This window comes from Xenorhabdus eapokensis, assembly GCF_001908105.1.
The window spans coordinates 1-57,671 of sequence record NZ_MKGQ01000016.1; the positions used below are offsets into that span (position 1 = coordinate 1).

General features: G+C 42.7%; 55 protein-coding genes and 1 pseudogene (1 of these 56 running past the window's edge). 33 read left to right on the top strand and 23 right to left on the bottom strand.

Annotated elements, in window-relative coordinates; genetic code table 11:
• Window positions 1–125: 125 nt before the first annotated feature.
• From Xedl_RS11715 to Xedl_RS11770, 12 genes are all read left to right on the top strand, one after another.
• Complete coding sequence (locus tag Xedl_RS11715; protein ID WP_074023875.1) at window positions 126–536, top strand: hypothetical protein; 411 nt, start codon at window positions 126–128, stop codon at window positions 534–536.
• Window positions 537–610: 74 nt separating this feature from the next.
• Window positions 611–949, top strand: coding sequence for a hypothetical protein (locus Xedl_RS11720; RefSeq protein ID WP_074023876.1), 339 nt, complete (start codon window positions 611–613; stop codon window positions 947–949).
• The gene (locus tag Xedl_RS11725) at window positions 946–1,227 is read left to right on the top strand and encodes an ANR family transcriptional regulator (RefSeq protein ID WP_074023877.1); all 282 of its coding nucleotides are present in this window, start codon (window positions 946–948) and stop codon (window positions 1,225–1,227) included. The genes Xedl_RS11720 and Xedl_RS11725 overlap by 4 nt, the downstream gene beginning before the upstream one ends.
• Window positions 1,214–1,402, top strand: coding sequence for a PerC family transcriptional regulator (locus Xedl_RS11730; RefSeq protein WP_074023878.1), 189 nt, complete (start codon window positions 1,214–1,216; stop codon window positions 1,400–1,402). The genes Xedl_RS11725 and Xedl_RS11730 overlap by 14 nt, the downstream gene beginning before the upstream one ends.
• A complete protein-coding gene (locus Xedl_RS11735; protein ID WP_074023879.1) occupies window positions 1,402–2,262 on the top strand; it encodes an ORF6N domain-containing protein in 861 nt (286 codons plus the stop codon). The genes Xedl_RS11730 and Xedl_RS11735 overlap by 1 nt, the downstream gene beginning before the upstream one ends.
• Window positions 2,259–2,855, top strand: a complete 597-nt coding sequence (locus tag Xedl_RS11740) for a hypothetical protein (RefSeq protein ID WP_083600316.1) — start codon at window positions 2,259–2,261, stop codon at window positions 2,853–2,855. The genes Xedl_RS11735 and Xedl_RS11740 overlap by 4 nt, the downstream gene beginning before the upstream one ends.
• Before the next feature lie 12 nt (window positions 2,856–2,867).
• The gene (locus tag Xedl_RS11745) at window positions 2,868–3,212 is read left to right on the top strand and encodes a hypothetical protein (protein ID WP_074023881.1); all 345 of its coding nucleotides are present in this window, start codon (window positions 2,868–2,870) and stop codon (window positions 3,210–3,212) included.
• Window positions 3,209–3,427: a hypothetical protein gene (locus Xedl_RS11750; RefSeq protein WP_074023883.1), complete on the top strand. Its 219-nt coding sequence runs from the start codon at window positions 3,209–3,211 to the stop codon at window positions 3,425–3,427. Before Xedl_RS11745 ends, Xedl_RS11750 begins: the two co-directional genes overlap by 4 nt.
• Window positions 3,427–4,014, top strand: coding sequence for a KilA-N domain-containing protein (locus tag Xedl_RS11755; RefSeq protein ID WP_074023891.1), 588 nt, complete (start codon window positions 3,427–3,429; stop codon window positions 4,012–4,014). The genes Xedl_RS11750 and Xedl_RS11755 overlap by 1 nt, the downstream gene beginning before the upstream one ends.
• Window positions 4,011–4,340, top strand: a complete 330-nt coding sequence (locus Xedl_RS11760) for a hypothetical protein (RefSeq protein WP_074023892.1) — start codon at window positions 4,011–4,013, stop codon at window positions 4,338–4,340. Before Xedl_RS11755 ends, Xedl_RS11760 begins: the two co-directional genes overlap by 4 nt.
• A gap of 1 nt (window position 4,341) precedes the next feature.
• Window positions 4,342–4,716: a phage protein NinX family protein gene (locus tag Xedl_RS11765; RefSeq protein WP_074023893.1), complete on the top strand. Its 375-nt coding sequence runs from the start codon at window positions 4,342–4,344 to the stop codon at window positions 4,714–4,716.
• A 30-nt stretch (window positions 4,717–4,746) separates the two neighbouring features.
• Window positions 4,747–4,938, top strand: a complete 192-nt coding sequence (locus Xedl_RS11770) for a helix-turn-helix domain-containing protein (protein ID WP_074023895.1) — start codon at window positions 4,747–4,749, stop codon at window positions 4,936–4,938.
• Here Xedl_RS11770 and Xedl_RS11775 read toward each other — a convergent pair.
• The 5 genes from Xedl_RS11775 to yoaA all read right to left on the bottom strand — a co-directional run bounded on the left by Xedl_RS11775 (window position 4,895) and on the right by yoaA (window position 12,045).
• Window positions 4,895–6,151: a tyrosine-type recombinase/integrase gene (locus Xedl_RS11775; protein ID WP_074023897.1), complete on the bottom strand. Its 1,257-nt coding sequence runs from the start codon at window positions 6,149–6,151 to the stop codon at window positions 4,895–4,897. The genes Xedl_RS11770 and Xedl_RS11775 overlap by 44 nt on opposite strands.
• A 318-nt stretch (window positions 6,152–6,469) precedes the next feature.
• Complete coding sequence (gene fadD / locus Xedl_RS11780) at window positions 6,470–8,161, bottom strand: long-chain-fatty-acid--CoA ligase FadD (RefSeq protein WP_074023898.1); 1,692 nt, start codon at window positions 8,159–8,161, stop codon at window positions 6,470–6,472.
• A gap of 475 nt (window positions 8,162–8,636) precedes the next feature.
• The gene (locus tag Xedl_RS11785; RefSeq protein ID WP_074023899.1) at window positions 8,637–9,221 is read right to left on the bottom strand and encodes a Slp family lipoprotein; all 585 of its coding nucleotides are present in this window, start codon (window positions 9,219–9,221) and stop codon (window positions 8,637–8,639) included.
• A 131-nt stretch (window positions 9,222–9,352) separates the two neighbouring features.
• Window positions 9,353–10,048 (bottom strand): tRNA (adenosine(37)-N6)-threonylcarbamoyltransferase complex dimerization subunit type 1 TsaB, encoded by a 696-nt coding sequence (gene tsaB, locus Xedl_RS11790; RefSeq protein WP_074023900.1) that lies wholly within the window; start codon window positions 10,046–10,048, stop codon window positions 9,353–9,355.
• Window positions 10,049–10,125: 77 nt separating this feature from the next.
• Complete coding sequence (gene yoaA / locus Xedl_RS11795) at window positions 10,126–12,045, bottom strand: DNA repair helicase YoaA (protein WP_074023901.1); 1,920 nt, start codon at window positions 12,043–12,045, stop codon at window positions 10,126–10,128.
• Window positions 12,046–12,147: 102 nt separating this feature from the next.
• On the opposite strand from yoaA, the gene Xedl_RS11800 reads away from it, so the two are divergent.
• On the top strand, window positions 12,148–12,492 hold the full coding sequence (locus Xedl_RS11800) for a RidA family protein (protein WP_074023903.1): 345 nt from the start codon (window positions 12,148–12,150) through the stop codon (window positions 12,490–12,492).
• 107 nt (window positions 12,493–12,599) lie between these two features.
• Here Xedl_RS11800 and mdtI read toward each other — a convergent pair whose 3' ends face one another.
• Both mdtI and mdtJ read right to left on the bottom strand, forming a co-directional pair.
• Window positions 12,600–12,932 (bottom strand): multidrug/spermidine efflux SMR transporter subunit MdtI, encoded by a 333-nt coding sequence (gene mdtI, locus Xedl_RS11805; RefSeq protein ID WP_074023905.1) that lies wholly within the window; start codon window positions 12,930–12,932, stop codon window positions 12,600–12,602.
• A 1-nt stretch (window position 12,933) separates the two neighbouring features.
• The gene (gene mdtJ, locus Xedl_RS11810; protein ID WP_074023906.1) at window positions 12,934–13,359 is read right to left on the bottom strand and encodes a multidrug/spermidine efflux SMR transporter subunit MdtJ; all 426 of its coding nucleotides are present in this window, start codon (window positions 13,357–13,359) and stop codon (window positions 12,934–12,936) included.
• Between the two features lie 1,118 nt (window positions 13,360–14,477).
• On the opposite strand from mdtJ, the gene Xedl_RS11815 reads away from it, so the two are divergent.
• Window positions 14,478–14,729, top strand: a complete 252-nt coding sequence (locus Xedl_RS11815; RefSeq protein ID WP_074023908.1) for a hypothetical protein — start codon at window positions 14,478–14,480, stop codon at window positions 14,727–14,729.
• A 77-nt stretch (window positions 14,730–14,806) separates the two neighbouring features.
• Here Xedl_RS11815 and zwf read toward each other — a convergent pair whose 3' ends face one another.
• Window positions 14,807–16,282 carry a glucose-6-phosphate dehydrogenase gene (zwf, locus tag Xedl_RS11820; RefSeq protein ID WP_074023911.1) on the bottom strand — a complete coding sequence of 492 codons (1,476 nt, stop codon included), beginning with the start codon at window positions 16,280–16,282 and terminating at the stop codon, window positions 14,807–14,809.
• A 342-nt stretch (window positions 16,283–16,624) separates the two neighbouring features.
• Here zwf and Xedl_RS11825 point away from each other — a divergent pair, with 342 nt between their 5' ends.
• Window positions 16,625–17,473 (top strand): MurR/RpiR family transcriptional regulator, encoded by an 849-nt coding sequence (locus tag Xedl_RS11825; protein ID WP_074023914.1) that lies wholly within the window; start codon window positions 16,625–16,627, stop codon window positions 17,471–17,473.
• Between the two features lie 231 nt (window positions 17,474–17,704).
• Complete coding sequence (gene pyk, locus Xedl_RS11830) at window positions 17,705–19,147, top strand: pyruvate kinase (RefSeq protein WP_074023916.1); 1,443 nt, start codon at window positions 17,705–17,707, stop codon at window positions 19,145–19,147.
• 144 nt (window positions 19,148–19,291) lie between these two features.
• Here pyk and lpxM read toward each other — a convergent pair whose 3' ends face one another.
• From lpxM to znuA, 3 genes are all read right to left on the bottom strand, one after another.
• On the bottom strand, window positions 19,292–20,260 hold the full coding sequence (gene lpxM, locus Xedl_RS11835) for a lauroyl-Kdo(2)-lipid IV(A) myristoyltransferase (RefSeq protein WP_074023918.1): 969 nt from the start codon (window positions 20,258–20,260) through the stop codon (window positions 19,292–19,294).
• A gap of 123 nt (window positions 20,261–20,383) precedes the next feature.
• On the bottom strand, window positions 20,384–21,706 hold the full coding sequence (gene mepM, locus Xedl_RS11840; protein WP_074023919.1) for a murein DD-endopeptidase MepM: 1,323 nt from the start codon (window positions 21,704–21,706) through the stop codon (window positions 20,384–20,386).
• A 20-nt stretch (window positions 21,707–21,726) separates the two neighbouring features.
• Window positions 21,727–22,632, bottom strand: a complete 906-nt coding sequence (znuA, locus tag Xedl_RS11845) for a zinc ABC transporter substrate-binding protein ZnuA (RefSeq protein ID WP_244149708.1) — start codon at window positions 22,630–22,632, stop codon at window positions 21,727–21,729.
• Between the two features lie 151 nt (window positions 22,633–22,783).
• Between znuA and znuC the strand changes: the two genes are divergently transcribed.
• Window positions 22,784–23,533, top strand: a complete 750-nt coding sequence (gene znuC, locus Xedl_RS11850; RefSeq protein ID WP_422645893.1) for a zinc ABC transporter ATP-binding protein ZnuC — start codon at window positions 22,784–22,786, stop codon at window positions 23,531–23,533.
• Window positions 23,530–24,318 (top strand): zinc ABC transporter permease subunit ZnuB, encoded by a 789-nt coding sequence (gene znuB / locus Xedl_RS11855; protein ID WP_074023922.1) that lies wholly within the window; start codon window positions 23,530–23,532, stop codon window positions 24,316–24,318. Before znuC ends, znuB begins: the two co-directional genes overlap by 4 nt.
• A gap of 127 nt (window positions 24,319–24,445) precedes the next feature.
• Here znuB and ruvB read toward each other — a convergent pair whose 3' ends face one another.
• From ruvB to aspS, 6 genes are all read right to left on the bottom strand, one after another.
• Window positions 24,446–25,453, bottom strand: coding sequence for a Holliday junction branch migration DNA helicase RuvB (gene ruvB / locus Xedl_RS11860; RefSeq protein WP_074023924.1), 1,008 nt, complete (start codon window positions 25,451–25,453; stop codon window positions 24,446–24,448).
• A gap of 16 nt (window positions 25,454–25,469) precedes the next feature.
• Complete coding sequence (gene ruvA, locus Xedl_RS11865; protein WP_074023925.1) at window positions 25,470–26,087, bottom strand: Holliday junction branch migration protein RuvA; 618 nt, start codon at window positions 26,085–26,087, stop codon at window positions 25,470–25,472.
• A gap of 78 nt (window positions 26,088–26,165) precedes the next feature.
• Window positions 26,166–26,687, bottom strand: coding sequence for a crossover junction endodeoxyribonuclease RuvC (gene ruvC, locus Xedl_RS11870; RefSeq protein WP_074023927.1), 522 nt, complete (start codon window positions 26,685–26,687; stop codon window positions 26,166–26,168).
• A 113-nt stretch (window positions 26,688–26,800) separates the two neighbouring features.
• On the bottom strand, window positions 26,801–27,544 hold the full coding sequence (locus tag Xedl_RS11875) for a YebC/PmpR family DNA-binding transcriptional regulator (protein ID WP_074023929.1): 744 nt from the start codon (window positions 27,542–27,544) through the stop codon (window positions 26,801–26,803).
• Between the two features lie 30 nt (window positions 27,545–27,574).
• Window positions 27,575–28,009 (bottom strand): dihydroneopterin triphosphate diphosphatase, encoded by a 435-nt coding sequence (nudB, locus tag Xedl_RS11880; protein ID WP_074023930.1) that lies wholly within the window; start codon window positions 28,007–28,009, stop codon window positions 27,575–27,577.
• Window positions 28,009–29,778 carry an aspartate--tRNA ligase gene (aspS, locus tag Xedl_RS11885; RefSeq protein ID WP_074023932.1) on the bottom strand — a complete coding sequence of 590 codons (1,770 nt, stop codon included), beginning with the start codon at window positions 29,776–29,778 and terminating at the stop codon, window positions 28,009–28,011. Before aspS ends, nudB begins: the two co-directional genes overlap by 1 nt.
• 266 nt (window positions 29,779–30,044) lie before the next feature.
• Here aspS and Xedl_RS11890 point away from each other — a divergent pair, with 266 nt between their 5' ends.
• The 3 genes from Xedl_RS11890 to cmoB all read left to right on the top strand — a co-directional run bounded on the left by Xedl_RS11890 (window position 30,045) and on the right by cmoB (window position 32,432).
• Entirely contained in the window at window positions 30,045–30,443 is a 399-nt protein-coding gene (locus Xedl_RS11890) for an MAPEG family protein (protein ID WP_074023933.1), read from the top strand.
• A gap of 232 nt (window positions 30,444–30,675) precedes the next feature.
• Window positions 30,676–31,464 carry a carboxy-S-adenosyl-L-methionine synthase CmoA gene (cmoA, locus tag Xedl_RS11895; RefSeq protein ID WP_074023935.1) on the top strand — a complete coding sequence of 263 codons (789 nt, stop codon included), beginning with the start codon at window positions 30,676–30,678 and terminating at the stop codon, window positions 31,462–31,464.
• On the top strand, window positions 31,461–32,432 hold the full coding sequence (gene cmoB / locus Xedl_RS11900; protein WP_074023936.1) for a tRNA 5-methoxyuridine(34)/uridine 5-oxyacetic acid(34) synthase CmoB: 972 nt from the start codon (window positions 31,461–31,463) through the stop codon (window positions 32,430–32,432). The genes cmoA and cmoB overlap by 4 nt, the downstream gene beginning before the upstream one ends.
• A gap of 91 nt (window positions 32,433–32,523) precedes the next feature.
• On the opposite strand, the gene cutC is transcribed toward cmoB, so the two are convergent.
• The 5 genes from cutC to Xedl_RS11925 form a co-directional block, all read right to left on the bottom strand.
• Entirely contained in the window at window positions 32,524–33,276 is a 753-nt protein-coding gene (cutC, locus tag Xedl_RS11905) for a copper homeostasis protein CutC (protein ID WP_074023938.1), read from the bottom strand.
• 56 nt (window positions 33,277–33,332) lie between these two features.
• Window positions 33,333–34,625, bottom strand: coding sequence for an MFS transporter (locus Xedl_RS11910; RefSeq protein WP_074023939.1), 1,293 nt, complete (start codon window positions 34,623–34,625; stop codon window positions 33,333–33,335).
• 114 nt (window positions 34,626–34,739) lie between these two features.
• Window positions 34,740–35,888: a galactonate dehydratase gene (gene dgoD, locus Xedl_RS11915; RefSeq protein WP_074023941.1), complete on the bottom strand. Its 1,149-nt coding sequence runs from the start codon at window positions 35,886–35,888 to the stop codon at window positions 34,740–34,742.
• Window positions 35,885–36,502: a 2-dehydro-3-deoxy-6-phosphogalactonate aldolase gene (locus tag Xedl_RS11920; RefSeq protein ID WP_074023943.1), complete on the bottom strand. Its 618-nt coding sequence runs from the start codon at window positions 36,500–36,502 to the stop codon at window positions 35,885–35,887. The genes dgoD and Xedl_RS11920 overlap by 4 nt, the downstream gene beginning before the upstream one ends.
• Window positions 36,453–37,364 (bottom strand): 2-dehydro-3-deoxygalactonokinase, encoded by a 912-nt coding sequence (locus Xedl_RS11925; protein ID WP_074023945.1) that lies wholly within the window; start codon window positions 37,362–37,364, stop codon window positions 36,453–36,455. Before Xedl_RS11925 ends, Xedl_RS11920 begins: the two co-directional genes overlap by 50 nt.
• 475 nt (window positions 37,365–37,839) lie before the next feature.
• Between Xedl_RS11925 and argS the strand changes: the two genes are divergently transcribed.
• The 3 genes and pseudogenes from argS to Xedl_RS39325 all read left to right on the top strand — a co-directional run.
• A complete protein-coding gene (argS, locus tag Xedl_RS11930) occupies window positions 37,840–39,570 on the top strand; it encodes an arginine--tRNA ligase (RefSeq protein ID WP_074023946.1) in 1,731 nt (576 codons plus the stop codon).
• 883 nt (window positions 39,571–40,453) lie between these two features.
• Entirely contained in the window at window positions 40,454–42,439 is a 1,986-nt protein-coding gene (locus Xedl_RS11935; RefSeq protein ID WP_074023948.1) for a type VI secretion system Vgr family protein, read from the top strand.
• A gap of 93 nt (window positions 42,440–42,532) precedes the next feature.
• A pseudogene (locus Xedl_RS39325) lies at window positions 42,533–42,630 on the top strand (IS1 family transposase); the annotation flags it as partial.
• 129 nt (window positions 42,631–42,759) lie between these two features.
• On the opposite strand, the gene murJ reads toward Xedl_RS39325, so the two are convergent.
• A complete protein-coding gene (gene murJ / locus Xedl_RS11940) occupies window positions 42,760–44,295 on the bottom strand; it encodes a murein biosynthesis integral membrane protein MurJ (protein ID WP_074023949.1) in 1,536 nt (511 codons plus the stop codon).
• Window positions 44,296–44,873: 578 nt separating this feature from the next.
• Here murJ and Xedl_RS11945 point away from each other — a divergent pair.
• The 9 genes in view from Xedl_RS11945 to tssM are tightly spaced (at most 60 nt apart) and all read left to right on the top strand, a layout consistent with a single transcriptional unit that may run on beyond the window.
• Complete coding sequence (locus Xedl_RS11945) at window positions 44,874–46,862, top strand: type VI secretion system Vgr family protein (RefSeq protein ID WP_083600318.1); 1,989 nt, start codon at window positions 44,874–44,876, stop codon at window positions 46,860–46,862.
• A 56-nt stretch (window positions 46,863–46,918) separates the two neighbouring features.
• Window positions 46,919–49,504 carry a DUF2169 family type VI secretion system accessory protein gene (locus tag Xedl_RS11950; RefSeq protein WP_074023951.1) on the top strand — a complete coding sequence of 862 codons (2,586 nt, stop codon included), beginning with the start codon at window positions 46,919–46,921 and terminating at the stop codon, window positions 49,502–49,504.
• Window positions 49,501–50,586, top strand: a complete 1,086-nt coding sequence (locus Xedl_RS11955) for a pentapeptide repeat-containing protein (protein WP_074023952.1) — start codon at window positions 49,501–49,503, stop codon at window positions 50,584–50,586. The genes Xedl_RS11950 and Xedl_RS11955 overlap by 4 nt, the downstream gene beginning before the upstream one ends.
• Entirely contained in the window at window positions 50,583–51,203 is a 621-nt protein-coding gene (locus Xedl_RS11960; RefSeq protein ID WP_074023954.1) for a DUF3540 domain-containing protein, read from the top strand. The genes Xedl_RS11955 and Xedl_RS11960 overlap by 4 nt, the downstream gene beginning before the upstream one ends.
• A gap of 12 nt (window positions 51,204–51,215) precedes the next feature.
• Window positions 51,216–51,611: a DUF4150 domain-containing protein gene (locus Xedl_RS11965; RefSeq protein WP_074023955.1), complete on the top strand. Its 396-nt coding sequence runs from the start codon at window positions 51,216–51,218 to the stop codon at window positions 51,609–51,611.
• Window positions 51,612–51,671: 60 nt separating this feature from the next.
• A complete protein-coding gene (tssJ, locus tag Xedl_RS11970; RefSeq protein ID WP_083600319.1) occupies window positions 51,672–52,223 on the top strand; it encodes a type VI secretion system lipoprotein TssJ in 552 nt (183 codons plus the stop codon).
• 1 nt (window position 52,224) lies between these two features.
• A complete protein-coding gene (gene tssK / locus Xedl_RS11975) occupies window positions 52,225–53,565 on the top strand; it encodes a type VI secretion system baseplate subunit TssK (RefSeq protein WP_074023957.1) in 1,341 nt (446 codons plus the stop codon).
• 14 nt (window positions 53,566–53,579) lie between these two features.
• Entirely contained in the window at window positions 53,580–54,800 is a 1,221-nt protein-coding gene (locus Xedl_RS11980) for a DotU family type VI secretion system protein (protein ID WP_074023959.1), read from the top strand.
• A gap of 12 nt (window positions 54,801–54,812) precedes the next feature.
• Window positions 54,813–57,671: the 5' portion of a type VI secretion system membrane subunit TssM gene (gene tssM, locus Xedl_RS11985; protein ID WP_074023960.1), read on the top strand. The gene runs 813 nt beyond the window's last position; the window shows 2,859 of its 3,672 coding nt (coding positions 1–2,859); the start codon lies at window positions 54,813–54,815; the stop codon falls past the right edge of the window.

Genomic DNA, 57,671 nt, shown 5'->3' on the forward strand with positions numbered 1-57,671 from the left:
TGGTTCAGACAGTGTGATATTCGATTTCATAAGAACAGGCAATAAGTCATCTGATTACCGATTATAACACCAATGCAGATAGTTTATCTGATCAACTTAATTATAAATTATAAGGAAAATAACCAATGACAACCCTAAAACCTATCGAAATCGCAACCGATTTGGAAATTCTGATTGAACCACGTGAAGTTTACGTCGTTCGTGGTGCTAACAAAGCCTATCTGACTGAGAGCGGCGCATTGAATAAGCTGGCTTACGTTCGGGCGCAAAGGCAGTTCGATGAGGAAGATAGGTCAAGCAACTTCCCTGCCATAAAAGTTAAACGGGAAGATGGCACGCACGCATTACGCTTTGGTGATATGCGCCCTGAATTCATAGAGCGTCACACTCAGGTGCTGGAGGAACTGAAAGCCGATGTCAGACGAGAAAGAGAAAGAATCGCTCTACAGAAAAAGTATTCAAAAGCAATGAATGAAATTAATTCATTACATGAAAAGATATCTGAGTTAGAAATACAAATAGCCGAATTAGAATAATAAAAACAACAAAACAATTTTAATTACAGCGCCATTGCTGGGGGATCGCTTACTCCAAAAACGGAGAATATAGAATGACAGGATTAACTTTGCTTGAAAGAAAGCGAAAAGCATTAGTAAACGCGAAATTGGATTCATTAAAAAGTAAGTACGGCGTTCATACCGATATAGTCACAGTAAAAAACACTAAATATCGATTGGATTTAGACGAAGAAATATTAACAAATGCTTTGATTCATCACTTTGAAAGAAGTGTGAGATTAAGTCTGAAAGGGCAATTTGTTGCTGAAGGTGCCCTAATAAAGATATACGAAAACTTTTATACCAAATTCGGAAATTTAACCGAAGAAGGTGAAGCATTTATGACTGAGATTTTAGAAAACGTTGCACAAAAAACGGAGCCAATAACATGACAAATAAATCCTATTTACACTTTGCTGATACAGCTATCCAGATGGAAAAAGAAGAAAAGTACGATCTGGCGGCCGAATATTGGGGGAAGGCCAAAAATGTAGCCACCAATTTAAAGAATCAACTCTGGACTGAATATCGCCAAGAGCATAACGAAAAAAGACATTCATTACATCATAGCCATAGTACAGCATTAAGAAACCAAAAAGAAAATGGGCGAATGTACGCTGCATTAAAAAGGCACATGAAAAAACAGGCGGTGAATAATGACAACATATGAAAAGGTAATACAAAAAGCCAAAGAATTAGAAAGCCAGAATTTATTTCGTCGTGCTGCTGATAAATGGAGTGAGGCACTTTCATTATCCCGCGACAAAAAACAAGAACAAGAGTGTGCCAAGAATAATTTGCGTTGCGTTCGGAAAGCACAAGTCAAAATACAAGAGGGGTTGTAATGACCAAGAAAAATGAATTAGTTCCAGTATCCGCCAAAGAATTACAGATCGTTGAGTATCGCGGTCAGCGTGTTGTGACTACTGAGCAGTTAGCTGCGGGGTATGGAGCTACCAATCAGCAAATCACAAACAACTTCAATAGAAATAAATCGCGTTTTGTTGAAAGCAAGCACTATTACCGTATCGAAGGTGAAGAAGTTGAAATTTTGCGCAACTCATTTAGAGGTGTGCAAATATCAAATAAGGCACGTTCCTTTTATCTCTGGACAGAACGCGGCGCGGCGAACCACTCCAAGATGCTAGAAACCGACCAAGCTTGGAATTACTTCGATGACCTGACCGAGTTCTACTTCACTCGCCGTGACAGCATCACAACGGAAGCTGAGTTACTCAGTAATCCCGCGAAGCTACGTTCAATGCTGTCTGTGTATGCCGAGAACGTCGAGCGCCTTGAGGGTGAAAATAAAACCCTGAGTGCCACGGTTGGCAGTCTGGAAAAGCACTTTACCAAAGGCATGACTATTCCCGCTTTCTGTAAGGGTTTGAATGGTGTGAATACCACCAAAATCATGTGGTGGGCAATGGAGCGCAACTGGCTCTACAACGAACAAAAAGATCCGGAGAAAAAGCCGCGCTGGCGTGTCGCTTCATACGCCCGTGATCGCTATCTCACCGAAGACGAAAACGAAATAAAGCCGCATGGACAAGATCCCTTTATTACCCGTACCGCCGTGTTGTTGGAAAAAGGCTGCCATCGCCTCTATGCCCTGTACATGAAAGGCGAGCTTCCCATGAAGAAGTCATGGAACGGCGAATACCAACACGATAAAGCAGTTTATACACCAGAGGTTAAGTCATGAGCAAACACATTGAAACAGGATTTGATTACAGCAAGTATGGCGTGATTGTCATCACTGAGGCGGCGAATACTGAAATCGTAGGTTATGTAGAGGCGCTGAAATCATTAGACGCGGGTCAGTATGACCGCGATTTATCGCTGGGCTTTGAATTGATATCGGCTATTTCTCATGGCTGGAAAGCGGGCTTTTATGAACCAACCCATGAGCAAATGCTGATGTTGTGGCGGTGGATTGCATCAGCTTCATTCGTGCAAGAGCAAATAGACAGAAACGGCACACGTGAGATTGATAACGGTCAGGGCGGCACTGATACCGCCGCTATTTATCTTAATGGTGCATCTGCAATCACGGTGTACCCACTGGCAGAGCGCCTGATGCTGGCAACCCATATTGAGGGGTTCGCCTTTGAGCAGTTCGGCAGCGAAGAAGGGGCAGATATGGCGCTAAGAATGTACATGGATTTCGTCAATAAGCAGCCAGAGAGAGGTAACCGGTTATCTGAGAAAGGGCGTGAGGGGCTTTCTATCCTGCACGATGAATTAATCGAAGCGGTCGAGTCTGGTGAGTTTGACTCTATGCCGATCTTTCATTGAGAGGAAGCTCACATGATAACGAAAAACTTTCGACTCAACGCACTGGCGAACACCTACGCAGCCGCTATCTATCGCGATGTAACGACCCGTAACGGTGGCGATCACTTCACGATGCAAGTTGGAAAAACAGAAATCAATGTCGCTATTGTCGATGGAATAAAAGGCATTCGTGAACTGGTGGATAGTTACGCACTGGAAGCACTCCAACAGAACTATCCGGCATGGGAAGTGATAGCTATTAACCTGATGGAAAAATGCGTAGCCAATGGCTACCTGACAGGCTACGGGCGTGAAGTATGGCAAAGCATGATCAATGACATGGGCGATTCGCTGGCAGCCAAGGGGATGTTTCAATGACTGAGGAGCACCGCCAGATGGTGGACATTAACGACGAGCTGGTCAGAACGGTAGTCTACATCGACGACGGCAGGGATCACACCAAGCGGCATATCCACCGCATGAGACGCAATCAACATATTCACGAGGGCATCTGCCCTCCTCTGCCACCCGCACCCAAAGTGGCAGAAATAAAGATAACTCCGAAGAAAGGCAAGAGGGGGAAGAGAAAATAATGAAAAGCAAATTATTACCCGTGGTTGTCGGTGTTGAGATTCCTCTTGATGAATTCGGGCGTTACAACCTGAACACATTACATAAGGCCAGTGGTGAAAGTGAAGAAAAAGCACCAAATAGATGGCTGAGAAGTAAGCATGCAAAAGAATTAATCGCAGAACTGGAAGCTAAGTTACTGAAAAATATCCAGACGCCAAATTTGGCGTCTGCTCAGAAAGCGGTCTATGTAAACAATGGCGGTTCATCACCCGGCACTTACGCACATGAATTGATAGCCGTTTCTTATGCTGGATGGATCCGCCCTGACTTTCAACTTGATGTGAATCAGGCATTTATCGATTTCAAATCGGGAAATTCAGGCATTGGGATTAACGCCCTACCGTCTCTCGATCACATGATTGGAAGATTTGATGAATTACGCCACCAGCTAGCACGGGATGAAAAGAACGAAGCTGAGTTACTTTCTGTGTGCAGCCAAATCATGAACGCACGAAAAAAGACCAAAGGGAAGCGCCAGAAAATGATTAGCGCACTGGAAGAAGCAGGCCAGATGGCTATCGACCTTAACAGTGGAGAAGAACAATGATCAGTATCGATAACGCACAGAATGAAATTGGTTTATCCGGTCATATTGACGACGGGCGCGAGTGGGTTGATTGGTTATTAAAGAAGGCAGAGGAAAGCAAGAAAGCCCAAGTAATCCCTTGGGTGAGCGTTCAGGACAGGATGCCTGTAGATGATGATAAGTGGGTTCCTTTGTGTCTTGTTTATGTTTCTTTTGGTTCCATTTCCCGTGCAGGTTACGACTACTGGAATACCGACACGCAACAATGGTCAGAACACGAAAACGACGAAGTCACCCACTGGTGCTACATGGATGACGTTCCTGCGCCAGTAACACAGGAGAATTGATGTGAAAATCAAAACAAGTGCACTAACAGGACGGGCGTTGGATTGGGCTGTGGCTAAAGCCGATGCTAGGGGCGTTAAAATTAACGAGCTGGGTTATGTTTTTGTCAATGATAACCGCTCTATCGGTGTTTATTCCCCCTCAGCCGACTGGGCGAAGTGTGGGCAGTTGATTGAGAAGCACTATATTGAATTGAATTTTAATTCAGTAAACGAAGAGTGGTCGGCATACATATTTAGTTTCGAAGAGCTTGAAAGTGTAATTGAAGATGGTGAGTCTCCTACTATCGCCATCTGCCGCGCTGTGGTCGCTGCAAAATTGGGCGATGAGGTTGAGATACCGGATGAGCTGGTGGAGGGGGTAAATGACAATGGCTAGAAATGACCAATATCAGAAAGGAGGTGAGTGATGGCGGAATCAGATTATATAACCACTAGCGAACTAGCCAAAAAGTTACGAGTAAAGCCCAATACCATTCGGACATGGTGTGGGAATGGGAAACAAAAAAAAGATGGCTTCCCAAAACCCAGATTCAAAGGCAGAGAATTACATTTCTCTAAGCAGGATGTTGAAGATTGGGAACGCGGGAAACAATTTTAGTCAACTTATTCCACCAGCGCTCATAGGCTTCTCTCTGCTCATTTAGGTAGGTGTGCTTATCGTACACCTGCCATACGCCCGGTAGTTTATGACCAATCATGATTTCAGCTACATGAGGCGGGGTTAATTCAGAAATCTCAGTGCGCATGGTTCGGCGTAAGTCATGAATTGACCATGAGGTATAGGAGTCATCAAAATATTTAGACATCTTTTCACTTAGTCGATCAATTATCACACAATGTGACGATTTCGAAAATGGCCTACCTCCAGATATAGCAAACAAATACTGACTTCCACCATTAATTTTTTTTGCTTGCTCAATTAATTCTTTCGCTGCTGGAATGATCGGTCTAATAATAGGCTTTTTGGTTTTCCTTCCTGTTTTATGATTAGCAGGAGGCACAATCCAGACATTTTTCTCATAGTCAAAATCAACCACTTTAGCCTTTAATAACTCACCAATACGGCACCCGAACAAAAGAGACAACTTTACCATTAAAGCATTACGTAAATTGTAATTAGAAGATTCAATAATATGAAAAAGAATTGCCAATTCATCTTCGTTTAAAGTTCTCCCTCCTATATCATTATCATCCTCATCAGAACCCAAATTTGCGCCCTGACTTCCCAAATCACTTGACATGACATTAGCTATCGGAGTGTTGTTAGTTATTCCACGTCGAACAGCCCACTTATGTGCTTTCTTGGAGTATGACAATATCCGAGCGCCTGTTGTGGGGGAATGCTTAGACACCTCTTCTATCAAGGACAGCCAAACATGAAGCGTCGCCTCATCATGTGGCATTCCACCAATTTTTGGAAAAACATAAATCTCAAAACCACGCAATATTTGCCCGGCAGCAACCTTCGAACCTTGCATTGTCGCTTGCCACCAGTCCCGTATTAGTTCCTCCACAGTCACAGCATTCAAAGCAGCTTCCTTTCTAACACGTTTAACTATTTTGGGATTACGGTGTTGTTCTAACTCTCCACGGTAGAAAGTTACAGCGTCACGGGCATCTTTTAAACCCGTTGCTGGATAGGTTCCTATGTCTATTCGATCCCCCTTTCCATCCCATCGATATCTAAACTGGAATATAATTTTCCCTTTAGGGGTAACACGAACAGATAGACTATCCCTATCTGATTTGGTGGTGATTTTTTCTTGGGGTTTACCATTGGTAGAGCGAAGCCACGAATCAGTGATTGCCATATTATTTTCCTCAAAAAATAACACAGCTTTTAATGTAGTTTATGTACACCAAAATGTACATATTTATGATGTAACCAGATAGATACTTGTGAATACAAACGAATCATTAAATCAGTATTTGGTTTTATTTCTATTTGAAATCAAAATATTAAATAATATTCGATGAATATTTACATATACACATGATTACGCATGAACAATTGTTAGTATTCAACTGATAATTCAAAACATCATTCTCTTAGCCATTCATAAGACGTGCACAACAACGCCGGTAAAAACCGGCGTTGTTGGTGTGCAATGGGGTAGCAATTACCATACTCAATTTGTAGCAGGATTACCTGCTTTTGCCAACTCTTCATTGCGGAGTTCTTTGCGAAGAATTTTGCCTACATTGGATTTTGGCAACTCATCGCGAAATTCAATCAGCTTCGGCACTTTATACCCGGTCAGGTAACGACGGCAATGCGTTTTAAGTTCATCCTCAGTCAAACTGGGATCTTTGCGTACCACAAATACTTTGACAATTTCACCTGAATTTTCACTCGGAACGCCCACTACTGCGGACTCTAACACTTTAGGATGGGATGAAACGATATCTTCTATTTCATTTGGATAGACATTAAATCCGGAAACCAGAATCATGTCTTTTTTCCGATCCACAATGCGTAAAAAACCTTTTTCATCTATGCTGGCAATATCCCCAGTTGCCAACCAGCCATCTTTCAAAACCTCATCCGTCGCATCAAGACGATTCCAGTAACCTTTCATTACCTGTGGTCCACGCACCCACATTTCACCGACTTCGCCCGGTGAAACTTCATTACCATCATTCCCTACCAGCTTGATTTCTGTTGAAGCAATGGGGAAACCAATGCTACCACTGTAATAGTTCAAGTTATGTGGGTTAGCTGAAACCAAAGGAGAACATTCCGTTAAGCCATAACCTTCCAGTAGATGACGACCTGTCAGATTTTGCCACTTTTCAGCTACCACTCGTTGTACGGCCATACCGCCACCAACAGATAAACGTAATGAAGAGAAATTCAGCTTCTGGAATTCCGGATTATTCAGCCAGGCATTGAATAGCGTGTTCACACCCGATAATGCAGTAAAACGATAACGCGATAGCTCCTTGACTGTGCCGTTTACATCGCGAGGGTTGGTAATCAACAAATTTTGCCCTCCCAATTCAATAAAGAACAGGCAATTTATCGTCAAGGCAAAGACATGGTACAACGGCAATGCAGTGACCACTAACTCTTGCCCAGGCTTCAATAGCGGAGAATAACAAGCTCTGGCCTGTTCAAGGTTTGCTAACATATTACGATGAGTCAGCATTGCACCTTTCGCAACCCCTGTGGTGCCCCCCGTATATTGCAGAAAAGCCAAATCCTCACTTTTCACATCCGGTTTGACATACTGCATACGGTAGCCTTTATGGATCACACTACGAAACGAAATGGCATCCGGTAAGTGATATTTAGGTACGAGCCGCTTCACGTATTTAACGACGAAATCAACAAGAGTCCCTTTCGGACGTGAAAGTTGGTCACCCATGCGTGTCAAAATAACGTTTTTGACTTGCGTATTAAAGACGATCTTTTCTAGGGTATGTGCAAAGTTAGAAACGATAACAATAGCAGATGAGCCACTGTCATTAAGCTGGTGTTCCAATTCACGCGGGGTATAGAGCGGATTCACATTTACAACAACCATACCTGCACGCAGAATACCAAATAGTGCCACGGGGTATTGCAGTAAATTAGGCATCATCAATGCCACACGATCCCCTTGTTTCAGCCCCAGGCCATTCTGTAAATAGGCAGCAAAGGCACGACTACGCTCTTCCAATTTACGGAAAGTCATTACCTCGCCCATATTGATGAATGCGACCTGATCGGCATAACGCACTACAGCATTTTCAAACATTTCAATCAGCGACGAATAACGGTCGGGATCGATTTCTGCCGGAACATCTGCCGGATAATGTTTTAGCCAAACTTTTTCCAAGTTGAATACTCCTGAAATCTAATTGCGATGTAACCACTGACCATAAAAAACCTGACTTGTGCATTTAACAAATTATTAACTCAGCGTACCAGTTTGCAAAGCAACAATGTTCAGGTTGGCGATACACATCACTAATTTAATCCTATCAATTACTGCAAAAAAATAAGGCAGCTTTTGCCGCCTACATATTTTTTTATTATTTATCAATTAATTAGTTAAATTATCAGCGCTTTTATTTATAATTCGCTAATTATACACTGGTTTACTAATTTTGGAGCTCAATGGTTTATCATTATCTTAAATGGTTATAAGAAAATCATTTAAATTGAAGAATGGTTATTATAAGTTCATATCATAAAACGGCGAGAAGTTGTCTCTTTTACAAACGAGATAATCCTAGATATCCTCAATGGTGGTTTGTTTCTGTTAGGGAGCATGCCTGTCACTGGACACCCCCTCTTAATTGGCAAAAAGTTTATTCAGTTAAAATTGTTTCAACTGATCCAGGTTGAAATGTCGAATAACCGCGCCAAAATGGATCATAAGGGTTGCCATAATAGCTCCACGGCTCCATTCCTACAGCAGGAGGAAAAATCATTCTCTGGGATTCATACCAACGTTTCACTCCCGTAGCATTTATCACAACATAATTATACGGACTATTGCCTACCTTCCCTTTTTCAAGACCAGTAATCAAACCGACAACAGTTACATAATGATCTTTAAAATCACTGGGTTCTAAGAAAGTATTCACGTCAGCATAAACCCGTCCCAAAGAGGGGGCATCCAAACGTGGGGCAGCATTGCTTGCTAGTGGCATGGCGGATATTTCTAATCGAGTCTGGTTTTTTTCATTCAAGACACTCAGTACTTTGCCACCAAATCTACCTTCATGACCAACATATAACTCAGGCATGTTCTTGACAGAAAGCAGATTTTCCACCGGTGTTTTAGTAGTTCCTTTAATAACATCAGGAACTGACACACAGCCCATAAGTATCAAGGTTCCCAATAGTGCCATCGCTTGCAGTATGCTTCGATAGTGTGTTCCATTGAGCATAACGCCTCCAACGCAGAAAAATCTTATCAGGCTAACCATCAATTTGGTTAGCCACACTCTAGCCCTTTATACTCATGGACACCGCTTTCTGCCACAAGTTGCATGAATTTTATTGACCAGACAGAAGCGCCTTAACGACCCGGCAATTTTTTCCATGTCACTTCATTACGTAAATACACGGGTTCAGCATATTCAACCGCTGTTGCTTCACCAGCTTCCCACATCTGGATTGCCAGTGGCAGCATATCTTCTGCATGGGGTAAAATAATGTCACTTGCTGTCAGCGTTAACTGGCTGTCCAATAATTGAGGATAAGCTTTCCATCCTGTTCCAGCAATTGCCCATTCGCCTGACAAGGAACTCATCATCTCTTGCACTTGCTCAGGTTTCAAAACCGTTTCCGTTTCATCGCCCTGCCATTCACCTTGTGAATTACGAGTGTATCGACCCCAATAGACTTCTCCCATCCGTGCATCAATAGCAACCAAAACGTTTGTTGCTCCTTTTAAGCGAAAAACCCCTTGTGCCATTGTTTTCAGGGAGGAAACGCCAATCATCGGTAATTCAGCACCCAATGCCAGCCCTTGAGCGATGCCAACACCAATCCGTACACCGGTAAAACTGCCCGGCCCACGGCCAAACGCTAACGCATCTAATTGTTGCAGACTCACTCCCCCCTTTGATAAAACTGCCTGAACCATCGGTAAAATACGTTGAGTATGCTCTCGTGGGGAAATTTCAAACTGTGCCTCAATAGCACCTTCATTCCAAAGCGCAACCGAACAGGCTTCAGTTGCGGTATCAATAGCTAAAATTCGCGTGGACATGCCTTAACTCCGGCAAGATATAGAATCTAAAACAAGGAGCTATACTACCATAGCCCCACCATCATCACCCCGACATTTTATGACTCAGGCCGCGGTGGGCGCGATTTCAGAAACGCAATCGCTTTTGATAAATCACGGGTACGGGAAGCGGGGGGCAGGCTATTTAGAAAAACCTCACCGTATGGACGCAACACTAATCGATTATCACAGATGACCACAACACCATAATCGTCAATATCACGGATCAGGCGCCCAACCCCCTGCTTTAAATCAATCACAGCATCGGGAAGCTGGACTTCGTGAAAAGCATCCCCACCTTTAAGCTGGCAATCTTCGATACGGGCTTTAAGCAAGGGATCATCCGGCGCAGTAAATGGTAATTTATCAATAATAACACAGGATAATGCATCACCTCGGACATCCACCCCTTCCCAAAAACTGCCAGTCGCCACCAGCAATGCATTACCCGCAGAGATAAATTGTGCCAGCAGTTGTGTCTTACTTGTTTCTCCCTGCACCAATACCGGCAATGTCATATTGGCACGAAACTCTTCTGCCAAACTGCGCATCATTTGGTGAGAAGTACAGAGGAAAAAACAACGCCCTTTATTGCTTTCAATCAAAGGCTTCAGCATACGAGCCAGCCATTTGGCACCACCATTTTGGTTAGGCGATGGTAAATGACGCGGAACACATAATAACATTTGATGTTGATAATCAAATGGACTCGGCAGGAGTAATGTTTGGGCTTGTTTCAGCCCTAAACGTTCAGTGAAATGATTTAACTGTTCATTGACCGACAATGTTGCTGACGTAAAAATCCAACTACCCGATTGTTCACGGATCATCTCACTGAATTTGTCAGCGACAGATAACGGTGTCAGTGCCAGCAAAAAATGCCGTCCATAACTTTCAAACCAATAGCTGTAATTGGGTATGCTGACATCAATCAGACGTTTAAGGCGATTGCGGTAAACCGTTGCCCGTTCAAAAGCCGCATCCAATATGGCTGAACGCCCCAAAGAGAGCTTCATCACGTCATAACAAAGCTCAAGGGCATCATCTAACCGTACTAATGAACGCTGAACTTGCTGCTGTTGCAAAGCTTCACGAAGATTACCTCGATAGCTGTTTTCACCTAATGACAAACGAAAATCTTGTGCACTTTGGCTGAGACGATCGGCACTTTTTTGCAGTTGTGCCTGATCCCGCACTTCAGTGCGGTAAGCCATGATGATATCCCGCGATAAATCCATCAATTGACGGCTACTTAACTGCTGACCAAAGTATTGGCTGGCTATATCAGGGATCTGATGAGCCTCATCGAAAATCACCACATCGGCCTGCGGGATTAATTCACCAAATCCGGTATCCTTAACGACCATATCGGCCATAAATAGGTGATGGTTAACAATCACCACATCGGCTTCCAGCGCTTTTCGACGGGCTTTCAGCACGAAACATTCCTGATAGCGTGGGCAATCACTGCCAAGACAATTGTCATTAGTGCTCGTGATCAATGGCCAAACAGCGCTATCTTCCGCCACTTGATGGCAAGTGCTGATATCCCCCTCTTTAGTATGGTCTGACCAATGCTTTAATTTGATGACTTCCGCCAGGATTTCAGCTTCCATCTGGGAATTGCCGATTGACTGCTGCTCAAGGCGTTCAAGGCATAAATAATTTGAGCGCCCTTTTAATAGCGCCAGATTGCCTGTAAAACCTAACGCATCAACGATAGTGGGTAGATCTCGATTGTAGAGCTGATCTTGCAATGCTTTAGAACCCGTAGAAATAATCACCTTTTTACCGGAACGCAAAGCAGGCACCAGATAAGCAAATGTTTTACCCGTTCCCGTTCCTGCTTCTACGACCAATTGTTGCTGTTTTTTAATCGCAACTGTAATAGCCGAGGACATTTCCCGCTGGGCATCGCGTGGCTTGAAACCCTGTATGGCTTTGGCTAGTATGCCATTTTTCGCAAAATCGTCTGACACAAACAGTCTCTTTCAATAAAAAATGTGGCAGAATTATGCCAATACTAAGTTGTAATAACTACTCAATTCAGCAAAAAACTGGATAAATTAACAGGAGATTTAATGACTATTAAACGCATTGATCCAGATACTCGTTGGTCAGAAGCAGTCGTTCACAATGGCACTATCTATTATACCAGCGTGCCAGAACAACTGGATGGTGATATTACAGCGCAAACCGCCGATACTCTGGCAGCCATTGATACCCTGTTACACCGTCTTGGTTCAGATAAAAGCAAGATTTTGGATGCTACGATTTTTCTGGCGGACAAAGCCGATTTTGCAGGCATGAACGCTGCCTGGGATGCATGGGTTGTTGCCGGAAGTGCTCCAGTCCGCTGTACTGTGCAAGCCGCATTGATGGATCCTAACTATAAAGTAGAAATCAAAATTATCGCCGCTTTATAATCTGCGCTTATCAAACAAACATGGCATTGAATTGAGCAATAACTCATTCAATGCCATGTTTAAAAATGCATTTACAAAATGAAATTTAAGGAATGGAGAGTAAAAAATTAAGCCATCTTAATAATAATCATGCCAATTAATAGCAGCAAAATACCACTCCATCCCTTAAAATTCAGTCGTTGATTAAACATTATCCAGCCAGCCGCCACTGTAGCAATAATGCCGAATGCCCCCCATAAGGCATAAGCAACGGAAAGCTCTATCCCCTTCACTGCCTGTGCCAACGCACTAAATGCGCCCAAAACAGCAACCAGGGATAAGATACCCATCCAAAGGCGCTGAAAGCCATTGGATAGTTTTAATAAAATATTTGCCACAATTTCCAAGACAACAGCCAGAACCAGAAACGCGCCATGCCACCATTCAAATTGAGTTAGCATATCATGCCTCCCTGATTTGCTTGTTCGAAACAGGGTTTAATGCTCTTGATGAGTTATTCTTAACTGCATGGTTTTTTGTTGTGGTGTTTGAAGCCTGGCCTTGACTCTTTTTCTCTCCCATCTTGATCAAAGCAATTCCGGCTATCAACAATGCTAATCCACCAATTTTCATCAATGACAGTGATTCGTTGAACCATATCACACTAAAAGTGGTAATAACCAAGATCCCAATACCTTCCCACAGTGCATAAGCCACGCCTAATGCCACTTTTTTCACAGCAACTGCCAGTAAAATATAAGAAGTTGTGATCATGGTATACATCACGATCATGCCTGTAAAATCACCCGAAACGCTGGCTTGTTTCATTGACAGAGTACCAATCACTTCTGTCACTATCGCCAATACAAGAAACACCCAATAAATCATTTTTTCTCTCCTGAACATACTGATAAGCATGCCAAGATATCAAGCTATAAATGCCAACAAAGTCGGCCACAAATGCAATCACGCAATATCAGAATCAAACTGAATTTTTAGCGAAATATTTTGGCAAATGAAAACTGCCGGTGAAGAACCGGTTAGTAGGAGAAGACCCTAAAGGGCGCCGCACCAATAGTGCTCACTGGATAAGATAGTTGAGAGGAAAAAAACATGAGTACAACGCTGAATTTTATTACTATGTTGAATGTTGACGCTTTTGGCGCTATTCATGGTGTTTTATTCTTTCATCACACGACAACCGTATAACTATCGCATGATATACTACGAATCCTCATTTTAGTAAGTGAATGGCGTATTTCTATCATAGAACATAATAAAAAGCAACAATTTATATTTGGTTCATCAAAATATTTGATTCCGGCTCTAAACCAAATTCCATGGTACGCCCATAAACATATCCATTTGTAATATTGGAATCATTGATGGTTGGTATTAAAAAGCTGGTACACATTGAAACTTCCCATTGATTTAAGGTATGTATGGTAATTATCGTTTGCTGTTATATTTTTTAATTGAACTTTTTTACTTAGATAGGTTTAATTTTAAAATAAAATATTTTTGACAAGCCATATATTGGCAATAAAAATAACAACACCTGCCTATATTGAATTTATTTTTAAATGACTCTCAGTTTTTGAAAAATTTCATTATTTAATCTATAAGTTAAATATTTTCACATTAATTTTTATTGCATTACTTTTTGTCTTAAGCTTTGGGGTTAATATTGAAAAACATTATCACAACGCCTTGGAGTCCCCTCACCAAAATAGCCATGATGAACCCAACAGGATCCTATAAAAAATGAACAAAATTAACAATATAAACAAAAAGTTATGTTGGAACTCTGTTTTTTTTACAGAAAAATAGGGATTTTCCTTAAGGCCTTATAATAGTTTAATTATCGTTTAGCTTAATTACATTATAGTTTATTCATATTAAGAAAGTGTCAAAACATGTATAACCTTACAGTTTTGTTTTATATCAATATGTAAAATGGCACCAGATTAATATTATATTGTATAAATTTATTTCAGGAGGAACACATGAAACTCCATCAATTTATTTTCACTACCATTTTACTGATCACAGCAGGAATGTCACAAGCAGGTACAGTGCAAAAGCAAGTCACATTTGACCCCAGTTGGTGTAAATATTACTGCATGGGGGAGGCAGATAAAGAATGTGGCGCGAACATGAAATGTTTTCGTTATATATATAAATCATGTATGGATAATTCTGCTGCTGTAGGAAGATGTGCTCGTTGGAAAACACCGGTTACAGCGGCGAGTATTTAAACTGAACATCAACCGGACATTAGTCCGGTTGATGTTTTATTAATGAGTCGCTTAATGTGAGCTAAAGAACACGCAGATTATTCAAACTCATTCCATGAACGACCATCGCGGGTAATCATAGCAATAGAAGCTACTGGTCCCCACGTGCCTGCCTGATAAGGTTTCGGGGGTTCATTATCCGCCGCCCATGCCTCCATAATGGAATCTACCCATTTCCAGGCTTCTTCCACCTCATCACGACGGACAAACAATGCCTGAATGCCGCGCATCGCCTCCAATAATAACCGTTCATAGGCATCAGCAAGATGCGTCTGGTTAAATGTTTCCGAGAAACTCAGATCCAGTTTGGTCGTTTGCAAACGGTGTTTATGTTCCAGTCCCGGCGCTTTATTCAGCACTTCAATATCAATACCTTCATCTGGTTGCAAACGGATTGTCAATTTGTTTTGCGGCAATTGCTGGTAGGATTCAGCAAACAGATTCAGAGAAGGCTCTTTGAAATAGACGACAACTTCAGAGCATTTGGCTGGCAACCGCTTTCCGGTTCTCAGGTAGAAAGGCACACCAGACCAACGCCAGTCATCAATATCGACACGAATCGATACAAAAGTTTCCGTTTTACTGGCTTTGTTCGCCCCCTCTTCTTCCAGATAACCAGGCACTTTCTTACCATGCACAAAACCTGCGGTATATTGTCCGCGAACCGTTTTTTCCCTGACGTTGGTCTGATCAATCCGACGCAATGAACGTAGCACCTTCACTTTTTCATCGCGAATGCGATCTGCTGTCAGGTCAGCCGGTGGAGACATGGCAATCATCGTCAGGATTTGCAAAAGATGATTCTGGATCATGTCGCGCATTTGCCCTGCCTGATCGAAATAACCCCAACGCCCTTCGATACCCACTTCCTCAGCAACGGTAATTTGCACATGATCAATCGTGCGATGATCCCAATTATTGACGAAAAGTGAGTTGGCAAAACGCAGCGCTAACAAATTTAATACCGTTTCTTTCCCCAAATAATGGTCAATACGGTATATTTGTTTCTCATTGAAATATTTTGCAACTTCATCATTAATTGCTCTGGAAGAAGCAAGATCTGTTCCCAATGGTTTTTCCATCACAACACGGTTGGGTTCCGTATTCAGCCCCGCGGCACCTAATCCATGGCATACTGATCCAAATGTACTTGGTGGCATGGCAAAATAGTGAATAGCCGGTAAGCCATCTTTATCCAGGATTTTTGCCAATTCAGTAAAATGCCCTGTTTCATTTACGTCCAAATTACAAAATTCCAGACGCGAACTGAGTTTCTTCCACAATTCTGCGTCTAATTTTTCGGACATAAATGTAACCAGTGCTTCTTCAACAACTTTGATATAGGCTTTTTTATCCCAGTCAGCTCGACCAACGCCGATAATTCGGGTATCAGGATGGATATAACCCGCTTTTTCTAACTGATAAAGGGAAGGCATTAATTTCCGGCGTGCTAAGTCTCCTTTCGCCCCAAAAATTACCAAATTACAAGCCTGAGCTGTAGACGTCACCGCCATGTTGCATCTCCTCAATTGCGGGATATTGTAATTTTTTTACATAATCTGTGGGTAATGTACTCTTTTGGTTATATGCAGTAAACACTGATTATTCATTATTGTACCCACTTACAATATGGTCAGAATTTATACCAAACAACAACTAGCAACTGAAAATTTACAACGATTAAGAAGTAATCTTACTAAGTTGAAAGTTAGACACTTGTCATATTTTCATGAAAAACCCAATTTATCCGGTTATTACCACTGCCAGCTTTCAATAACAAGTAGTATATTTTCATGAAAATGACATAGATTTCTCCTGTTAATGAAATCGTTAAAACCGAGGTTGAACTTCGTCTTATGAATACACTGGAACGGCTCCAAAATAGTCTTGATGTTTTGAGTAAGTCAGAGAAAAAGGTTGCACAGGTCATCCTTGCTTCGCCACAGACTGCCATCCATTCAAGCATTGCCACTCTGGCTAAAATGGCGAATGTAAGTGAACCGACAGTTAATCGTTTTTGTCGTCGCCTCGACACCAAAGGATTTCCCGACTTTAAATTGCATCTGGCACAAAGCCTCGCCAATGGTACGCCTTATGTGAACCGCAATGTGGAAGAAAGTGACAGCGTCACTTCTTATACAAACAAAATTTTCGAATCGGTAATGGCAAATCTGGAAACGGTCAAAAGTAACCTGGATATTACAGCAATTAACCGAGCTGTCGATCTTCTGACACAAGCCAGAAAGCTCTCTTTTTTCGGTTTAGGAGCATCCGCCGCTGTGGCCCATGATGCCATGAACAAATTTTTTCGCTTCAATATTCCAGTGACCTATTTTGACGATATTGTGATGCAACGAATGAGCTGCATAAACAGTACCGAAGGAGATGTTGTCGTATTAATTTCCCATACAGGAAGAACAAAAAGCCTTGTAGAAATTGCTAAACTGGCCCGCGAGAACGATGCAACGGTGATCGCCATTACCTCAACCGGCTCTCCATTGGCATACGAAGCTACCCTTCCCATCCTGTTGGATGTACCCGAAGATACTGATATTTATATGCCGATGGTTTCAAGAATTGCTCAATTAACCATCATTGATGTGTTGGCCACTGGTTTCACACTACGCCGAGGCTCAAAATTCAGGGATAATTTAAAAAGGGTCAAAGAAGCTTTGCGCAATTCACGGTTTGATAAGCATGAATAAACCAGAAAATAGACTGTGTTTTTGTTCACTATTTATCAACTCTCCAGACTGATAGCATATGTAGACTGTTCCCCATCTGCATATTCGCAGTGCGGAGTTAATAATCAATAAATTAAATGGTTATCCTACGGTAATCGAAAACTCATATACCCAATGGATTTCAAGTTACCGCCCAACGGTACGGCAATTTGAAAAACAAAAGGGATACTTCATAGGTCAACGGAGTAATACATGTCCAGACGGCTCAGAAGAACAAAAATCGTCACTACACTTGGCCCAGCCACAGATCGCGACGACAATCTAGAAAAAGTTATCCAAGCGGGAGCCAATGTTGTCCGCCTTAATTTCTCTCATGGCACTGCGGAAGATCATATCCAACGTGCTAATAAAGTGCGTGAAATTGCTGCCCGTTTAGGGTGTCATATTGCCATCCTCGGTGATCTTCAAGGACCCAAAATACGCATATCCACCTTTAAAGAAGGAAAAATCTTCCTGAATGTTGGGGATAAATTCCTGCTGGATGCCAATCTGGGTAAGGGAGAAGGAGATAAAGAAAAAGTCGGTATTGACTATAAGGGCTTGCCGTCTGATGTAACGGCTGGCGATATCCTGCTATTGGATGATGGGCGCGTTCAATTGAAAGTCCTGGATGTTCAGGGGATGAAAGTCTTTACGGAAGTCACCGTAGGAGGCCCGCTTTCCAACAATAAAGGCATCAATAAATTGGGCGGTGGATTGTCAGCCGAAGCACTAACAGCAAAAGATAAGGAAGATATCATCACAGCAGCCAAAATTGGTGTTGATTATCTTGCGGTTTCTTTCCCTCGTTCAGGTGAAGATTTAAATTATGCGCGCCGTCTCGCACGAGATGCAGGCTGTGAAACCCAAATTGTCGCCAAAGTTGAGCGAGCAGAAGCTGTCAGCAGTGACGAGATTATCGATGAAATCATTCTGGCATCAGATGTTGTCATGGTCGCTCGTGGTGATCTCGGTGTTGAAATTGGTGATCCTGAACTGGTTGGTGTACAGAAGAAACTGATCCGCCGTGCTCGCCAACTGAATCGTGTCGTGATTACTGCCACGCAAATGATGGAATCCATGATCACCAATCCAATGCCGACACGGGCTGAAGTCATGGATGTTGCCAATGCGGTACTTGATGGTACTGATGCGGTTATGCTCTCTGCCGAAACAGCGGCAGGTCAATACCCTGCGCAAACCGTTGCCGCTATGGCGCAAGTCTGTCTTGGCGCGGAGAAAATGCCAAGTGTCAATGTGTCCAAACATCGCCTGGATATTACATTTGATAGTATTGAAGAAGCGATTTCAATGTCTACCATGTATGCAGCCAACCATTTGAAAGGGGTCAAAGCAATTATTGCCATGACTGAATCTGGCCGCACAGCTCGCATGATGTCCCGCATTAGTTCTGGCTTGCCTATCTTCTCAATGTCTCGCCATGAATCAACCTTAAACCGCACCGCCCTTTATCGTGGTGTGACGCCAGTTTATTGTAGCTCACATACTGATGGGATCGCTGCGGCAAATGAAGCCGTGAATCGCCTGCGCGATAAAGGCTATCTCATCTCTGGAGATTTGGTACTTGTGACCCAAGGTGATCAGATGGGAACTATTGGCAGTACCAATACCTGTCGCGTACTTGAAGTAGAATAATCTCAATTTAAATTTAGGGCTGCACTATCACAGCCCTATTCTCACCATAATAACGACTTCTCATCATCCCTCTAAAACGGGCACAATTAAAGAGCAATTATTGTTCAGGCGGATATAAGTTAATTTATGCGGTAAAATCAATGGTCACAAGTCTTCCCTTTTATAAGGCTCAATATCCCCTTCTTTCCGCGTCTTAAGCAATTTTAAGATCCAAGTGTATTGTTCAGGATTCGGCTTCACCAACTCTTCTAATTCCTCATTCATCCGGCGAGCAATATAGGCATCATCCTGTCCTGCAATATCATTCATAGGTGGACGGATATAAATATCCAACTGATGGGTTTGACAATTATAAACCGGAAATAATGGAACAATGGCCGCACGGCAAACTTTCATCAAGCGCCCAAGAGCAGGCAGTGTAGCCTTATAAGTGGCAAAAAAATCGACAAATTCGCTGTGCTCTTCACCATGATCCTGATCAGGCAAATAATATCCCCAAAAACCTTCGCGCACTGTAGAGATAAAGGGTTTAATTCCCGCATCACGGGAATGCAAGCGACCACCAAAGTGGCAGCGCGCCTTGTTCCATAAATAATCAGCCACAGGATTACTTTGATGATGAAACATCGCTGCCATTTTTTGACCACGTGCAGCCAATAACATCGCGGGGATATCAACAGACCAACCGTGTGGAACCATAAAAATCACGTTCTTACCTTGTGCCTCCAAGGCTTGAATGATGTCTTCGCCATGCCATTGGGTACGTTGAAGTGTCGATTTTGCTCCCCTGAGACAAAGTTCCGCCAGCATAACAAATGATTGGGGGGCGGTAGAAAACATGTGATCAATCAACTCTTCATGCTGTTGTTCTGTTAACTCAGGAAAGCAGTAAATTAAATTGACTTTCGCCCTGCGGCGAGCACTTTTCGCTTTCCTGCCCGCCAAAGCGCCTATCTTGGCCAGGAATGGATCACGCCATCTCACTGGGACATAAGACAATCCTGCTAATATTCCGACGCCAGCCCAAAGCCCCCAATAACGGGGATGTAGATAAGCTCGATGAAATCGAGGAACATATCCCAATTTACTATCTGTATCTTTTTCTTTATTCATGAGCTAACTCTGATGATCCCAACATTTGCTCTCAAGGCACAAGTTTACAACAAAAAATAAGATAAAAGCGGACGATAGTAATCATCCGCTTTTATCTCTGTCAATAATCAGAAGTTGATGCACCTAATCCAGCAACAATTGAGGTCTAACCTCCTGAACCATTGCTACATATTCTGCGCGTTCTTTACCATTCAGCCCACCAGAACGCGGTAATTTTGCAGTGAGTGGGTTAACCGGCCGCTGGTTATCCCAGAATTCAAAATGCAAGTGTGGACCAGTTGAGCGCCCTGTATCCCCAGATAGCGCAATACGCTCACCCCGCTTCACTTTCTGTCCTGGTTTTACCAATATTTTCCTCAAGTGCATGTATCGAGTTGTATATTGACGTCCATGGCGAATGGCGATGAAATTACCAGCCGCACCATCAAATTTGGCAACAACAACTTCACCATCACCTACTGCCAGAACGGGAGTTCCTACTGGCATAGCAAAATCAACCCCTTTATGCGCTGTAATTCTGCCAGTTACCGGATTTAAGCGATGTGGATTGAAAGAGGAAGACACTCTGAATTGTTTAGTTGTAGGGAAACGCAAGAAGCCTCGTTCCAGACCAGAAGCATTACTGTCATAAAAACGCCCATCATCAGCCCGGAAAGCATAATAATCATTACCACCGCTTTGTAAACGAACACCCAATAACTGGCTCTGTTCACTTTTTCCATCAAGCATTTCACGGGATATCAGCACAGAAAAACGATCACCTTTACGTAACTTGCGGAAATCTATCTGCCATTGCAGCGCTTTTGTCACTTCTCTGGCTTCACTGCTTGTTAGTCCGGCAATCAGGGCACTACTATTAAAACTGCCATCGACTGTACCTGTGATGACACTGTTTTTCCACTCTCCTTTCTGAAACTCTTGCTCTTCGTTAAATGTATCCCCTTCGCGAGTATAAACGCGAGTTTCACGACGTGATATATCCCATGTCAGCGTTTTTAAATTCCCATTATCATCAGTAGTCCACGATAATGACTGGCCAATCCCTAAATTACGCAATGCCTTATATTGATTTGACAATAAAGCAACCTCAGAGGAATCAATTCCGAACTGAGTTAAAATCGAACTCAGGGTATCACCACTAGAGACAATATATTGGTGCGGAACATTTGCCGCTGTATCAACAGAACTGCCATCATCATCCTCAATACCTTCATTGGGGAGTTGTTCATTAGCCTCCCCAGCAACATCATCCGTTGCATCAGAAATGCTATCGGAAGTGTTGAGAATAATGCTACCTGCTCGTTCTTCTCCTTCTTGTTCATGGTAAACAACAGGCCGCCATATCGCGATAGCCAAAGTGACTAACGTTAAAGATCCCAACATGATCTTGTGTGGTTTGGGTAGGTTGTTGTATACCAAAACGATAGTTTTAGCTATTTGCTGCACTAATAAAATTCCTTATTGTATTAATTCAGGCAGCTCGCATATTGTTTTGATAACTGAGTTATAAATTTCATGTAGCTATCTTTATCCAATACGATGCCACTCCCTAAAGGGTCAAGTATTCCAATACGTACATCAGTACCTTTTGCTACGGCGTGAATAACGGCTGGCCTGAATTGAGGTTCAGCAAAAATACACTTTGCTTTTTGCTCAACCAATTGTGTTCGTATTTTGTGTAATCTCTGCGCGCCAGGTTGTATTTCAGGATTAACGGTGAAAACACCTAGCGGAGCCAATTGGTAATGTTTTTCAAAATAGCCATATGCATCATGAAAAACAAAATAACCCTGCTTTTGCATGGGCTTTAAAACATGAGTAATATTCTTATCAGTTTGTGCAAGCTGTCCATTGAATTTACGTAGGTTTACTTCTAATTGCTGTTTTTGTTGAGGATATTGTTCAATAAGGTGTTCATATATTGCCTGAGCGGCTTTTTCTGCAATCTTTGGAGAAAGCCAAATATGCATATTATATTCACCGTGATGATGATGTTCGTGCTCTTCCTCATGCTGAGATGATTCAGCACCAGCACCGTTACCCACTTCACTATCCTTTAATTCTTCACTATTTTTTAATAATAATGGCTTAATGGTAGGTAATTCAGCCAGTGACAGTTGTTTATTCTGTTCAATTTTAGCTATCGGTTTCGCCAAAAAGGTTTCCATATCTGGGCCAATCCATACAACCAAATCGGCTTGCTTAATTTTCCGTACATCCAGAGGACGTAGCGCATAATCATGTGGAGAAGCGCCATCGGGCAGAAGTACTTGAGTATTTGTGACACCATCAGCAATGGCAGCAGCAATAAAACCCAATGGACGAATGGAGGTAACAACATCTGCCTGCGCAAAGCAATTCACTCCTGCCATTAACACAGTTGTTAATGCGATTTTATGAAAAAATTTATGCGCGTATTTCTGTGAGTTGTGTAACATAATATGAATATTCCATGCAGAAAATCGAATAATGTTATATTATAACATTTCAATGATTCTGCAATACACTTTTAACTTGCCCACTATGATTACCCTAAAAAACATTACGGTTGAATTTGGTAACCGCAAGGTATTAAACAATATTTCATTCAATCTCAAGCAAGGGAAAATTCTGACGCTGATCGGCCCAAACGGTGCGGGAAAATCAACTCTGGTTCGCGTCGTTCTTGGTTTAGTCCAACCCACTTCGGGCACCATCGAACAGAGCCCCGCGTTGAGAATTGGTTATGTTCCACAAAAACTTAACCTTGATCCCACTCTGCCCCTGACTGTTAAGCGTTTTATGATGCTAAGGCCTAATGTAAAACCAGCAGATATCATGCCGGTATTAAATCGGGTCAAGGCGGCTCACTTACTGGAGCAACCAATGCAAAAGCTGTCTGGTGGCGAAACTCAGCGAGTGCTACTTGCCAGAGCTCTACTTAACTCCCCACAGCTTTTGGTTCTTGATGAACCAACACAAGGTGTTGATGTCAATGGCCAACTGGCGCTTTATGATTTAATCAATCAAATCAGGACTGAGCTTAATTGCGCTGTACTTATGGTATCCCATGATCTGCATTTAGTAATGGCGAAAACAGATGAAGTTTTATGCCTCAATCAACACATTTGTTGTTCTGGTACACCGGAAGTAGTGTCAATGCACCCAGAGTTTATCGCAATGTTTGGGCATCATGGTGCAGAACAACTGGCAGTCTACCGCCATCATCACAATCATCATCATGATCTTAAAGGGAAAGTTATTTTGAAAAATATTGGGGGAACAGGTCGATGATTGAATTATTGCTTCCCGGCTGGCTCGCTGGTATTTTTTTAGCCATTGCCGCCGGACCTCTGGGTTCTTTTGTCGTTTGGCGCAGAATGTCCTATTTTGGCGATACACTGGCTCACGCATCACTGCTTGGTGTTGCATTCGGTTTCTTACTGAATGTCAATCCATTTTATGCAGTTATTGCAGTTACACTTATTCTCGCCACTATTTTAGTTTGGCTGGAAAAACGCCCACAATTGGCAGTTGATACATTATTAGGCATTCTGGCTCACAGTGCCCTGTCGCTCGGTTTAGTCGTCGTTAGTTTTATGACCAGTGTAAGGGTCGATCTAATGGCCTATTTATTTGGCGATTTATTATCTGTGACTTATGAAGATCTCTGGCTGATTGCGGTCGGTGTCGCGATTGTTACTGGATTACTGACATGGCAGTGGCGCGCCCTGCTATCAATGACCGTTAGCCAAGATTTGGCTTTTGTCGATGGCATTAAAATTCAACGTCTGCGGATTTTACTGATGTTAGTGACAGCATTAACTATTGGGCTGGCAATGAAATTCGTCGGAGCATTAATTATCACCTCCCTGCTGATTATCCCTGCCGCTACCTCCCGTCGTTTTTCCCGCACACCTGAACAAATGGCCGCTTTTGCCATTATTGTCGGTATGCTTTCTGTTACAGGAGGATTAACGTTATCGGCGTTTTATAACACACCAGCAGGGCCTTCCGTTGTACTTTGTTCGGCCGTGTTATTTGCATTGAATTTAACTTGCAAGGCAAGAAGCGGATAATAATCCCCCTCACCTTGCTACTGCGGTTTTTTAGCGACAACTCAAATACCACTGACGGGGTTATAATTGAGATAAATTATAACCCTTTTTTTATCTTATAAATCAACTATCTAAAAAAACAATATTATTATTCGTCTTTTTTGCTCAACCCAAAATGCCGGTAAGCATGATGGGTCGCAATTCGCCCGCGTGGCGTGCGTTGAATAAATCCTTGCTGGATCAGGAAAGGTTCCAGCACATCTTCGATAGTTTCCCGTTCCTCACCAATCGCCGCTGCCAAGTTATCCAAGCCAACGGGGCCACCCATAAATTTATCAATAATGGTAATCAGCAATTTACGATCAAGATAATCAAATCCGGCGGAATCGACACTCAGCATATCCAGAGCTTGGGATGCAGTATTGCTATCGACCGTGCCATTACCTTTCACCTGAGCAAAATCACGTACACGACGCAATAATCGATTAGTAATACGGGGAGTACCACGGGAACGCATTGCGATTTGCCTTGCACCATTATCTGAAATATCTAATCCCATATAGCGTGCACTGCGGGAAACAATGCTCTGCAAATCATCAACATTGTAAAATTCAAGGCGCTGTACGATACCGAATCGATCACGTAATGGTGAAGTTAAGGAGCCTGCACGCGTAGTCGCGCCAATCAAAGTAAATGGGGGAAGATCAATCTTGATGGAGCGGGCGGCCGGCCCTTCGCCAATCATAATATCCAGTTGATAATCTTCCATTGCCGGATAAAGAATTTCTTCCACAACCGGCGATAAACGGTGGATCTCATCAATAAACAGCACATCATGCGGTTCCAGATTAGTGAGCATGGCAGCAAGGTCCCCTGCCTTTTCCAATACTGGTCCCGATGTGGTACGAAGATTAACCCCCATTTCATTTGCAACAATATTTGCCAGTGTGGTCTTACCTAACCCTGGAGGACCAAAAATTAATAAATGATCCAGTGCATCACCACGCTGACGTGCCGCCTGGATAAAAATTTCCATCTGCTCACAAACATGAGGTTGCCCAACATATTCAGACAGAAATTTCGGCCGGATAGCACGATCAATGGCTTCATCATCTTGCAGAACGCCTGCTGAAACTAGACGGTCAGCTTCAATCATCACTTAACTCCTGTGATTACAGCGCCGCACGAAGCGCTTCTCGAATGAGGGTTTCACAATCAGCACCGGGTTTAGCGACTTTGCTCACCATTCGGCTAGCTTCCTGCGGTTTATACCCCAGAGAAACCAGTGCCGCTGCGGCTTCTGCTTCAATATCGGCTGTAGAATTCGCTTGTTTGGTGGCTGCGGGCAAATTAACATCACAATTTTGGTTAAATAGATCGCCATTAAGCCCCTTAAAGCGATCTTTCATCTCTACGACTAACCTTTCAGCCGTTTTTTTACCAACCCCCGGTAATTTGACCAATGAGGCAATGGCTTCCTGTTCTATCGCGGTAACGAATTGCTGGGCAGACATACCCGAAAGGATTGCCAGTGCTAATTTAGGCCCAACACCATTAACCTTAATCAGTTCACGGAAAAGCGCCCGCTCTTGTTTATCATTAAAACCGTATAATAGTTGAGCATCTTCACGCACAATAAATTGGGTAAATAAAATAGCTTCCTGGCCAATTTCAGGCAGTTCATAAAAACAGGTCATTGGCATATGAACTTCATAACCGACACCATGAGTTTCCAATAAAACCAACGGTGGCTGTTTTTCCAACACGGTTCCTCTCAAACGCCCTATCACTGTTTACCCCCTGAAAATAAAATAAATCGTTCCGCTAGCTTATAGCACAAAAAAAGCTGGACGTATATCCAGCATCGGCTATTTCAGGCGACCTCGTGTTAAATTTAACCGTGCATCACCTACCCGAAGCAGGTTTTGGCTGAGATGACAATGGGTAATAGCAATCGCCAGAGCATCGGCGGCATCGGCCTGCGGATTAGCAGACAGTTTCAGCATCGAACGTACCATGTGCTGGATCTGGCTTTTTTCGGCTGCTCCCGTACCGACCACCGTCTGTTTAACCTGACGGGCGGCATATTCAAATACCGGTATGGATTGGTTAGAAGCCGCGACAATGGCCACACCACGCGCCTGCCCTAATTTCAAGGCTGAATCCGCATTTTTCGCCATGAAAACTTGTTCTATTGCAAAAGCATCGGGCTGGAATTGAGTGATGATTTCAGTAACTCCGGCGTAGATCTTCTGCAAACGACTGGGTAAGTCATCTACTTTTGTTCGAATACAACCGCTACCGAGATAGATAAGTTGCCGTCCCTGCTGGCGAATAACGCCATATCCCGTGACTCTGGAGCCAGGGTCAATACCAAGAATAATCGCCATATCGAACTATTCGCTTTATTCGCCTAAATCTGCCTGTGATATGGGATAAAAACGTTAGAGAAAGTGCCCTGATCGAAAGAGCACTTTCTCTACGCTGTGAACCCTAATGCTAATTACAGCAGTGCTGCAACCTCATCTGAGATTTCACCATTATGATAAACCTCTTGCACATCGTCAGAATCTTCAAGCATATCGATCAGACGAAGTAATTTAGGCGCGGTATCCGCATCCAGTTCCGCTTTTGTAGATGGGATCATAGAAACTTCCGCGGAATCTGCCTTGAAGCCTGCTGCATCCAGTGCATCTTTAACACTCCCGAAAGACTCTGGAGTAGTATAGACGTCAATTGCACCATCATCATAAGTTTCAACATCGTCAGCCCCCGCTTCCAACGCTGCTTCCATCACCGCATCTTCGTCCAAGCCTGGTGCGTAGGAAATAACCCCTTTCTTGGTGAACAGATAAGAAACAGAGCCATCCGTTCCCAGGTTACCCCCTGTTTTGGTGAACGCATGACGAACTTCAGAAACAGTACGGTTACGGTTATCACTCAAGCATTCAACCATTACCGCTGTACCACCAGGGCCGTAACCTTCATAAATGATGGTTTCCATGTTATCTGAATCGTCGTTACCAACACCACGGGCAATTGCACGATTCAACGTATCACGAGTCATGTTGTTGGATAGCGCTTTATCGACGGCAGCGCGCAAACGTGGGTTGGAATCTGGATCACCCCCCCCCAGTCGCGCAGCCGTGACCAATTCACGGATAATTTTTGTAAAAATCTTACCGCGTTTGGCATCCTGTGCCGCTTTGCGGTGTTTCGTATTGGCCCATTTACTATGACCTGCCATGCAAATATCTCCGATAAAACGTCTTGTAGACTAAATTACAAATTCTTCAATTGCTTGCCGATTGCTCCACGACTTCGTCAATTTGGCCGCGTCTTCCGCAGACAACCATTGATAAGCCAGATGTTCAGTCAGCAAAATCTCTCGCTCCTCAGGTAACGCCAGAGAGAACCAATGTTCTTTATTGCGCGTTATCCCCTGAGCATATCGATGTCGTAGGTGCGAGAAAATCTCATAATAAAGACAACGTTGACAATCTTTCAGTTCAAGATTTTCATTGATAATATCAATGCCTACCTCTTCCTGTACTTCACGTAACGCCGCCTCCCGCGGTTTTTCGTCCTTTTCAAGGCTACCTGTCACAGATTGCCAAAATTCAGGATCGTCCCGTCGCTGTAGCATCAGCACCCTTTTGCTGTTAACGGCGTAAATCATAACCAGTACAGATTCAGGGCGCTTATAAGCCATTATTCGTTCTCTTTTTTAACGACTGAAATAGCCAGTTCTTCCAACGCCGCTGAATTCGCTGGGCTCGGTGCATCCGTCATCAAACAAGCCGCAGCCGTTGTTTTCGGGAAAGCGATCACATCACGAATATTATCTGTATCAGTCAGCAACATGACGAGGCGATCCAAGCCGAAAGCCAAGCCGGCATGTGGCGGTGTACCGTATTTCAGGGCATTCAGCAAGAAACCAAATTTCTCTTGCTGTTCCTGCTCATTAATACCCAAAATGCGGAATACAGACTGCTGCATTTCATTGCGATGGATACGGACAGAGCCACCGCCTACTTCATAGCCATTGATAACCATGTCATAAGCGTTCGCGATAGCAGATTCTGGATTACCTTCCAATTCAACCGCCGACATATCACGCGGAGACGTAAATGGATGATGCATTGCCGTCAAGCCACCTTCTCCGTTTTCTTCAAACATGGGGAAATCAATCACCCACAGCGGTTTCCAGCTTTCCAGATCGGTGATGTTCAAGTCACGACCCAGTTTCAGGCGCAACGCTCCCATTGCATCAGTGACAATGTTTTTCTTATCAGCACCGAAGAACAGGATATCACCATCCTGAGCATTGGTACGGGACAACATACCCTCAACTATCTCCGCAGACAGGAATTTAGCAATCGGGCTTTGTACCCCTTCCAGGCCAGCAGCACGGTTATTAACTTTCATCCATGCCAACCCCTTCGCACCATAGATGCCAACAAATTTACCGTACTCATCAATTTGCTTGCGGCTCAACTCTGCGCCACCAGGCACACAAATCGTCGCCACACGGCCTTTAGGATTGTTTGCGGGTTCTGCAAAAACAGAGAATTCCACGTCTTTAACCAGATCGGCAATATCCACCAATTCCAGAGGGTTACGCAAATCGGGTTTATCTGAACCAAAGCGGCGCATGGCTTCTTCGAATGTCATCATTGGGAAGCTGCCCAAATCGACACCTTTTACATCCAGCCACAGTTCACGGATCATTTTTTCCATGATTTCGCGAACTTGTTCAGCGGTCATAAACGAGGTTTCAACGTCGATCTGGGTAAATTCTGGTTGACGATCGGCACGCAAATCTTCATCACGGAAGCATTTCACAATCTGGTAATAACGGTCAAAGCCAGACATCATCAACAACTGTTTGAAAAGCTGCGGGGACTGCGGCAGTGCATAAAATTCACCTTTATGCACACGGCTTGGTACTAAATAGTCACGCGCACCTTCTGGCGTTGCCTTAGTCAGCATTGGCGTTTCAACATCGATGAAACCCGCATCATCCATAAAACGACGCACAAAACTGGTGATCTTTGCCCTGGTTTTCAGACGCTGCGACATCTCAGTGCGACGCAGATCAAGATAGCGGTATTTCAGACGCTGCTCTTCGCTGTTATTCTGGTTGCTGTCCAGTGGCAATGGCTCCGAGCGGTTGAAAACCATCAGGCTTTCTGCGAAAACTTCAATTTCGCCAGTTGCCATATCTTTATTGATTTGGTTATCAGGGCGCGCACGCACAATCCCCGTAATTTGAATACAAAATTCATTACGCAGCTCAGAAGCCTGAGCAAAGACCTCTTTCTGATCTGGGTCAAAAAATACCTGAACGATACCCTCGCGATCTCTCATATCGATAAAGATCAAGCCACCTAAATCACGGCGACGATTTACCCACCCACAAAGAGTCACTTTCTGGCCTTCATAGGCTAGGTTTAACAACCCACAATAATTAGTACGCATACAATATCCTTTTACTCAGCTCGTTATGCTTTCTGCTGCGGAAATTTTGGCATTGTTCTTTTAGGAAGAATTGCAAAAAAGGTTGCTATTATACTGGAAATTCTGACCGGAGATAAGGTCATAACACCGTTCTTGGCAAGACAATTTTTTGCTATCCGATCACATTCATAGAATTTATTATTAAATACGATGATTTATAGCGACAGTTTTCTTTTTGAGGTTTATCATCATTTGGCCGTTTTGAGATTAGGCAATTGGAGTTAAAAATGGTTAGCTCGCTTTATATAGTACTGGGTGCACTACTGTTAATTAAGCTGTCTCTGGATGTCGTCAAATTAAGAATGCAATATCGGGTAGCTTATGGCGATGGCGGTTTTTATGAATTGCAAACAGCCATTCGGGTTCATGGTAATGCGGTTGAATACATTCCAATTTCAATGCTGTTATTGATTATCATGGAGATGAATGGGGCGCCCGTCTGGTTGCTACACATTTGTGGATTAGTATTACTTTCAGGCAGAATACTACACTACTTTGGCTTGCGTCATCGGGAAATACGCTGGCGACGTATGGGGATGGTAGCAACCTATATGTCAATGATAATAATGATTATCGCTAACATCTACTATTTACCGTGGGAGCAGATCTTTTCTCTCTATATTTGATACTTTCTGACGGACAGAATTTTTTATCGCGCACTGGATAATTTTCCTTATGCCTTATTATCGATAACCCTCCCTTTTCTGCGTATGTTGCATTACAGCCGATGGCAATAGAGATAACCCCTCAGGCAATATATGCCGCCTGAGGGGTTATCTCTTGATTATCTCTCTTTCTGCCTTTTCCTGCATTCTGTTAGAATAACGGCTTCTTATTGTTTCCAATATCAATGCTGTTATGTCAAATCAAGAATCTCACAATCAACGGGACAGTCTGTTCTCTGCCCCCATTGCCAATTTAGGTGACTGGAGTTTCGATGAACGTGTTGCCGAAGTCTTTCCTGATATGGTGAAACGCTCTATTCCCGGTTATTCCAATATCATTGCCATGATAGGTATGCTGGCAGAACGTTTTGTCACACCAAACAGTCAAATTTATGATCTCGGTTGTTCCCTTGGTGCAGCCACGCTGTCAATCCGCCGTGCCATAAATGTCGATAATAGTAGGCATACCACTTCCCGTGCTGCGGGTTGCCGTATTATTGCCGTCGATAATTCACCGGCAATGATCACACGCTGCCGCCGCCATATTGACGCTTTCAAAGCCAATATCCCCGTTGAAATCATCGAACAGAACATTCTTGATACCGACATTCAAAATGCATCAATGGTTGTTTTGAATTTCACATTACAGTTCCTGCACCCTGATGATCGCCAGAAAATGCTGGATAAAATCTATGCCGGTTTAAAGCCAGGAGGCGTTTTGGTGCTGTCTGAAAAATTCAACTTTGAAGACGAGCAAATTGGTGAGTTGCTATTTAACATGCACTATGATTTCAAACGAGCCAATGGTTACAGCGAACTGGAGATCGGCCAAAAACGCAGTATGCTGGAAAATGTCATGCGGACAGATCCTGTTGAAACTCACAAATCACGCCTTGCACAAGCCGGATTCCAACACGTTGAAGTCTGGTTCCAATGTTTTAACTTTGGCTCATTATTGGCAATAAAAGGAGCTGACCAATGATTGATTTCAGTAACTTTTACCAATTGATCGCCAAAAATCACTTAAGTCACTGGCTGGAATGCCTGCCTGCACAATTAAACCATTGGCAGAAAACCGCATTACATGGTCAATTCAGTTCATGGGTAAAAATTCTGGAGCGTCTGCCTGAAATTCGCCCGACCCAACTTAACCTGAAACATGGTGTCATTGCGAACCATGAACCAGCGCTATCAAACGGTGAACAAGCCTGCATTCAAAATATTCTGAAGCTGTTGATGCCGTGGCGTAAAGGCCCTTTTTCTCTGTATGGCGTGGAAATTGATACAGAGTGGCGTTCTGACTGGAAATGGGATCGTGTCCTTCCCCATATTTCGCCTTTAGAAGGCAAAACTATACTTGATGTCGGCTGTGGCAGTGGTTACCACATGTGGCGTATGGTCGGTGAAGGGGCGCATTTGGTCGTGGGTATTGACCCAACTCAGCTTTTCCTGTGCCAATTTGAAGCTACCCGAAAATTACTGGGTAACGATCAACGCGCCCACCTTTTGCCATTGGGCATTGAGCAATTACCCGAACTAAACGCCTTTGATACGGTGTTTTCAATGGGGGTGCTTTACCATCGCCGCTCTCCCCTCGACCATTTATGGCAACTGAAAAACCAGCTCGTTTCCGGCGGTGAGCTAGTTCTGGAGAGCCTGGTTATTGAAGGTGACGAATACCAATGCCTTATGCCGGGTGAACGTTATGCACAAATGCGAAATGTCTACTTTATTCCATCGGCCAAGATGCTAAAAGTGTGGTTGGAAAAATGTGGTTTCATTGATGTCCGTATTGTTGATCATGCCGTCACGACACTGGATGAACAACGCCAGACCGAATGGATGAAGACTGAATCACTGGTCGATTTTCTCGATCCAAACGATCACAGTAAAACGATAGAAGGCTATCCGGCACCCCTGCGGGCTGTTCTGATTGCCCGCAAACCATGACCTGACACTCTCCAGCTTTTAAGTTGCCACTTGGCGGTTTCTGGCTGCCGTTCCCAGCCACAGGATTAACTCTGTGACTGGGTTCTGGCTTTTATTTTTTCCGTTGAACCAAACTCATCACGCACTTCATCGATTCAACTAACGATCCATCGACACAATAATAAGCATATTCGTCTATATCACTGTCGTCAGAACTCATTGTCACGCCCGCTTTCCGGTATTTCATGAGAGAAGGCACCGTCTTACCTGCTGAACTATGAACTTCCGTGACGCCAATTTCCAAAAACTTACTGATATTGCTCACTCTGACACCCGCTCCTGGCATAATAATCGGCCCTTGGCTAGCCTGTAACAACTCTTTTAACAGGGGCAGTCCCAATTCAGCATTTTGTTGCTGGCCTGACGTTAAAATACGCTGCACACCGAGTTCAGTTAGTTGCTCCAGCGCAACGTGTGGATTAAAACACAGATCAAAAGCACGATGAAAAGTGACTTTCATATCCCCTGATAATGACATCAGTTGCCTCATGCGCAGCCGATCGATATGACCTTCTTCATTTAACACACCAAAAACGACGCCGGGAAAACCCATATCACGGATACGAGCGACATCATTTTTCATCACGTCGAAATCCCTATTGCTGTAACAGAAGTCGCCTCCTCTTGGTCGTACAATAGGATGGACAGGAATTGATAAATACTGTCGTGCATGCTGCAATGCTCCGAAACTCGGCGTTACCCCGCCTTCCGATGGGCTGGCACACAGTTCAATGCGATCAGCTCCTGCCTTTTGTGCAACCAAAGCACAACTTATGCTATAACAGCAAATTTCCAGCCTTATCATTCAAAGCCCCTCAGATATCGCCCTTCGTTATCCTGTTCTGTTTAATACGAGTTTGATTAACCTACACGTTTTACCTCTCCCACAAGAAAGATATAGGAGAGTGCACCCATCAATGTTACGACAGAAATGTAAACCAGTGCTGGAGAAAAGCCGTAGCTCTGCGCCAAATAGCCAATCACAAGCGGTACGGAGATCCCCCCCAACCCGCCGGCAAAATTAAAAATGCCGCCGGTCAAACCAATCAAACGCATCGGTGCCAGTGAAGAAACCAGCGACCAGGTAATGGATGCAAAGCCATTACCAAAGAATGCCAACGCCATCAGCACCATGATCCATATCGGATTGTTAGTATAATTGGCTCCCATAATACAGGTGGAAATTATCAAACCACAAATAATCGGTGTCTTACGCGCCGCGCCCAAAGAGAAACCTTTACGCACCATTTTATCTGCCAACCAACCAGAGAGCAGCACACCGAGAAATGCAGCTAAAAACGGAACGGTCGTCATGAAGCCAGCTTTCAGAGCGGTAATCCCCTTCTCTTGAGTCAGATAATTCGGGAACCAGGTCAAAAAGAACCACAATGTTGAAGCCACTGCAAATTGCCCCAGATAGACCCCCACCAGCTTACGGTGGAACATGAGCTTCCAGTCAGCAATAGTAAGAGACTGCCGTGCCTTTTTCTCAGTTGACGAGTCATCACTTATCAATCCCCCTCCACTGCGTATATATTCAAGCTCTGCATGACTCATATTTTTGGTTAACTGTGGCCGCCGATAAACTTTAATCCAGATGAGTGACCATATAATCCCGATACCACCAGTCAGGAAAAAGACCCAGTGCCAGCTAGTGAGTACCTGAATCCACATAAGAAGTGGTGTCAAGAAAGCAAGTCCAACAAACTGCCCTGAGGTGTAAAAGCCAACGGCAGAGGCGCGTTCATGTTCAGGGAACCAATTTGTCACCATGCGATTATTGGTGGGGAATGTCGGTGCTTCAAAAATACCAATAATAGAACGTAATCCAATCAATGACATCAGCCCGATAGCAAAGCCCTGTAATAGCGTCGCCACCGACCAGCCAAGAATAGCAATAAAATAGGTCAGGCGTGAGCCAATCCGATCAAGGAACCAGCCACCGGGTATTTGACATAAAGTATAAAACCAGGAGAAAGCAGAGAAAATGTAACCCATTTCTGCTTTCGTGATAGCAAACTCTTGCTGAATACTTGCTGATGCAACCGCAAGGTTAGCTCGATCAACATAACAGATAACGACCGTAATAAAGATCATTATCAGCGTCAGATAGCGCCGACGCCCAATTTTCGTAGTTGTTACTGAAATATTCATATCAATCTGTCTCCAGATTCTGGGCATGGGGAACCCCGTCACCTTGCCCTGTTGTTAACAGAGGGTGTAAAAAACGCATCAATTGAATTAGTTGTTAGTTAAGGGCGGGCATTATCACCATTCAGCAACGGAACCATCTTTATGCCGCCACAATGGATTCCGCCAGTCTGGTGCATTTTTGCTACGCTCAATGACCTGTACTTCGTCGATTTCAACCCCAAGACCCGGCTTCATTAAAGGTTTAAAGAAACCCCCTTCCATACTGAAATCTTCTTTATTTTTCACCAGATCAAGTAACTCCGCGCCTTTATTATAATGAATGCCCATGCTCTGCTCCTGAAACACCGCATTACGTGATATGAAATCGATGTGCAGACAAGCGGCTAGCGCAATCGGCCCCAGTGGACAATGGGGTGCCAGCGCCACATCATACGCTTCAGCCATGCCCGCAATTTTATAGCATTCAGTCATTCCTCCCGCATGCGATAAATCTGGCTGGATAATAGCCAGCCCGCCCATTTCCAATACACGTTTAAATTCAAAACGGGAAAACATACGCTCACCTGCCGCGATTGGAATATGGGTTTGCGCCGCCAAACGGGGATAATATTCCGACTGCTCCGCCAGCACCGGTTCTTCAATAAATAGAGGACGATACGGTTCTAATGCCTTAATTAATACTTTCGCCATTGGCGCGCTAACACGGCCATGAAAATCAAGCCCAAATTCAATTTCATTCCCGAACACTTCACGGATTTGTGCCACGGTACTGACAGCAGCATCAATCTTTCGACAATCATCAATGATGCCCAATTCTTCACAACCATTTAATTTGAATGTATCAAAACCGATCTTCCGTAAGGTTTTAATACCGTCAATCACTTCAGACGGGCGATCGCCCCCTACCCAACTATAAGCTTTGATCTTATCGCGCACTAATCCACCCATCAGTTGCCATACGGGTGCATTTAAGACTTTACCTTTGATATCCCATAAAGCCTGATCGATACCTGCTATAGCGCTCATCAGAATGGGGCCACCACGGTAAAAACCGGCACGGTACATCACCTGCCACAGGTCATTGATACGGGCGGGATCTTGTCCAATCAAATATTCACTCAGCTCGTGCACTGCCGTTTCCACTGTGCAGGCACGGCCTTCAATCACTGGTTCTCCCCAACCCACAACCCCTTCATCTGTTTCGATTTTCAGGAATATCCAGCGAGGAGGTAAACGGTAAGTGGTAAACTTAGTTATTTTCATTGCACGGCCTCTCGATACGCATTCACAAATAAGGTTGCTTGCTGTGCAGTACGATCAACCGATTGACCAGCACGATAAAGATCGCTACCTAAACCGGCTCCTGTGCAACCTGCATTTATCCACTGAGACAGATTATCTGGCGTTACACCACCCACGGCAAAAACAGGTACGTCTGGTGGCAAAACGGCTTTCAGCGCTTTGATATAGTCTGGACCGAATGCCGATGCGGGGAACATTTTTAGTGACTGAGCACCCGCTGCCAGCGCGGTAAAAGCTTCCGTGGCTGTCGCGCAACCCGGACATACTGTCATACCATAAGCGACCGCTCTGTGAATCACTTCACTGTGGATATTAGGCGTGACAATCAGTTTGCAACCCATTTCCGCCAGCACATCCACCTGTTCTGGTTTAAGTACCGTTCCCGCCCCAATCAACGCCTTACTGCCAAACGCTTTCACAATGGCTGGAATACTCTGTTCCCACTGTGGAGAATTAAGTGGGATCTCTACGGTATCGAATCCAGCATCAATAACCGCTGTAATGTGTCCAAGTACTTCGTCCGGTTTAATACCGCGAAAAATAGCGATAAGTGGAAGGTTGGTTTGCCACAGCATCTGCAATACTCCTTATACCTGCCTGAAAAACGGTATCGCCATCTGCCAGAGAAACATTTCGTCCAATCGCATTGAACGCCTGTTTATAACGAGCAGCTAACGAAAGTCCGGCGACGAGTGTGATAGTCTGTTGGTCAGCAAAATAGTGACTCATGCTCGCAATTTCTGCACCAATCAACAGGCCGGACAAAAATTCACTCACATGTTCGCGGGGCAGAGCATTCAATATATGTGAAGCGCGAACTTCAAATAAGAGCGGCAAAATCGCCGGAAAATCTATTCCCCGTTCAAGACCTGCGTTAAAAGCCTCAGGGCAGACAACCTGTTCTGGTAACCCCGCCCCCACCAGTGAATGCTGCAAAAGTAAATGGTGGAGTTCACCGGTCATCACAGTACGAAAATCATGGATTTGTTGGTTGTCAGCCAATACCCATTTGCAGTGAGTACCGGGCATAACATAAAGAGAAGAAGGAAAAAGCTGGGAAGCCCCCAATAATTGCGTCTCTTCGCCTCGCATCACGTTGTGATTATCTTCACGTGAAACACACAATCCAGGAATGATCCAGACATTGTCTGCGACGGGCGTTAATTGCTCGCCGATTGCAGAGAACTGAATGGGAACCGACAAATAGGGTGCTATTTTCCAACCCACGTTACTACCGATCATCCCTGCCATGACAACCGGTGTTTTATCATTGCGCCAGCCTTGCGTGATTTCTGCTAACACCCCTTGTGGGGATTTTCCATTGAGACGGGTAACTCCCATTGCGGATTGCCTGCTTTCCAGACATTCATCGCCCTGATATAGCCAGGCTCGTAAATTAGTCGATCCCCAATCAATAGTGATGTAACGTGCTGTCATATGATTTCCTTAAGCCTTCGTGCTGACCGCCGCATACCCCCTGATGCCGTATCGTATCAAACAGCACCTTATGTCCCTCCCTGGCGTGTTTTAGATTACCCACACAAAATCGTTCAAATATTACCCAGCAAAGCGAGCTTATCGCTACGCTGAGTTGCAGTGCTACGATAAAGATCACAAAAAGAACACTGCATTTTTAATTTTTAATGATCTCTTTGAGAGAAAAAGGGGGGAAATTTAAATCAGCGACTAAAGAAATCGTTTTCTGCCCTTACCTCAAAATCCGGCTGATATGGCGAAGAATTGCTGGAAAGGCGAGCTGAAAACAAAAAGTCATACCGCAAGCGGCGGCTGGTGGTAGCATGCAGGATGCTGAATATGGTATAAAACCTGTTATTTTGTCATAACTCACACGCTTAAAAGTATTTGCACAGTTCAAATGCACGGGCTTTTATGCGTAATTTAAGGTAACTCGGTGAATATTCAGGCCATTCTTTCAGAAAAAATCAGCCATGCGCTGATTGCTGCTGGTGCTCCAGCCGACAGTGAAGCTCACGTTCGTCAATCTGCAAAAGCTCAGTTTGGTGACTACCAGGCGAATGGTGTCATGGCGGCAGCGAAAAAAGTGGGCATGCCCCCCCGACAATTGGCAGAAAAAGTCGTCAGTTTGCTGGATCTGCAAGGAATTGCCAGCAAAGTTGAGATTGCAGGCCCTGGTTTTATCAATATTTTTCTGGATAAAGCATGGGTTGCAGATAATGTTGAAACTGTACTGAAAGATGAAAAACTGGGCATTACTCCGGTAGAGCCAAAAACCATCGTGATCGACTATTCTGCGCCGAATGTGGCCAAGCAAATGCATATTGGGCACATTCGTTCCACGATTATTGGTGATGCCACCGCGCGTACCCTTGAATTTTTGGGTCACAAAGTCATCCGAGCCAATCACGTTGGTGACTGGGGTACTCAATTCGGGATGCTGATTGCCTACCTGGAAAAAATCCAAAATGAAGATGCCAGTGACATGGCATTAGCGGATTTGGAAGCCTTCTATCGTGAAGCGAAGAAAACTTACGACGAAAATGAAGAGTTTGCTGTTCGTGCCCGTAGTTACGTAGTAAAACTGCAAGGCGGTGATGAATATTGCCGTACCATGTGGCGCAAATTGGTTGATATCACCATGTCACAAAATCAGGAAACCTATGATCGCCTGAATGTGACGCTGACGAAAAAAGATGTCATGGGTGAAAGCCTGTATAACGATATGCTGCCTGGCATTGTTAGCGACCTGAAACAACGTGGGCTTGCCGTTGAGAGTGATGGCGCTATCGTGGTTTACCTTGATGAGTATAAAAACAAAGAAGGCGAACCAATGGGTGTCATCATCCAGAAAAAAGATGGGGGTTATCTATATACCACCACCGATATCGCTTGTGCCAAATACCGTCATGAAGTCTTGCACGCTGACCGCGTTCTTTACTACATCGATTCACGCCAACACCAGCACCTGATGCAAGCCTGGACAATAGTGCGCAAGGCCGGTTACATTCCTGAATCCATGTCACTTGAACACCATATGTTCGGCATGATGTTGGGTAAAGATGGCAAGCCATTCAAAACTCGCGCAGGTGGCACAGTAAGACTGTCTGATTTGCTGGACGAGGCCATTGAACGAGCAGATGCCTTGATCCGCGGGAAAAACCCAGATATGCCGGAGGACGAACTGAAAAAAGTTGTCAACGCTGTAGGTATTGGCGCGGTGAAATATGCGGATCTTTCCAAAAGCCGGACTACCGACTACGTATTTGACTGGGATAATATGCTCGCCTTTGAAGGTAATACTGCACCTTATATGCAATATGCTTATACCCGTGTCAATTCTATCTTCAAGCGTGCAAAAACCGATGAAAGCAGTCTGACACACCCCGTTCTTCTGAATGAAGAACGTGAACAAGCCTTAGCGACGCGCCTGTTGCAATTTGAAGAAACTATCACAACGGTTGCCCGCGAAGGCACTCCTCACGTGATGTGTGCTTACCTCTATGATCTGGCTGGCCTGTTCTCTGGTTTCTACGAACATTGCCCAATCCTGAATGCGGATAGCGAAGAAGTGCGTCAGAGCCGCCTGAAATTGGCTTTGCTGACGGCAAAAACATTGAAACAAGGCCTTGATACCTTGGGTATCGAGACAATAGAACGGATGTAATTATCTTCTCCCAAACTGGCATGATCAAATCATGCCAGTCTCATCATGGCTACAATCCCCGTTGGGAAAAATCTTTTAATCTGAATCCCATTAAAGTGACACTGTCAGAGGTTTTGCCAAAATGCCCAACGCCACCGCGCAAGGTAAAGCCAGCAAAAAGCAAAGGCGCAATAAGTTAGGTAGTTTGCAAGCAACGAAAAAGGCATCTGTCGCCGAATGCTAAATTTTTGATACCAAAATGTTACAAAAGGCTTTATTTATATCCTGCCAGGTGTATCCCACCTACTCTTTTAGAAAAAAAAGACAATATCATAAAAAATAAATTTATATATCTAATAGAAAAAAGCAATTTTTGCTCAAAAAACCCTAAATTTTAGACTTGTTTCATTAGCTAATCTCAAAGAGGAATTTTCTAAAAAATTATGTTAACCAGACTAAAAAAACAATCTTTTCGATAAAACATTCAAGACTCATTAATCAATCCACGCCACCCTTAAATATTCATAATAATTAATAAGTTATGCATTACAATCTATAAAAATAAATCTTAATCAACATGTTTAAGCTATTTCTAGCATTAAGTAAATTTGTAGTTTTTAAATATTAATAAACACATATACAAGCATAGTGATAAATCTTAATTAAATAATAAAAATAAACTTATACATCTTATCAACAGAATAGAATCTATAGATTGCAAATAGTAAACATTATACTTAACTCATAATCAGAGAAGTCATCACCTTATTATTACTCCCCTTTTTGTATGTTCCTTATCCAAAAAGAATATGCTATCTTGATTTTGCTCTTTTAGAGCCATTTTATACATATTCCTTACTGGCAAGGAATATGCGGTAGCTATAAACTAAAGCAAGGGCATCCTATGAAAAGACAGTTTATCGCACATACCTCACTGCCTGATAATCCTTTACTTTTCAAATCATTGATAGGGAGGGAAAGGTTATCTGAAGCCTACGAGTTTGAAGTTGAATTATTAAGTAAGAAAAGATTATCAAACCCAATATCTCTGCATAATAAGATACTCACTGTAGAAATAAAAAATAAGTCAGCACCAACAAGGTACTTAAGTGGTTATATAGAAAAAATATCCTACGCACCATTCTATAAATGTGATGATAGACTTTATTTATATACTGCCATTGTCAGACCTAAACTGTGGGAATTAAAACAAAGATTTGGTTATAGTATTTGGCAACATAAGACTGTACCCGATATCATCACTGAGGTATTGGGTAAAGCCGGCATTCTATTTAACAACCAACTCATTGAAAAATATCGCACATGGGAATATTGCGTCAAATATAATGAAAGTGATTTCGATTTTATTCATCGTCTGATGGAACATGAGGGAATTTATTATTATTTTAAACATGATATGGGAAACCATACCATGATTTTGGTTGACGCCCCCCAATCACATGAACCCATGCCTGAATATGAAACAATTAAATATTTCAGCACAGGTCATTCACTGAAAGAACACCTTACAGAGTATCTCTATAGTTGGCATGTCTCTAGTATCACCATACCGAATACCTACAGCATTGATGACTACGACTTCCGTAAGCCACGGGCTGAACTACATACGGCTGTTCAAACCCCAAGTAGCTCTATTGATAACTCAGAGATATTCATTTGGCCCGGGCGCTATGTAGAAAGTGAACAAGGACAATTTTATGCTCGCGTTCGTCAGCAAGCTGCCGAAGCAAAAAGTGAGCTGGTTGGGGGCAAAGGAAATGTATTGGGAATGGCTCCAGGGCACACTTTTACCCTATCACTCCCCAATGACATCAAAGGTGATGATCATGGAGACTATTTAATTATAGGTACGCAATACTTTCTTTATGAAAAACCTTATGTCACCGATTATACTGGCAAGGTTCTTAATACTGTCACCAACGACCTCTCAAATTCAGATACAAACAAAAACACCATTCAATTTGAGGCAATTCCTGCCAGCACTCATTGGAAACCACTTGCTGTGACCCCGTGGCCAAAAGTAACGGGCCTTGAAACCGCCGTTGTCACTGGTCCTAAAGATAAGCAGATATGGACTGACGAATACGGTCGTATAAAAGTGAAGTTTCGTTGGGATAAAGACAGTAAAAAAGATGATACCCGCTCTTGCTGGGTGCGTGTTGCGACTTATTGGGCAGGTTGGCGTTATGGTAGTCTGTGTGTCCCTCGTGTGGGCGAAGAAGTGGTTATTAGTTTCGTCAACGGTGATCCTGATAAACCTTTAGTCATCGGCAGTACTTATAACCAAGAGAATAAGCCCCCGTGGGAGCTGCCCAAACATGAAACTCGTGTCGGTATTATGTCAAATACCAAGGGAGGTAAGCATGAACAGGCAAACTATCTTTTTTTAGATGATGAACCCAATAATGAATCGTTTGATCTACATGCAGAACGTGACATGAATATTTCGGTGGAAAAAGATAAAAAAGTCACTATTGGCGGAGAGTGGGTACAAAAGATTACAGGCGAAACAAATATCTCAAGTTCTAAATCCATTACTATAAAAAGTGATACTCATGTAAATATCGATACTCCAACAACTTTAGTGAATAATAAATATAGTTGCATTAATACGACGCCATTTAATATGAACGTAAATGGAGAAAATGCAAGCTTTAATGGAGAAAATGCAAGCTTTAATGGAGCAAATACAAGCTTTAATGGAGCAAATGTAAGCGTTAATGGAGCAAATGTAAGCTATAATATAGTAAATATAAGCGGTACTAAAATAGATATTACACAAAAAGAAATAGATATGGCAAAGAGAAAAATAGTTATCAAAATAACTGATTTCCTCCTCTCACATAACATCATATCTATTTTTTCTTAATAAATAAATCATCAGAATTCTAATGAAAATTATCGGTCATGTATTCAAGGTGTTGTTCTTCATCTATAATGCCTATTTTGCGAGATAACTTGCATGGTCACAGTAGAAGTCAAATGTCGATTTTGTCACCAGACGAAGGACGTTAAAAACATGGTATTGGCAAAGGTGGGTACCAACGTTATCGTTGTTTAGTCACCTGAAATGCATGACAAAATCATTGGTATTTTCATTGAACGTGAATATTATGCTTGAGGGTGATCAACGCTTTGAATACATGTTCCCCAAACTGGCATGATCAAATCATGCCAGTCTCATCATGGCTACAATCCCCGTTGGGAAAAATCTTTTAATCTGAATCCCATTAAAGCCAGTGCAGCAAAATAGCTACCCGCCCCCGCAATCACAACGCCCATTAACCGTAGCAAGCGCCATGCCATATTGCCCTGCTCCCAATCCGGCATAAGCCACAATATTGTCAGTAATACCCCAACCATGACCGCAAGCGCTATTGCCAGTTTCAGCAGAAAAACACCCCATCCGGCCAATGGTTTAAAAATCTCACGCTTACGCAATTGCCAATAAAGCATGCTGGCATTGAAACAAGCAGCCAGACCGATAGAAAGCGCCAATCCCGCATGTTTCAATGGGCCAATAAAGGCAAGATTCATTAACTGAGTCAAAATCAAAGTCGCAATCGCAATCTTAACCGGCGTTTTAATATCCTGACGAGCGTAAAAACCAGGAGCCAGGACTTTAACAACAATCAATCCCATTAAACCAAAACAGTAAGCGATTAACGCCCGTTGCGTCATTTCTGCATCAAAGGCAGAAAAATTGCCGTATTGAAAAAGTGACACTGTCAGGGGTTTTGCCAGAATGCCCAACGCCACCGCACAAGGTAAAGCCAGCAAAAAGCAAAGGCGCAATCCCCAATCCATTAACCTTCTATATTCTAGGTGATCCCCATTGGAAAAACTTTTTGCCAGTGAAGGCAGCAGGATCGTGCCTAATGCCACCCCCAACACACCCGAAGGTAATTCCATTAAACGATCGGCGTAATACATCCACGAAACCGAACCAGAAACGAGAAATGAAGCAAAAATAGTGTTGATAATCAGTGAAATCTGGCTGACTGAAACCCCTAAAATAGCGGGTCCCATTTGCCGGATAACCCGCCATACGCCACTGTCACGGAAGGAAATTCGTGGCAATACCAGCATGCCTATTTTTTTCAGGTGCGGAAGCTGATAAACCAATTGCAAAATACCACCCGCGATCACAGCCCAACCTAATGCCATTACAGGCGGGTTACAGTAAGGTGCGACAAACAGCGAAAAAATAATCATGCTGATATTAAGCAATGTGGGTGCAAAAGCGGGCACAGAAAAGCGATTCCACGTATTGAGAACCGCTCCCGCTAACGAAGCCAGAGATATCAAAAAAATGTAGGGAAAGGTAATTCTGAGTAGATCACGGGTTAACGTGAATTTATCCGGCGTATCAGTAAAACCCGGTGCCGTAACATAGATGATCCAAGACGCGGCCATCACCCCGATTACTGTGACTATCGCCAATATCAGCGTCAACATCCCTGATATATAAGCAATAAAAGTGCGTGTTGCTTCATCCCCCTGCTGATTTTTATACTCAGCCAGTATAGGAACAAACGCTTGTGAAAATGCGCCCTCAGCAAAAATACGACGCAGTAAGTTAGGGAGTTTGAAGGCAACGAAAAAGGCATCTGTCGCCACCCCCGCACCAAATATACGAGCAATGATGGCATCACGAATAAAGCCCAGAACGCGGGAGAACATCGTCATTGAGCTGACCGCTGCCAGTGATTTCAGTAAATTCATGGTATTTTCTAAGATTGATTTGTATGAAATGAGCATAAAAGATGTAAATCTATTAGGCCAAATAAATCAAGCTAATATTGTTGAATATTAATAATTTCTATTCATTCCAAAGCTGGGAGTACAGTAAACAACCTCAACCTATATGCAATCTGCAACCAGATGGCTACATCGCCATCAACGGGTTGAAAACATGACCAAATTATAGTAGCCGGCTTCAAAAACATTTTCCCGAAAGGAAAGTAAAATAATTACTTTAATATATTGAATATAGATTATTTATTTCAAAATCTCAAAAATGAGTCTCAATTTAAACATTTAAGAAATTATATATAAAAACGAACTACATATTTAAAATTTATTTATATATAAACACACAAATATAAATAATCATAGTAATAAAATTAAACCAGAAAAATAAAATAATTTATTCTATAAATAAGATACAATCTATAGGTTGCGAACACTGAGCATTATGTTTAAATTATATCAGAGAAACTATATCCCATATTTCAATTTCGTATGTTCCTTACTCCTGCAAGGAGTATGCGGTAGCTTTGAGCAAAAGCAAGGATATTCTTATGGAAAGACAGTTTATCGCACACATCTCATTACCCGATAATACCTTATATTTCAAATCACTTAGAGGAATAGAGAGATTATCTGAGGCCTACCAGTTTGAGATTGAACTATTGAGTGAAAAGAGGTTATCAAACCCAATATCGCTACATAAAACGACACTGACTGTAGAAATAAAAAATAAATCAGCACAAACAAGATACTTAAGTGGTTATATAGACAAAATATCTTATTCCCCATTCTATAAACGTAATGACAGATTTTATTTATATACGGCTACCGTCAGACCTAAGCTATGGGAATTAAAACAAAATATGGGCTATAGTATATGGCAAGATAATACTGTGCCCGATATTATTGCCGAAGTACTCAATAAAGCTAACATTCTGTTTGAAAATCAGCTTGTTGAAAAATATCGCACATGGGAATATTGCGTCAAGCATAATGAAACTGATTTCGATTTTATCCATCGCCTGATGGAACATGAAGGCATTTACTATTATTTCAAACATGAAATGGGAAACCATACCATGATCCTGGTTGACGCGCCTCAATCTCATGAGCCAATGCCCGGATATAAAAATATTTACTATATTAACAAGGGTGATTCACCGAGAGCACACATCAAAGAATACCTCTATAATTGGAATGTCTCCAGTATCACTATACCAAATACTTACAGCCTTGATGACTACGACTTCCGTAAACCACGGGCTGAACTATATACAGCTACCCAGACCCCAATCAGCTCTATTGATAACACAGAAATATTCATCTGGCCTGGGCGCTATGTAGAAAATAAACAAGGGCAATTTTATGCCCGAGTTCGCCAGCAAGCTGCCGAAGCAAAAAGTGAACTGATTAATAGCAAAGGAAATGTGCTGGGGATAGCTCCAGGACATACTTTCACACTATCACTACCCGATGACATCAAAGGCGATGATCATGGTGACTATTTAATTATAGGCGCACACTACTTTCTCTATGAAAAACCTTACATAGCCAGTTCTCCTGACTATGCTTTTGATACCGTTACTGACGAAGTTTTTAATACGCTCACTGGCGATCTTTTTAGTTCAGATTCAGACAAAAACAGAAATAAAAACAAAAACATGATTCAATTTGAGGCAATTCCTGCCAGTACTCATTGGAAACCGCTGGCAGTGACGCCGTGGCCAAAAGTGATGGGTCTTGAAACTGCTGTCGTTACCGGCCCCAAAGATAAACAAATATGGACTGATAAATACGGCCGTATAAAAGTGAAATTCCGTTGGGATAAGGATCGCAAAAAAGATGATACCCGCTCTTGCTGGATACGTGTTGCGAGCCATTGGGCTGGTTGGCGTTATGGCAGTATATGCGTCCCTCGTGTGGGCGAAGAAGTGGTTATCAGTTTCGTCAATGGTGATCCTGATAAGCCTTTAGTGATTGGCAGCACTTATAACAATGAGAATATGCCTCCGTGGGAGCTACCTAAATATGAAACCCGCGTCGGTATTATGTCGAATACCAAAGGAGGTAAGAATGATCAGGCAAATTATCTCTTTTTAGATGATGAACCGGATAAGGAATTATTTGATCTGCATGCAGAACGGGACATGAATATCTCGGTGGAAAAAGATAAAAAAGTCACTATTGATGGCAACCGTACGACTGAAATAAAAAAACAGCAAAAAGACACTGTGACTGGAGATGCTGACTTCACCTATAAGGCAAACCATGAAACAACCATTCAAGGCAAAGATACATTAAAGATCAACGACGGTCAGCAAGAAACCATCAAAAATGGACGAAAAACCGAGATTAATGGTGGCGATACTTATACCCTTAAGGGGGATTTAAACGCAAAAATTAATGGAAATTGGGATCAGAATATTACAGGAACGACGACAATCTCAAGCACCGGCGACATTACGATAAAAAGCGGTGGTACCAAAACTGAGAATTCAGACACCAGTGTTGTGAATAGTAACTTATATATCTTCCACTAATGGTTATCTTCTAATAACTATCCCCATGAATAATTACCAATACCTTCAGGATTGTTATGAAAATCATCAAACCGTTGCGCCTGAGTGTACTTTATCGACCTTATCGTTGGTTGCAAAGAAACTACCTCGGAATTTCCATTATGGCATTGGCAGATATGGGATCGACCCCACGCTTGCGCCCTGAAATAGAGCTTTGGCAACTTGCAGAAAATGAGTTGCAAACCTGTAATGGCGTTATCGATCTCGCTATGCCGAAATCTTGTGCTGAATTTTTGGCCACGGGATATGCCTATACCCACCATCAGGCTGATAAAACCACCTGTGCGGCGCGTATTCAGATTGGGCAGTTGGACAAGACATTAGTTGCTTTCGGTGATCGCTATTGGATTAATGATTCTCCTTCAAAACTCCAACCTTTTGCACAAATGCGATTAGACTGGAGTCGAGCGTTTGGAGGGAAAGGTTGTGACGAAAACCCACACGGAATCGGCTTCAACCCAGAAGAACTGGATAACAGACTAAAAATTCATCGTCTACCCAATATTGAAGCCCTGCATCATCGCTTAATGTCACAACGGCAATTGACATCACAACAGGAAGCTCCCATTCCGGCAAGTTTTTGCCCTTTAGATTTTATATGGCCACGCCGTTTTACCCGTATAGGGAAAAAATACGACAAGGCCTGGCTGGAAAATGAATTTCCCGGTTTTGCCAATGACATTGACTGGCGGATATTTAATGCCGCCCCTGAGGATCAATGGTGGGAAGAAAATACCACACTGCCAGAGAAAGCAGCGTGGCGCATTTGGAATATGCATCCAGAACAACCTGTTCAGGAAGGTATTTTGCCCGCATGGAACGCACGTTGCTTTATCAAACGATTGCGTCTTGATGAAGAGATTTTTGAAGAAGTCGTCATGCGCAACACAACTGTATGGTTCTTTCCCCACCTGGAACAAATGGTTCTGATTTGGCATGGCAGTGCACAAATTAATGAAGATGATGCCAGGGATATCTTGCAAATGATATCGGCACTAGAATTAAGCGATAATCCTCGCCCACAGAAACATTACTTGAATGTCCTTGAACAACGATTGGATAAAGAAAAAGGTGTTTTATATACTTTTCGGGAAAAAGATCTTATCGCCGAAGAGATGATTGGCCCGTGGCTAGATACAGAACAACCAGAAAATAGCTCACCATTGCAACAAAATTTGCAAAATCGTGAAAAACGTCTGCGCGAACAGCAACAAGAACGCTTATCTGAATATGGCTACGATATCAATACAATACTGCCAGTTGATACAGAACAACCCCCTCCTTTTCCAAAACTGGATGAGTTACCGGAGTTCACGGAAAAAATCGAACAATATGCCACCCAAAAAAAAGCTGAGGCTGAATTACAGAAAGAAAACGCCATTGCTTTAGCAAAGGAACAAGGCATTGATATTGAAAAACTAACAGCAAAGTCAGAACCCAAGGGACCAGAAAACCTGCATCAGATACGGGATATGCTACAAAAGCACCCAATAGGATTCAATGATAAAGAACTGGCACAAATCGAGCAAACAGTACACTCGATGTATTTATCTTCAGTACAGGCACAAAGCCCTGCCCTGCGCTTAACAAGCAGCCTGGCACAAATCATTCGCAAAAGAGTACAAAAAATCATGCTGCAAGGGGGAGATTTCACTGGCATGAATTTTACCGGTGCGGATTTGTCAGGCATGGATTTACGGGGGGCTAATTTCACTCGCACCTTATTGGAAAGCGCATGTTTAAACCATTGCCAGCTAGACGAAGCAAATTTCAACGAAGCTATGCTGGCAAGGACTGAAATTTGCAACGCTTCATTACGTGGAGCCAAATTAGATCATGCCAGCCTGTCGCTGGCTAAATGTGAACAGAGTGACTTTTCTTCTGCAAGTTTCACTGAAGCCCAACTACAAGAAACTCGATTTGACCATTGTCACTTTGACCATGCCATATTTACAGATCTATTCCTGCAAAAAATATTTATTACACATTGCCAATTTCAATATTCACAGTGGAAAAACTGTACATTTATAGAACTTGAACTCCCTGCTCTTAGGTTCAATCACACAAACCTGAATAAAGTTTCATTTATTAAATGCAAGCTAAAACAAGTCATTTTTGATTATGCAAAACTGGAAAGTTGTTCATGGGTGGAAACTGAAGCAAACGGTATCCGGTTTCATTCAGCCAAGTTGCTGACCTGCTCATTTGCTATGAACAGTGAGCTTAATCAAGCCGATTTCAGCCATGCAACCTTGACAGAGTGTAACTTGCGCCAAATGCCTTTGGTCAAGGCGAAATTCTATGCCACAACCTTGAATAACACCGATCTCAGTGAAGCCAACTGCCAATCGGTTGATATGCAGTACCTTAATGCAGAAAAAAGCCTGTTTATTAGGACAGATTTCCGAGATGCCTTACTGAATAATGCCAATCTGATGAGCGCATTTATGCAGAAATGTAACTTCAATAATGCAGACTTACAGGGAGCTAATCTATTTCGTACTGATATGTCCCAATCAATTATCAGCGATTCAACCTCAATTACAAATGCTTATATTAAATGTACCAAGACCTTGCCCAAACGCGATAAGGATCTGATATGAGTTCACTGACAGCCGATGAATTAGCAGACAAAATCAAGCAAGGTGAGATCATTGAAAAAATCAATTTGCAGAATATTTCCCTGGCCGGATGTGACTTATCCGGGGGAATTTTTAAAGAAGTCGATTTTTCAGGTGCTGATTTTTCTCGAACTTTAATAAAAGAAACCTGTTTTACCGAGTGCCAAGCACAAGGCGCAATTTTCGACTCGGCACTACTTGAGCAGAACACTTTTGAACAGTGTAATCTGGGGCTCGCAGTCTTTAATAAAAGCACATTAACAAACAATGTATTCCATCAATCTGTTTTGGAAAAAACCCAGTTTACCGCGACAAAACAGAAAAATACCCAGTTTGCATCTTGTTCACTACAACATGCTGATTTCAGCCACAGTGACTTTGAACGAATCACCTTTCTTGCGTCATCAATGGATCAAACAAGATTTAGCCACGGTCATTTTTTTTTGGTCACTTTTTTTCGACAGGATTTACGAACAAGCGATTTTTCTGCCAGTGAATTTAATAAAACTGTTTTTTTTGAATGCAATCTGCGTAAGCAAAATTTCCATAAACAAGCCTTTAAAATGTGTCAATTTATGGATAGTCAGCTTGAATCCGTCAATTTCAATCACGCCATACTGACTAATTGCAATTTCAAAGGTGCCATTTTAAAAGACGCCTTACTATCAAATGTCAATGCAACCCAGGCGTTATTTACCGAAGCAGATTTAACCCAAGCCCGTTGCAAAAACAGCCTGTTTGAACAAGCTCTTTTTATTGGTGCATCCCTTGAATCTGCCGATTTTCGGCACAGTAACCTGGCATTGGCCGTCATGCACAAAGTACAGGCAACGAATGCACAATTCACCGGTTGTAATATGTCTTATACAGATTTCTCCTATGCAAACGTCAACAATAGTGATTTTCGCACTGCTCAATTTATGAGAACACTTTTTCATCGTGCTCAACAAATTGGAACATTATTTTCTGACCGCCAAGGTATTCTGGAAAATGATCCTGAACTATTTGCCGCTGAAGAGTGGAATACACAACATAACAAGATTTCATCAGGAGAATCAAAATGACGAAGCCCGCTTATGCACTTTCCTCATTCATCCTTAATACTGAGCCATTGCAGCAGATTACCGGCCAGATTGTTAACGTTCTTCCAGATGGCAGTTTTATGGCGGAAAACCATAACAACCGTGGTTGGCATTGCCGACAAGCTGTCAGTTGTTTATTGACACCCAGCATGGGGGATACGGTATTAATTACGAAAACCAACAATCAACTCTGGATATTAGCCATATTGGAACGGACAGAACAACAACACATGGCTGAAATCAGCGTCCCAGGTGATCTCACAATCACCTCACAAGGGAACCTAAGTATGCACAGCAACGGATTCGCTATCACAGCCAATAATGGGAATTGTCATATCAATGAAATGCAATATAGCGGGGAATCCCTGTCTGCATGGATCTCAATAACTCGTCTGGTTGGTAATCAATTCGAATCTCTTTGGAAAACAGTCACCCAACTGAGTCATCGTCTATTTCGTCATACCACACAAACAGAACAGGTTCGTGCAGGTCAATTAGATATGCAGGCTGAAAATTATGCCCGATTACATGCCCAACAGACTATTGTCTCTGCAAAAGCCATGACCAAAATCGACGCTGAACAAATTCATATCGGCTAAGGATAAGACTCTATGTTTGCTAACACTCAAGGTGGTGGAACGGATATGGCCGTTCCCGATGTTTGCCTGACACCAACGGTTGTACCTCCTGTACCTGTGCCTTATCCTAATACGGCACAAGGCACGACCGGTATAAGCAATGCCACCAATATCTTATTTGTGGGTTGTCCAGCCCATAATTTAGCAACAACCATACCTATGACAACAGGAGATAATGCCGGCGTCAATTGTGGTGTAACTTCCGGCACCGTCATGGGTAGTGCCCGCCATGTCATAGGAGTCAATTCCGTCTTGATCAAAAGCTCTCCGGCAACCCGAGTTTCCTGTTCTACTATGCAAAATTCGACTAACGCCCCGGGTTCACGCACTGTACCCAGCCAAAACAAAGTTCTTATCACAGCCAATTAACTTTTTGTCTTTTTGATTTATTAATCGTTCATTATGCCTAAATATGCTTTGACAAACATTATGACAATGTTTCTTTCACTCAGTAAAAAAGCGGCAAAAAATGGCTTCCTATCCACAGTATCGATAACCACAGTATTAATAGCCATAACGGGCTGTTCATCAAAAACAAATTTGCCGCCCTATAAATTTATCTTCAATACAGAATCTAATGTAAATGATTACGCACCCGTGAAGATAAATATTTTTTTACTAAAATCAAATGAAGAGTTTATGTCTGCCGATTTTTTTTCCTTGCAAAACAAAGCTCAGAATACGTTAGGCGATAAGCTGGTTAATAAAGACCTATTGTTTATACTCCCTTCTCAATCTACGCATTGCTTGTTGGAAAAAAACCAACCGGAAGCTAACTACATCGGACTTATCGCTGAATATAAAACATTGAACGGTAAGAAATGGCGCATTTTATTCCCTGTTCCTGTCCCTGAAAAACCCTCTTTTTACGAATTTTGGCGTACTTCTTCTGACGAACTACGGCTCTGCGTAAAGATCACTAACCATGGCTTAAGTCTCATCAATGAATGCAACTTGGGTTGTGTGACAGGAGATAAATAAAATAATGAGATCAGAAAAAGTTATCTGGGCAGAAGGCATGTTTTTACGCCCCCATCACTTCCAGCAAGCTGAAAAATACCTGGAAGCCTATATTCGTGATTGGGGAATAGCACAAAACCCTTACTATTGGGGTTTTTTAACTCTTGAATTGGATCAGGAACTGCTTAATCAGGGTAAAGTCAGACTTTTCACCGCCAGTGGTATTTTTCCTGACGGAACCCCCTTTAGTTTTGATGCCACCAATGCCCCCACGCCCTTACAGCTTGGTGAAAACCCGTCTGATAACCGTGTTGTTCTGGCTTTACCAACTCGTCAGCGAGGGAAAGAAGAGGTCATTTTCAGTGAAAAAAGTGATTCTCTGGCTCGCTTTGTTAGCTTTGAAGCTGAAGTCAACGACTTTAATGCCATGTCTGTTGGCAATGCTGCGATACAATTTGGCAAAATGCGTTTGCGCCTGATGTTGGAATCTGATTTAACTCCCGAGTGGACCGCATTGGGTCTTGTATATGTCATAAATAAAACGAATGACAAGAAACGCTATCTTGACTCGCAATTTATTCCGCCCCTGCTCAACTGCCATGTGAATCCACAAATAGAAAGTTTTATCAATCAAATACAAGACTTACTAGAACAGCGCCGCCAACAAATTAGCCAGCGCCTGTTACAGTTGGGGCGATACAATGATTCTGAGATTATGGACTTTCTCTTGCTGTCACTTTTAAATCGCTATAGCGGCCAGATGAACCATATGCAGAACCTGTCGCTATTGCATCCAGAACGGTTATTCAACGAATGGCTACAATTTGCCACTGAATTGGCGACATTCTCCCAACGCCGTGTACCGGAAGAAAATTTACCTCTCTACAATCATGACAATTTAACACAGTGCTTCAACCAACTTATGTTTCAACTACGCCAAGGGTTATCAATCATTCTTGAAGAACATGCCATTCAGTTGCCATTAACGGAATACTCTCATGGCTTGAATATCGCAACGTTACCCAACGCCAATATGATACATACGTTCAGCTTTATTCTGGCCATCCATGCCGATGTTGCAAATGATATGCTCATGAACAAATTCCCTGCCCAAATGAAAATTGCCCCCGTTGGTCGTATACGTGAATTGGTTCAATTGCAATTACCCGGCATCTCACTACGATCCATGCCATCTGTGCCCAGACAAATTCCCTGGCATTCAGGTTATGTCTATTTTGAACTAGAAAAAGAGGGTGACTTATGGAAACAGATGGAGAAATCGAGCGGTTTTGCCTTACATCTGGCAGGTGAATTCCCTGGCTTGGTCATAGAGTTTTGGGCTGTCCGTAATCAGAAGAAATAGAGGTAACGAAGCCAATGACGCAGGAAAAACAGAAAACTGAACATAAGGTGCTTTCCGATGATACCCACCGTAACCCGTTGGTTTCTGCCGCAAATCCATTGTTAAATACGATTCCCCAGATCCGGCATTCAATTGTTCACCCTGATCCAACCCATTTACGCCAGCAACTGATCAATGAAATCCGGCGTTTCGAAGTGGAATGCCAGCAAATCAACCTGCCCTATAACGTGATCATTGGTGCCCGCTACTGTCTGTGTACCGCATTGGATGAAGCCGCAGCACTCACTCCTTGGGGACTGCGCAGTGTTTGGTCGGGCAGTGGTTTGCTCGTCACTTTTCATAATGAGACGTGGGGAGGCGAAAAATTTTTCCAGTTATTAGCCAAGTTGTCACAAAATCCCAAGGATAATTTGTTCCTATTAGAACTCATTAACTTCTGTCTCCTGCTTGGATTCGAAGGGCGTTATCGTGTCATCGATAACGGTCGCACCCAATTGGAAACCGTGAAACAACGCTTATTCCAGTTAATAAGTTCGATTAGAGGTAGTTATCCCATTGAATTATCAAAAAAAACACAAGCCATTAACTTGCCGAATAAACGTCAACACATGTCCTTACCAGTATGGAGCTCTATAGCGATATTAAGTTTTCTGGTATGTATCTTGTATATCAACCTGAACTGGCAGTTGAATGATAGGGCTAATCCCATTTCGGCAAAAATCTACCAGACTAACTTACCCAATGTAACGGTCAGCGATAGGGTATCTCCGTCTGCACCACTCCCCCTGAACCTGCAAAGCAGGCTACAGGATGAAATAACTGCGGGATTATTGGACGTCACTGACATGCCTGATAGAAGCGTGATCACGCTAAAAGGAGATGGTTTATTCAATACCAGCTCCATTCAGATCAAAAGCCGTTATTTGGATGTCACCAGGCGGGTTGCTGAAGTATTAAACCAGTTTAACGGAGAAATCCTGGTTGTCGGGTATACCGATAATATTCCCATTAGTACCCGTTTTTCCCATTTTTCATCCAATAATGCTTTATCACTAGCGAGAGCCAAGTCTGTGCAAAAAGAGCTACAACGTTACCTAAACCAGCCAGAAAGAGTCAAAACAGAGGGAAAAGGTGCCCAAAATCCTTTAGTTCCAAATAATACTGCCAGTAATCGAGCCAAAAACAGACGAGTCGAAATCACACTGTTAGTTTCTCCTGTAAGCCAAACGATGTAAGGAAATTAAGACATGCTAAATGCACTTTTTTCTATCATCACCAGCCGGTTAACATGGAGTTTTCTTGGAGTAACGGCTATTTCTTTTTTCATCTGGTTCATTGGTCCCATTATTTCTATTGGTAATAAGTTACCTTTTGAAACAAAGACCATACGAATAATTACCATTGTTTCTTTTTACGTGCTCTGGTTATTAGTTAAAGTCATGCCGCGGTTATACCAATCATGGCTTAACCAAAAGCTGGCCAAGAAATTGAATATCACTAAAGATGAAAATGAAGAAAATAAGCAGAATGAACAATATATTACATTGGCAGAACGTTTCTCTGATGCTGCCAGATTATTGAAAAAAGCCTATTTTTCGGGTTGGTATAATAAAAACAAACCGGGCTGGATAAATTTTTTCAGCCGACAATATATATATCAATTACCCTGGTATCTGGTTATCGGTGCCCCCAGTTCAGGCAAAACTACAGCCCTGACAAACTCTGGCCTACATTTTCCTCTGTCGGATTATCTGGGTAAATCCGCACTGTACAGTATGCAAGACATGAATAGCTGTAGCTGGTGGTTCACCAATAAAGCCATTCTACTAGATACTACAGGTCGCTATGTCACACAGGATAATTTTCACCAACAGGAGGCTGAGGAATGGAAAAATTTCATCCGATTGTTGAAAAAATACCGGATACGCCAACCACTTAATGGAATTATTATCACTATTAGTGTGGAAGATTTACTCAATCCATCCACTGAGAAACGGGATCAGCAGGCTTATATGCTGCGCAAACGTCTGTCAGAGTTACATGAACAACTTAAGATACAGTTCCCTATTTATATCATGATCACCAAGACTGATTTATTAAAAGGATTTAATGCTTATTTTTCCCATTTTGACAAAAAATCCCGTGAGCAAATTTGGGGATTTAATTTCCCATGGAATAATTCTTCACGGGGCAAATGGAATAAAGGTCTTGATTTTGATTTGAATGAAACTCTTAATCAACAATATAGCCAATTAGAATTGCGGTTAAATGCTGAATTACCTTCTATTCTCTTAAACGGACACAATTCACAACAATGTGCCGAAAGTTATTTGTTCCCGCAAGAATTTGCATCCCTGCGCCCGCTGATCGCACAATATCTTGAAATCGTATTCGCAAAGTCGGGATTTGAAATACCCTACTATCCACGAGGGCTCTATTTTACCAGTGGAACACAAACAGGATTTCCCTTTGACAATGTCATGGAGAAATTTAACCGCAATTTTCAGTTACCAACAAATAACAATAGTGAGGCCATGTCATGGGGGAATAATAAAGGAATTGTTCATCCTACCCCGACCAGCCAGGCTTACTTTATAAAAAATTTACTGGAAAATATCTTCAATGAAGCGGGAATTGCCGGTTATAACCGCTGGTGGATATACCGCAAACGCTTTCTGGGAGGGTTGGGATATATTATTTCAGTGGCAATACTGGCATTTGTGGCTAATTTATTTTTGACCAGCTACAACAATAACAGAAATTATCTGATGGAAGTGCAAGCCAGATTTCCAGCCATTGCAAAACAAAGCTCTGATTTAAAGAAAAACGCCAATGATATTTATGCGTTGCTTCCTATTTTAAACAGCTTGGTTCATTTAGATAAAAGCCAACGTTTTTCCTTAAATGATCCTCCCTTATCCTATCGAATGGGGTTGTATTGTGGTGAACAAATCAGTGATGCCAGCCGTTTTCTATATAGAAAAGCACTACAAACATTATTGTTGCCCCAGATAGCAACAATCATCACTAACCAGATGCATGATGACAATCACGATGATATAGAGAACACCTACAATACACTAAAGGCTTATCAAATGTTATACCAGCCTAAGCATTATGATGGTAAGTTTCTGCATAACTGGGTCATGCAATATTTGAAAACCCAATTAAAAGCAGACACAACCCAACAGCATTTACAACAAATCGAGGAACATATCGGCCAATTGTTAGATAACCAGGTTGTCACATCCCCTTTCATTCGTGACGACACTCTGATCGAAAAAAAACAGCAATTAATTAGCAGAATCCCACCAGCACAACGTGCTTATAATTATATGAAGGACAAATTAATCAATGATCCCAATTTAGCTCCCGTAAATCTGGAATCACTTGCTGGCTCCCAAGCTGAATTGGCTTTCTTACGCATCAGTGGCACACCCATTACAGAGGGTATATCGGGGATATTTACCCCTGCTGGTTATCAACAAGGTTTTGAAAAAAAACTCAATACTTTTCTAACAACCTTATATTCACAAGACAGTTGGGTGCTTGGTAGCTATGCCAAAAAGCAAACCGATAAGGAAATAAAATCCTCCGTTAAGAAATTTTATATTAACGACTACATATATCAGTGGAGCGAGTTTCTGGCGGATATTGGTCTGAGAAATATCGATAGCCTGGAGCAACGGATCAGCACTTCACGCCTGTTGTCTTCTTTTGATTCACCTATGCGTAACCTTTTAATTAATATCAGTAAAAACGTCATGCTGAATGAAAATAGCAATAATATCAGACAACTCAACAATATTGTGAAGAGCAATGTTGTGAAGAGCCAATCAGATAAGTTAACGAAATTAGTGCCCCAACAAATAATGCCAGATAATAATCAATCTACACCAGAACAAGAATTAGAAGAATATTTTTCACAAATTATTGCGTTAGCAAAAAGGCCAAATAAAAACACCCAAAGTATTCCCTTTGATAAGACCTTAAAAGAAATTGGCGAGTTATACCTGTATTTAACCTCAGTACAAAATGCAACCAATGCGGGAATGCCCTTGCCTCCTGGTCAGATTATCACGCAGCTACAAGCAACATCAGCCCTC

Coding starts and splice junctions, on each gene's coding strand:
- Xedl_RS11715 (WP_074023875.1), top strand. CDS start 126: ATGACAACCCTAAAACCTATCGAAATCGCAACCGATTTGGAAATTCTG.
- Xedl_RS11720 (WP_074023876.1), top strand. CDS start 611: ATGACAGGATTAACTTTGCTTGAAAGAAAGCGAAAAGCATTAGTAAAC.
- Xedl_RS11725 (WP_074023877.1), top strand. CDS start 946: ATGACAAATAAATCCTATTTACACTTTGCTGATACAGCTATCCAGATG.
- Xedl_RS11730 (WP_074023878.1), top strand. CDS start 1,214: ATGACAACATATGAAAAGGTAATACAAAAAGCCAAAGAATTAGAAAGC.
- Xedl_RS11735 (WP_074023879.1), top strand. CDS start 1,402: ATGACCAAGAAAAATGAATTAGTTCCAGTATCCGCCAAAGAATTACAG.
- Xedl_RS11740 (WP_083600316.1), top strand. CDS start 2,259: ATGAGCAAACACATTGAAACAGGATTTGATTACAGCAAGTATGGCGTG.
- Xedl_RS11745 (WP_074023881.1), top strand. CDS start 2,868: ATGATAACGAAAAACTTTCGACTCAACGCACTGGCGAACACCTACGCA.
- Xedl_RS11750 (WP_074023883.1), top strand. CDS start 3,209: ATGACTGAGGAGCACCGCCAGATGGTGGACATTAACGACGAGCTGGTC.
- Xedl_RS11755 (WP_074023891.1), top strand. CDS start 3,427: ATGAAAAGCAAATTATTACCCGTGGTTGTCGGTGTTGAGATTCCTCTT.
- Xedl_RS11760 (WP_074023892.1), top strand. CDS start 4,011: ATGATCAGTATCGATAACGCACAGAATGAAATTGGTTTATCCGGTCAT.
- Xedl_RS11770 (WP_074023895.1), top strand. CDS start 4,747: ATGGCGGAATCAGATTATATAACCACTAGCGAACTAGCCAAAAAGTTA.
- Xedl_RS11775 (WP_074023897.1), bottom strand. CDS start 6,151: ATGGCAATCACTGATTCGTGGCTTCGCTCTACCAATGGTAAACCCCAA.
- Xedl_RS11785 (WP_074023899.1), bottom strand. CDS start 9,221: ATGCTCAATGGAACACACTATCGAAGCATACTGCAAGCGATGGCACTA.
- tsaB (WP_074023900.1), bottom strand. CDS start 10,048: ATGTCCACGCGAATTTTAGCTATTGATACCGCAACTGAAGCCTGTTCG.
- Xedl_RS11800 (WP_074023903.1), top strand. CDS start 12,148: ATGACTATTAAACGCATTGATCCAGATACTCGTTGGTCAGAAGCAGTC.
- mdtI (WP_074023905.1), bottom strand. CDS start 12,932: ATGCTAACTCAATTTGAATGGTGGCATGGCGCGTTTCTGGTTCTGGCT.
- mdtJ (WP_074023906.1), bottom strand. CDS start 13,359: ATGATTTATTGGGTGTTTCTTGTATTGGCGATAGTGACAGAAGTGATT.
- Xedl_RS11815 (WP_074023908.1), top strand. CDS start 14,478: ATGAAACTCCATCAATTTATTTTCACTACCATTTTACTGATCACAGCA.
- zwf (WP_074023911.1), bottom strand. CDS start 16,282: ATGGCGGTGACGTCTACAGCTCAGGCTTGTAATTTGGTAATTTTTGGG.
- Xedl_RS11825 (WP_074023914.1), top strand. CDS start 16,625: ATGAATACACTGGAACGGCTCCAAAATAGTCTTGATGTTTTGAGTAAG.
- pyk (WP_074023916.1), top strand. CDS start 17,705: ATGTCCAGACGGCTCAGAAGAACAAAAATCGTCACTACACTTGGCCCA.
- lpxM (WP_074023918.1), bottom strand. CDS start 20,260: ATGAATAAAGAAAAAGATACAGATAGTAAATTGGGATATGTTCCTCGA.
- znuA (WP_244149708.1), bottom strand. CDS start 22,632: ATGGCAGGAGTGAATTGCTTTGCGCAGGCAGATGTTGTTACCTCCATT.
- znuC (WP_422645893.1), top strand. CDS start 22,784: ATGATTACCCTAAAAAACATTACGGTTGAATTTGGTAACCGCAAGGTA.
- znuB (WP_074023922.1), top strand. CDS start 23,530: ATGATTGAATTATTGCTTCCCGGCTGGCTCGCTGGTATTTTTTTAGCC.
- ruvB (WP_074023924.1), bottom strand. CDS start 25,453: ATGATTGAAGCTGACCGTCTAGTTTCAGCAGGCGTTCTGCAAGATGAT.
- ruvC (WP_074023927.1), bottom strand. CDS start 26,687: ATGGCGATTATTCTTGGTATTGACCCTGGCTCCAGAGTCACGGGATAT.
- Xedl_RS11875 (WP_074023929.1), bottom strand. CDS start 27,544: ATGGCAGGTCATAGTAAATGGGCCAATACGAAACACCGCAAAGCGGCA.
- nudB (WP_074023930.1), bottom strand. CDS start 28,009: ATGGCTTATAAGCGCCCTGAATCTGTACTGGTTATGATTTACGCCGTT.
- aspS (WP_074023932.1), bottom strand. CDS start 29,778: ATGCGTACTAATTATTGTGGGTTGTTAAACCTAGCCTATGAAGGCCAG.
- Xedl_RS11890 (WP_074023933.1), top strand. CDS start 30,045: ATGGTTAGCTCGCTTTATATAGTACTGGGTGCACTACTGTTAATTAAG.
- cmoA (WP_074023935.1), top strand. CDS start 30,676: ATGTCAAATCAAGAATCTCACAATCAACGGGACAGTCTGTTCTCTGCC.
- cmoB (WP_074023936.1), top strand. CDS start 31,461: ATGATTGATTTCAGTAACTTTTACCAATTGATCGCCAAAAATCACTTA.
- cutC (WP_074023938.1), bottom strand. CDS start 33,276: ATGATAAGGCTGGAAATTTGCTGTTATAGCATAAGTTGTGCTTTGGTT.
- Xedl_RS11910 (WP_074023939.1), bottom strand. CDS start 34,625: ATGAATATTTCAGTAACAACTACGAAAATTGGGCGTCGGCGCTATCTG.
- dgoD (WP_074023941.1), bottom strand. CDS start 35,888: ATGAAAATAACTAAGTTTACCACTTACCGTTTACCTCCTCGCTGGATA.
- Xedl_RS11920 (WP_074023943.1), bottom strand. CDS start 36,502: ATGCTGTGGCAAACCAACCTTCCACTTATCGCTATTTTTCGCGGTATT.
- Xedl_RS11925 (WP_074023945.1), bottom strand. CDS start 37,364: ATGACAGCACGTTACATCACTATTGATTGGGGATCGACTAATTTACGA.
- Xedl_RS11935 (WP_074023948.1), top strand. CDS start 40,454: ATGAAAAGACAGTTTATCGCACATACCTCACTGCCTGATAATCCTTTA.
- murJ (WP_074023949.1), bottom strand. CDS start 44,295: ATGAATTTACTGAAATCACTGGCAGCGGTCAGCTCAATGACGATGTTC.
- Xedl_RS11945 (WP_083600318.1), top strand. CDS start 44,874: ATGGAAAGACAGTTTATCGCACACATCTCATTACCCGATAATACCTTA.
- Xedl_RS11950 (WP_074023951.1), top strand. CDS start 46,919: ATGAAAATCATCAAACCGTTGCGCCTGAGTGTACTTTATCGACCTTAT.
- Xedl_RS11955 (WP_074023952.1), top strand. CDS start 49,501: ATGAGTTCACTGACAGCCGATGAATTAGCAGACAAAATCAAGCAAGGT.
- Xedl_RS11960 (WP_074023954.1), top strand. CDS start 50,583: ATGACGAAGCCCGCTTATGCACTTTCCTCATTCATCCTTAATACTGAG.
- Xedl_RS11965 (WP_074023955.1), top strand. CDS start 51,216: ATGTTTGCTAACACTCAAGGTGGTGGAACGGATATGGCCGTTCCCGAT.
- tssJ (WP_083600319.1), top strand. CDS start 51,672: ATGACAATGTTTCTTTCACTCAGTAAAAAAGCGGCAAAAAATGGCTTC.
- Xedl_RS11980 (WP_074023959.1), top strand. CDS start 53,580: ATGACGCAGGAAAAACAGAAAACTGAACATAAGGTGCTTTCCGATGAT.